Here is a 57,671-nt window from a genome sequence, read left to right on the forward strand (position 1 = left end):
TAATGGAGAAGTGGTGTACATGGAAGATCCTAATGTAAATGCATAAAGGATGTACAACTTTTGTAATATCCTATTTGGAAATGATAACCAGCCAACGATTTTACAACAATCTTATACACAAAACAAGATGTTAGCTTTTAGGTTAACAGGAGGTAATTGGGTAGATGTAAGCAGCACCATCAATGCTGCCTGGCCAGGCGAAGGTTATAATGATGGCAACGGTTGGATTACCTTTCCCGCAGGTTCATCCACCTTTAGAAGAACCAATGATAATGCAGGAACTTGGTTAAGTTATCCTAACCTTACCAGTAATACAGGCTCACATAGTGTAGATTATCAGTATTTATACGAGACAGGTAAAGTAAGATACCAACGTGTTACAGGTACTAGTACCTCTGTACATACCATTACTTTTAGTGGCTCTACCGGTGGGCAGGTTGCGCAGCCAGAAATCAATATCCTTAGTGGAAGTAGTTTTAACATCAGCACCAATGCTACTATAACTTGCCCTACGCCCAATACCACCATCCGATACACAACAGATGGTAGCCTACCAACTGCTACAAACGGTACCATTTATACCGGGCCCATCACCATCAGTAATTCTGTTACCTTAAAAGCCAGAGCTTTCCATAACACTAAAACCGAAAGCCGGTTGGCGGCTTCACAAATCATCATCATAGGAGATAGCCAAGCCCCAAGTACGCCTCAATCTTTAAATTCATCAGCTATAACCAGTAGCAGTTTTAGTTTAAGCTGGCAGGCATCAAACGATAATGTTGGTGTAACAGGCTACGAAGTTTTTAGAAACGGAGTATCTATTGCTAATGTTACCGGAACCTCTTATAACGCAACGGGTTTAAACGCTTCTACCACATACAGTATGGCAGTAAGGGCTTATGATGCAGCAGGAAATAACTCAGCTTTAAGTACGGCTTTAAATGTTACCACCCAGGCGGCAGTATCTACCTACAGATATTTACGTTTAGTTGCCCAAGGAACGGTAGGTTTAGATGTTACCTTGCAAAGTATAAATTGGTTGGTAAACACGGCTACTTATCCCAACCCACGTATTGATAATACCAGCAGCAGTAGGGTAGCAGCAAATGTATCTCTTACAAATGCGTGGCGGGCCTATGATAATAGCCTTACTTCTGGCTGGACCATAGCTTCTAATTTCCCGGCAACTATTGATGTAGATTTAGGTGCAGGTAACGGTATTACGCCTACCGGAATAGAAATTGATGCCAACTCTGCAAACAGGGGATTAAGTGCATTTATGTGCTATGGCTCTAATGATAATACTAATTGGACACTATTACACACCAGTTCTGGTTTAACCAGTAGCCATTACCCAAACAGCATAGGTACATTTACTTTCAATAACAATAACCAAAGTTATAGAGACGAACAAAAAACACCTTTTTTAGCGTATCAAAAACAGGATGACGATTTGCTAAACGCTTATCCTAACCCTACCAAAGGTATAATTTATGTTAACCAGGATGCTGCTAAATGTTTACTTACCCTTTATACCTTAACAGGCACACAGCTTTACCAAAAGCAAGGAAATTTCCTTAACCTGGCAGAACTGCCTGATGGTATATATCTGCTAAAAATAACTGTAAATGAAAAAATTAACTTTAAAAAAATTATATTAACAAAATAGATTTTATGTATAAAAATATCCCATAGGAATGCTAATAAAGTTTAAGAAAATGTAAATATTGGTAAAAATATAAGCCGACAGTTTTTTTACTTTTAGATTCACCAATTATATAATAAGTTATGAAAATAAAATTCTACAAATCTTTATTGTTTCCGGCAGCATTAATTGCCTTAACAAATAGTGCTGATGCACAAACCATGGTGGTAGGTGCTACTAGAGATATATCAAGCTCTAACCATTACTCTATCGCTGTAACCAGTGCGGGTGTTTTGTATGCAGGAGATGTAGGTACAACTAAGCGTATAACAAAAACTATTGCGCCTAGTGTTACACAAACCGCTGTGATTAACCCAGCGGGAGGAAATCCAAGAGGTTTAACTTTATCTGCAAACCAAAGTACGCTTTATTTTTATACGGATGACGGAGTTATCAGTAGCCTTAATTTAACAACAGAAGTTAAAACTGATTTAGTAACAGGGCAAGGTAGTGATGTTGAGGATATGGTTTTAGATGAAAATGGAGATTTAATATATGCTAAGAAGTTTACAGGCGATATTTTAAAATTGAATCCTACCACGCTTGCCATTACTACATTAATTAATGGTGGTTATTCAGGGTCATCAACGAATGCTGGGGATGGTCTGACACATGATAATGCAGCCAATACACTGGTTACCGGTAATATAAGTGGTTTAGCTTACGATAAAATTAGAAAGATTTTATATATAGCAGACCGTACTAGTGCTCGTATTCGTAAAATAGATTTAAATCCAGCGAGTCCTACTTATAAATTAATTTCTACCTATGCAGGTACGGGTACTGGTGTCGATGGGTCTCCAAACGGACTAGCAAATGTAACTAACATTACCAATCAAATTTGGGGTATGGACGTTGATGGAAATGGTAATTTATATTTTGTAGACAGAGGCGCAGGTAAAATTAAAAGGGTAGATTATGCTACAGGAATATTAACTGTAGAAGCAGGCGGTGGTTCTGGTAGCGTAGCCCCTATTACACCGGGTTCGGCTCCAACAACCTATAACCTTGGTACCAGTAATCCAACAGATGTTTACATTTTTAACGGTGGCTATTATATAGCCAATGGTAATGGTGGTAATAACGCATTTAGAGTTAATGACTCAACCCTTCCTGTTACCATTACAGGTTTTGCGGCAAAAGCAGTTAACAATGCTATTGTAGTACAGTGGAAAACACAGGAAGAAGTTACTTTCAGCAGGTTTGAGCTTTTAAGATCTACAGATGGTACTAACTTTAGCGTAGTAGATGTACAAGCAGCAAAAGGAAATGGCTCTTCTTACAGCTATACAGATGCTAATGTTGCTTTAGGTAATACATATTACTATAAGCTTAATAGTATAGACCAAGATGGTACATCAGCCTTAAGCCAGCCAACAGTAGCAAGTTTAGGTGGTGCAAGTGATGATATTGTGGTATTCTCTAATACTCAAGATAATGCCATCAACATCAATACAGCTAGTGCAGAGAAACTAAGTGTTAAACTTGTTAATTTAACAGGTCAGCTTATTTATAAAGGAGATTTTTCTGGTAGCAATACCATCAGTACATCTGCTTATGCAAAAGGTATTTATGTGGTAACCATTACAAACGCTAGCGGTAAAGTTATTAAAGTACAAAAAGTTGTAATTTAAGTTTAATAGGTTCTAAAAATGAAATCCTATGTGTTAAAAAGCATAGGATTTTTTTTATTTGGTTAGAAATTATAAAACAGCTATTTAAGTAAATATAATTTAAAGATATGCCAAGTTAATAAAATCAGAATCTAAAAAATAGCCTATTTTAGCCATTTCAAGCCAATATAAATTATAAAGTTAAAATCATGAAAATCAAATTTGCTTGCTTAGTATTAAGCTTATTTATCACAACAACAGGTATTGCACAAAAAAAATACGAACCTACCTGGGAGTCTATAGACAGTAGACCAGTACCACAATGGTTTCAGGATGCTAAATTTGGTATTTTTATACATTGGGGTGTGTATTCTGTTCCTTCTTATATTTATATCAACAGAGAAGGCTCTGTTTATGATTGTTATGCAGAATGGTATGAAATACTTGCCATGTCTAGAAAAGGGCCAAGCAGAGATTTTCATGATAAAATGTATGGTAAAAATTTTGGTTACAGACAGTTTGCGCCTATGTTTAAGGCAGAGCTTTGGAATCCGGATAAGTGGGCAACCCTTTTTAAAGATGCCGGAGCTAAATATGTTATCCTAACCTCCAAACATCACGATGGTTATACGCTATGGCCTTCAACAAGTCCTTATTCTAAAGGATGGAATGCATTAGAAGTAGGCCCTAAAAGAGATTTAGTTGGTGATCTTACAAACGCTGTAAGAGCTAAAGGACTAAAAATGGGACTATATTACTCCTTAATGGAATGGGAAAGCACCCCAACAGATAGGCCAGGTAATTTTAACGGCTATTACCTGCCAGATTCTATCATCTCAAAATATAAAATACCTGCTGATAAAATGATTTCAGAGCATATTGTTCCGCAAATGAAAGAATTGGTGATGAAATATCAGCCAGCTATCATTTACCCTGATGGTGATTGGGATGAGGATTATAAGCGTTTACAAAGTTTAGAATTTTTAAGCTGGTTATATAACAATGCGCCTAATAAAGATGAAGTAGCAGTAAACGATAGATGGGGAAAAGTAAGAGGCGAACATGGTGGTTACTATTCAAGAGAATATGCGGATACAGATGACGTAAGTAATGACCATCCTTGGGAAGAAATACAGGGAATGGGCTATTCTTTTGGTTATAACAGAAATGAGGATATACATGATTACCGCAGCTCTGAAGAATTGATCCACTTATTAGTAAATACTGTTGGTAGAGGCGGTAATTTATGCTTAAACGTTGGTCCAACGGCTGATGGTAGAATCCCGGTAATTATGGAGCAAAGGCTATTAGATATTGGTGAATGGCTAAAAATTAATGGCGAAGGTATTTATGGTACACAAGCATGGCATAACCCGGCAGAGGTAAAACCTGCCCCGGCTAAAGTAGCAAGCACAGAAGAGAAAAAAGAAAAATCTGCTGCTGAAGCGGCAGCAACCTCAACCAACAAAGAAGTATTTTATACCTATAAAGGAAATGATTTATATATTTTAACAACCAAGTTGCCAGAAAGCCATTTGCATGTAGAGGGTTTAACCTTACCAAAAGGGCTTAAAATAGAATTATTGGGGGCTGATGTATTACCAAAATATAAATCTAAGAACGGGAAACTAAGCATAGAGCTACCAAAAGTTGCACCTAATGCTATCAAAAGTAAATACGCTTATGTACTTAAAATTACCGGAGGTGCCGAGGGTTTATTGTCAAAATAAGATATTGTAAATAAGTCATAATTTATGTAAAGCTTGCTGATCATCATTTCAGCAAGCTTTATTTTTTAGAAGTGTAAATTTTTAATTTGTCAATTTAGTTTAAAAAATAGCCAATTTATTATAATCAGCCAACTTGCTTAATCAATATCTTTAGCATTTATAAACCCCAAAATTATAGTCCCACTTCTTAATAAAAATTTTTAAGAATTAAATTTAATATGCTTACGAACAGGAAATATTTACTTCCATTTATACTTATTACAACGCTTTTTTTCTTGTGGGGTTTTGCTCATAATTTAAATCCCATATTAATTCCACATTTAAAAAAAGCATGTGAGTTAACAGATTTAGAATCAGCACTGATAGACTCTGCCTTTTACATTGGTTATTTTATAATGGCCATACCATCGGGTATGCTCATGAAAAAGTTTGGCTATAAATCTGGTATTGTATTTGGCCTTTTATTGTTTGCCATAGGTGCTTTTTTGTTTTGGCCAGCCGCAGAATTAAGAAACTTTAGTTTCTTTTTACTTGCCTTATTTATCATAGCCAGTGGTTTAACATTTTTAGAAACAGCAGCCAACCCTTATATAACGGTTCTAGGCGAGCCAGAAACCGCTACTATCAGGCTTAATTTTTCACAATCTTTTAATGGTTTGGCAGCCACCTTGGCTCCTTTCCTAGGAGGGATATTTATATTATCAGGTGTTCATTTATCTGATGAACAAAAAGCAAACATGTCTCTTCTGGAAAAAGAAGAATTCTTAAGACAAGAAGCTCTCAGTGTACAAATCCCTTACCTGCTTATTGGTATCATTGTTTTATTGGTTGCTATCATCATCTGGCGTGTAAAATTACCAGAAATAAGCGTCGATAATCATGAAAATTCCATATCAAAACGAAGCATTTGGAAGAATAAAAATTTAATTTTTGGTGTTATTGCTCAATTCTTTTACGTAGGAGCGCAAGTGTGTGTATCTAGCTTTTTTATCAGATTTATTGGTGTGGCAGCTGGCGTAGCAGAAAAAGACGCAGCTATGTACCTATCTGTTGCTTTATTGGTATTTATGATAGGTCGTTTTGTTGGAACATTTTTAATGAAATACATCAGTCCGAGAGTATTACTAGCCATTTATAGCATAGCTAACGTGATATTATTAATAATGGCTATTAATTTCGGCAATATGCTATCTATCTATGCTCTTATTGGGGTTGAATTTTTTATGTCTATCATGTTTCCAACCATATTCTCTTTAAGCTTAGATGGCTTAGGAGAAGAAAAGAAAATAGGGTCATCCTTATTGGTGATGGCCATAGCAGGAGGTGCTTTTTTCCCTTTAATTATGGGTAAAATATCAGATATGGTAAATATACAAATCGCCTATATCGTACCGCTATTTTGCTTTTTAATAGTTTTCTTATTTGCAGTACAATCAAAAGTTAAGTTTAATGAATAGATATTGTTTAGCTCTGGATCTTGTGGATGATGATACTTTAATACAAGAATACGAACGTTATCATGTTAAAATATGGCCAGAAATAGAAAAAAGTATAAAGGATAGTGGTATACTCAGTATGCAGATATACAGGCTGCACACCAAGTTATTCATGATTATGGAAACTACAGATGATTTTAGCTTTGCTGAAAAAGCAAAGAAAGACCAAGAGAACCCAAAAGTACAAGAATGGGAAAACCTGATGTGGAAATATCAAAAAGCTTTACCCCAGGCCAAAGAAAACGAAAAGTGGATTTTAATGAAAAAAATATTTGATTTATAAATATATAAATGAACCCTTCAAACAAGAATTACCTCCAAATACACCCTCAGGATAATGTGTTGGTTGCATTACAAGATCTTCCTAAAGGAACCGTAATTGAACATCTAAAAGAAAATTTCATTTTGTTAGATGATGTTAAAGCGAAGCATAAGTTTGCCACAACCGCTTTACAACCAAATGATGAAGTTATTATGTATGGCGTACTTGTAGGAAAAGCAAACGAACCTATTCATCAAGGTGCTTTGTTAACCATCACCAATGTTAAACATGCTACAAATGATTTTTCTTTAGGTAAAAGAAATACCAGCTGGACTTTGCCCGACACGCAAAAATGGCAAGACAAAACTTTTAATGGTTACCACCGCTCTGATGGTTCTGTAGGAACGGCTAATTATTGGTTAGTTATTTCTCTGGTATTTTGCGAAAATCGCAATATGAATATCCTAAAACAGGCTTTGGTAGATAAGCTGGGCTATGGTAAAACCACCAGTTATCAATTAAAATCTGATATATTGGTAGAATATTACAAATCAGGAAAAACGGTTGATGATATCTTAAGTATCAACTTTGATGAGATAAAAACCGACGAGCATAAAGCCAATCCATTATTCCCAAATGTAGATGGGATAAAATTTTTAACACATGATTTAGGATGTGGCGGTACACGTAACGATGCCAGAAATTTATGTGGTTTATTGGCTGGTTATATTACCAATGCCAATGTGGCTGGCGCTACGGTATTAAGTTTAGGATGCCAAAATGCACAAGTAAGTTTATTAAAAGAAGAAATTTCTAAACGCGATGCGCATTTTTCTAAGCCCTTGTATGTTTTTGAGCAACAGGTAGAAGGCACAGAAGAAAACCTAATCAATAAAGCTTTAAAGAGTACCTTTTGTGGTTTAATAGAAATAAATAAATTAACCCGTAAACCAGCGCCTTTAAGTAAACTTTGTGTTGGTTTAGAGTGTGGTGGCTCTGATGGGTTTTCTGGAATATCTGCAAACCCGGCAATAGGTTATACTTCTGATTTAATATCGGCTTTAGGAGGCTCTGTTATACTGGCAGAATTTCCTGAGCTATGTGGTGTAGAGCAAGAACTTGCAGACCGCTGCGTAGATGATGAAAACGCTAGCAGATTTATAAGTTTAATGAAATCTTATAATGATAAAGCAGAGGCTTTAGGCTCGGGTTTCTTTGCCAATCCATCACCAGGAAACATCAAAGACGGATTAATTACGGATGCTATAAAATCTGCAGGAGCCGCAAAAAAAGGAGGTACTTCACCCGTAACTCAGGTACTTGATTATCCAGAAAAAGTTGAAAAACCAGGTCTTGTTTTACTTTGTACACCAGGTAGCGATGTAGAAAGTACAACCGCAGTAGTAGGTGCCGGAGCCAATATTGTATTGTTTACCACTGGTTTAGGAACCCCAACCGGAAACCCTGTAGCCCCTGTTATAAAATTATCTACCAACACAGCTTTATACAAAAAAATGCCCGATATTATTGATATCAATTGTGGGTCTATTATAGAAGGAGAAGAAACTATAAAACAAGCTGGAGAAAGAATTTTAGAGTATGTTATAAAAGTGGCAAGCGGCGAAGAAACGCCAAAATCTGTTAAACTTTGCCAGGATGATTTTATACCTTGGAAAAGAGACATCTCTTTATAAAATTATGTAATCAAATTTATTCAATGAAGACATCATGAAAATTAAACTTAGTTATTTATTGTTTTTTTGCTTATCCCTTCCATTTTATAGTGCCCAAGCTTTTCAGCATGATGCTTATTTAAAAGTACAAGAAAATTTAAAACAAGGTTGGCATACCTATAACCATAGCAGTATTTTAAGTTATGTTTATATGCCCGGTAATTTTTCGGTTAAATTAAGCTTAAAAAGTAATAATATAGGCTTATACGGTTATATGGGCGATGCCTATATCTCAACAAAAGTAAAAAGACCAGAACATGTATTTCCGATAGCTTACAGTGCAAACGGAGACTATAGTGAAGTTTTATTAACTTATGAGGGGATAGAAGTAAACATTAAATCTGCAAATATTAATGACGAATTATATTTGCTGGTTACCCCAATAAAATATAGTGGGCTTAAACCAACTATAGTGCTTGAAGGTGGTATCTTATGGAATGCAAATGGTACGGTACAAAAAGATGGCCATACCATCATAGCTCAATTGCCACAGAAAAAAATTCAGGTACAGGCAACCCAACGAGCAACAAAATCTATCTTGCCTATTAATAACCCTTATTTGGCTTTTGATATGGAGGGAAAAATTGGTTTTACAAGTAAAGCCAACTTAACCTTAGCAGCTATAGAACAAGCCATTGAGACAGTTAAGTTAAAACATCAAAAAAATCTAGAGCAATATAAAAACCAGGCAGAAATGGTTAGCATCATACAAAATGCTATTGGTTTTAATACTACATACGACCCCCTAAACGATAGGGTAATTACACCCGTAAGCAGGTACTGGAGCGAATCATTTGGAGGTCCGTTTGTATTGTTTGCCTGGGATACCTATTTTGGAGCTTATATGGCGGCACTTTTTAACAAAGATTTAGCCTTTTCTAATGCCATAGCTATTACCAAGAGCTTAACGCCTGGAGGTTTTGTACCTAACTATACTTCCGGAGAGAGCAGAATGTCTGCCGATAGGTCACAACCCCCGGTTGGTAGCACCATGATTAGAGAAATATATAGAAAACATCCAGAAAAATGGTTCTTAGAATATGTTTTTGATGATTTATTAAGCTGGAACAACTGGTGGGTAAAGAGTAGAGCTACCTCAGAAAATTTATTATGTTGGGGTTCAGATTCCTTAGGAGATGCATCAGCAAATACTTGGCAAGCGGCAGCTTATGAATCTGGTTTAGATAACTCGCCCATGTTTATTGATGTTCCGTTTAATAAAAATACACACTTAATGGAGCAAGCAGATGTAGGCTTACAAGCACTATTTATTATGGATTGCGAGGCTTTAGCAGACATTGCCCAAATACTAGGTAAACAAAAAATTGCTAAACAATTAAAAGACAGAGCGGCTATCTATAAAAAAGCATTAACTAAATTATGGGATCAAGAAACAGGGCAATACTTAAATTACAGAACTGATATTAAAGCTTTTAACCAGGTAACTTCTCCTACAAATTTCTATCCTTTACTCATTAATTTACCTAAACAATCACAAGCTGATAGGATGATTAGTCATCTACAAAACCCTGAGGAATACGCTGGAGATTGGATTATACCCTCTATACCTAAAAATAATAAGTATTATCAGGAACATGACTATTGGAAAGGTAGAGTATGGGGCCCATTAAACTTATTGGTTTATTTAGGTCTGAGGAACTATAATACCACTTATAAAGCAGAATTGGTTGAGAAATCTGCAAAATTATTGGTAGACAATTACAAAGCAACAGGGGGGTATGTTTACGAAAATTATCATGCTATAGCAGGAGTAGGCAGAACCCCAGATGAAATCATCAATCAATCAGATAATTTTTACCATTGGGGTGCATTGCTAGGTTTTATTTCTTTAATAGATGAAGGTTACATGGGTAAACCACTTCAAAAAATAAGTAAATAACTTAAGCATAGATTTTTTTTAAGTAAACAAAACAAGTATTCGTGATTTGATTTTTTTTAATGGATTTAAATTTAAAAGATAAAGTAGTTATAGTTTCGGGTGGAGCTAAGGGTATAGGAGAGGGAATTGTTAAAGTTTTAGCAAATGAAGGCGCAATACCAGTAATTATAGGTAGAAATATTGCAGATGCTAATAAAGTAGTAGACAATATGTTAGGTGCTGGTTATCAGTCTTTTGCTGTACAGGCAGAGTTAAGCTCGCCAGAGGAGTGTAAAAAATCTATTCAAGCTGTAGTAGATAAATTTGGTAAAATTGATGGCTTGGTAAATAATGCAGGCGTTAATGATGGTGTAAATTTAGAACACGGTAGTTATGAAAAATTTATGGCATCCTTACATAAAAATTTGGTGCATTATTATCTTCTAGCGCATGAGTGTTTACCTTATTTAAAAAAATCTAGTGGTAATATTGTTAATATAGGTTCCAAAACTGCCGAAACAGGGCAAGGCGGAACATCAGCTTATGCTGCCGCTAACGGAGGTAGAAATGCCTTAACCAGAGAATGGGCTGTAGAACTTCTAAAATACAATATCAGGGTAAATGCAGTTATCGTAGCAGAATGTTATACTCCTATGTATGAGAACTGGATTAAATCTCTTGAAAACCCTGAAGAAAAGCTAAAAGAAATAACCAATACCATCCCTTTAGAAAACAGAATGACTACAGCAGAGGAAATAGCTAATATGGTGGCATTTTTATTATCTGAAGTATCAAGTCATACAACCGGGCAACTTATCCATGTAGACGGAGGCTATACCCATTTAGATAGAGCATTGAATAAAACACAATAATGAAAAAATTATGCTTTAGCCTCTTATTGGCTTTTTGTATTATTCTTTTTTCTTATGCACAGCAAGGGACTGTCATCAAAAACTTATCCTTAAAAAGTAACATCTTAAATAAAGAGATGAAATATGCTGTTTATTTACCGGCTAATTATGATAAAGGGGATAAAAAATATCCTGTTTTATATTTACTACATGGTTATGGAGATAACGAAAATGCTTGGATTGATAAAGGTAAAATAGTGGATGCTTTAAACAGTCAAAGATTAGCTAGCCTTAATTTTCCGATAATTATCGTTATGCCTGATGCTATGAAAACATATTATATGAACTTTCACGATGGTTCTGTAAAATACGAAGACTATTTTTTTAAAGAGTTTATTCCATACATAGAAAATAACTATAGGATAGAAAAGAACAAAAATTCTAGAGCAATATCAGGTTTATCTATGGGTGGTTTTGGCTCTTTTTTATATGCTATCAAATATCCAGGATATTTTAAAGTGGCAGCACCTCTTAGTTCTGCTATAAGAACAGATGAAGAGTTAGTGAGTATGAAAGATTCTATTTATCATCGTTCTGCTTATGCTCATTTATTAGGGAAGAATTTAAGAGGAAAGAAAAGGCTAAATAAAACCTGGTACGAAAACTCCATCATTAACTTAATAGAACGTGGTCAAATAGATAGTTTAAAAAGTGTGAAATGGTATATAGACTGTGGAGATGATGATTACCTGATAAATGGCAATATCATGACCCATTTGGCATTAAAGAAAAGAGAAATTCCACATGAATTAAGAATAAAAGATGGCGCACATAATTGGGCCTATTGGCAAGCAGCGTTTATAGATGTATATCAGTTTATTTACCAAAATTTAAAGTAGTTTATGCTTTCAACAAAATATTACCTATGCCTATTTGCGGCTTTGTTATTCCTGTTTAAATCTGCAAAGTCTCAAGATTTGTTTGCAAAACAAAAAGAAGCTTGGTTAAAAATTGCCGAACAATACCAACCAAAACTTGAGCATGAAGCCGTAGCACCTAAAAGTATGGTTAATATTGTAAAGGATGAAAATGCTTTTCAAGGGTACAAAGCTGTTAAGGTTAATGGTTTAGATAGTTTAAACCAACAGTCTTTCAATAAATTAAGCCAGGTTATTGTTGATTTTGGCGCTCACTACACCGGTTACTGCGAAATAGATTTTAAAATATTAAAAGGTACTGCTGATGCACCAACTAGGCTAAAATTTACTTTTGGCGAAGTGCCATCAGAAATTATGGCCGTGACAGAAAAATACACTGGCGTACTAAGTAAAGGCTGGACACAAGAAGAAATCATCAATTTAGAAAGTATACCTTACCAATTAAAATTACCAAGAAGAGTATCTGGCAGATATTTAAAGATAGAGCTATTGGGCGCTTCGCCGTGGTTTGAATTTGCTATAGATAAAATAACCTTAAATACCACAACATCTGCCTCGGGTTGGGTAAATCAATTCAGGAAATTTGATGACCCCTTAATCACCAAAATAGATAGTGTAAGCGTACTTACTTTAAAAGAGTGTATGCAAACAGTTTTTGAAGATGGCCCTAAAAGAGATCAAAGATTATGGATAGGCGATTTATACCTGCAAAGTTTGGCTAATAATTATTCTTTCAAAAGTCACGATTTAACCAAAAGAAGTTTGTATTTATTAGCTGCTTTAAGTGATTCATTAGGTTATTTACCTTCCAATGTATTTGAGAAACCTTATCCGCATGCACAAAAAGGTGCTCATATTATAGATTATAGCTTACTCTATATCGCAACTTTAAAAGAGTATGTAAGCTTTTCTAAAGATTTAAATACCGGAAATGATTTATGGCCTTTAGCTTTACATCAGTTTAATTATTTGATGAAATTTGTAAATCAAGAAGGTAAATTTAATTATGCAGAGGCCAATAAAAATGGAGGTTCTTTTTTTGATTGGCATCCAGATTTAGATAAAGAAACTGCTACACAAGCCATCTTAATTTTTGCAGCAAAAGAACTTATTTCTTTGGCAAAAAGTTTAGATAAAGCAAAAGAGGTAGAAGCTATTCAAGCTAAAATATCACTTTTAGCCAATTATTTAATTAGCCATAATTTTGACGAAAAGCAAAGGCTTTTTGTAAGTGGAGCGAAAAATCAGGTTTCTTATGCTTCGCAAATTTGGGTTGTTTTGGCTGATATTTTACCTAAAAAAACAGCTAAAGAAATTCTGATAAATGTTAGCCGTTATAAAAATGCTGTAAAACCAGTTACTCCTTATCTGCACCATTATTATGTACAAGCATTAATCAATACCAAGCAAAATGCGGCAGCAGCAGAGCTGTTAAAGCAACATTGGGGCAGTATGATACAAAAAGGAGCAGATACTTTTTGGGAAGTAAATGTGGTGGATAATGATTTTTCATCGCCCTATAATTTCTATCCTATAAATAGTTATTGCCACGCATGGAGTTGTACACCTATGTATTTTATAAGAAAGTATCCAGAAATTTTTCAAAAGAGTAAATAGGCTGATTCCAGAAATTTTTATCATTTCTTGTACAAAAAGTTTAAAAAACTGCCAATTCTAATCAGTTTTTAGTAAAGCTTACTTTTTAGATTTGAGCCATAAACCTTGATGATGCTTTACAAACTTCGTTTAACTTTTGTACTTATTGCTATTGGTTTAAATGTAGGAGTTCAAGCTCAAGACTTTATCCCAATACTTAAAAAAAGAGCCTATTTAAACAATAGTTATCAGAAACTTCTTAAAGTAACAGATACTTTAAAAATTGCCTTTATAGGTGGTAGTATAACAGAAACAAATAAAGGCTGGAGAGACCAAACCATGCAATGGTTTGCTAGTAAATATCCAAACGCTAAGTTTAAACAAATAAATGCGGGTTTAAGTGGTACAGGCTCATCGCTAGGGGTTTACAGGATAGATGAACATGTATTAAACCACCAGCCCGATTTGGTATTTATAGAATTTGCTGTAAACGATTATAAAGCGTCAAAACATCATATTTTAGAAGCTTTTGAAGGCATGGTTCTGAAAATCAAGAATGCTAATCCTAAAACAGATATTTGTTTTATTTATACCTTCTCAGAGGCCATGTTAGAGAGCTATGAAAAAGGCTTTTATCCTAACTCCATTATCGCAATGGAAGAAATCGCAAGCCATTACAATATCTCATCAGTAAATTTTGCGCCAGATATTATCCAAAGGATAAAAAATAAAACATTGGTCGTGATTGGGCCAAAGCAGCATTCAGATACTACTTATTTCTCCTCAGATGGTGTTCATCCTTATGAAAATACAGGACATCTGTATTATACGCAAACCTTAACCAAGGCTTTAGATAAGTTATTAAACAAAGGGAAGCGGTTTAACTCTAAAAAAGACATTTACTATTCTGCTCAATTGGAAAAAGCAAAAATGACTCATCTTGAAACGCAGATGTTTAATGGTATTAAGGCAGAAATTCCTCCATCTAAGTTTTCATCCCTGCTACAAAATATTTTCGCCTTAAACCAAGAAGAAGACCTTTTACAAATACAATTTAAAGGAGATAGAATTGGTTTTATGGATATTATTGGACCATCATCAGGAACATTAAAAATAAAAATTGATGATCAAGAACCCCAATATATCACCCGTTTTGATAGATTTTGCTCCTACGAAAGATTGCATTGGTTTATTATTGATGGCTTAGCGCCAGATATTCAGCATAGCATCAGCATAAGCTTAGCCCCAAATAGGATAGATAAAGCAAGAATTTTAGGTAAAGCCACAGATACTGAAGATTACAAAAAAGAAACTTGGAGAGTTGGTAAAATTTTAATGGTAGATAAATAATTAGTAAAAATGAAAATATACAAAATAACAGACGGTATCGTAATTGAAGATGAGAAAAACAATTACTATTTAACAAAAGAAGAAAATTTTGATCAGTTCATCAATCAGGAAAATTTATATAATTTTCTTGAGAACAAGATTGCAGGTTTAACACCTTTGATAGACACAAATTTCCAATCTCAAATACAAGCGCCATTGGCATCGCAAGAAGTTTGGGCAGCAGGGGTAACCTATCTTAGAAGTAGAGATGCAAGAATGGAAGAATCTCAGGAAGCTGCAGGGGCAACATTTTATGATAAAGTTTATGATGCAGAAAGACCTGAGATATTTTTTAAAGCTACAGCACAGAGGGTAGTAGGTACCAACCAAAAAGTAAGAATAAGAAAGGATTCTACCTGGAATGTACCAGAGCCTGAATTAACATTATTGGTTACATCAAGTGGTAAAATTGTGGGTTATACCATTGGTAATGATATGAGCTCTAGAAGTATAGAGGGCGAAAATCCGTTGTATTTACCGCAGGCAAAAGTTTATGAAAAATGTGCTGCTTTAGGGCCATGTATTTATGTTCCTAAAGCTCCTATCTCGCCAGAAACAAAAATCAGTATCATCATTAATAGAGGTGGGAATACATTATATCAAGATAGTGTACACATTAGTCAAATGAAAAGGAAACATACCGAGTTGGTTGAGTTTTTATTTAGAGAATGCGACTTCCCTTATGGATGTTTTTTAATGACAGGTACATGTTTGGTACCACCAAATGAATTTACTTTAGAAAGCGGAGATGAGATAAGTATCTACATAGAAAATATTGGAACACTTAAAAATAGCGTAGAATAATGGATATAACTGGAAAACATCTTATAAATGGCGAATTTGTAGCTAGAGGAAATACAAGTTTTAACGCCCATTTTGCCGACGGAGATAAAAACTTAACGCATAGTTTTTACGAAGCTACCTTACAGGAAGTAAGCGATGCTTGCAACGCTGCACAAAAAGCTTTTGAAGCGTATAAGCTTAAAAGTGATACCAAAAGAGCAGAGTTTTTAGAAGAAATAGCCTTAGAAATAGCAGCATTAACCAAACCTTTGGTAGAAACTGCACAAAAAGAAACTGGTTTGCCAGAGGCAAGACTAAACGGAGAAATTGGGCGCACCACTTCGCAGTTAAATTTATTTGCCAAATTATTAAAAGATGGACATTGGGTTAATGCGATTATAGACGAAGCCCAGCCAGAGCGTTTACCTTTGCCAAAAGCAGATATCAGAATGTTACAAGTACCACTAGGGCCGGTTGCAGTTTTTGGAGCTAGTAATTTCCCTTTTGCATTTTCTGTAGCAGGCGGAGATACCGTTAGTGCTTTAGCTGCAGGTTGTCCTGTAGTGTTTAAAGCACATCCTGCGCATCCTGCAACTTGCGAGATAGTAGCACAAGCGATAAAGAAAGCAATCATCAAGTGTCAAATGCCCCTTGGCGTATTTAATATGCTACAAGGGCAAACCCACGAAACGGGTGGTGCTTTAGTTCAAAATGATTTGATTACCGCCGTAGGTTTTACAGGTTCTTTCAAAGGTGGAAAAGCCCTTTATGATTTAGCAACCAGAAGAGCATGCCCTATACCCGTATATGCAGAAATGGGGAGCGTTAATCCTGTATTTTTTCTTCCAGGAATTTTGAAAGAAAAGAAAGAAGAACTAGCTAAAGGCTTAGCAGCATCTGTAACCTTAGGGGTTGGGCAGTTTTGTACCAATCCGGGTTTGTTTGTAGTAGAGCAATCAGAACAAGCAGATGGTTTTATCAAACAAACAGCCTCAGATTTGTCAAGTATTACCTTAGGTCCCATGCTAACGCCAGCGATAAAAAAGGCCTTTATAGATGGTATTCATCACATCAAACAAGAAAATGGTGTAACCAGCCTTACACAGGATGCACAAAATGCAGAAGTAAGACCACAGTTATTGCTTAGTCAGGTTGATACGGTTATCCGAAACGAGAAAATAATGGAAGAAGTTTTTGGCCCATCTACTGTAGCTGTTAGTGCGGCAAATGTTTCAGAGGTGATTAAATTTGCTAAATCATTAAAAGGACATTTAACGGCTACCGTGTTTGGTACAGATGATGATTTAAAACAATATCAGGAGCTTATCCATATACTTCAACAAAAAGTAGGAAGACTAATTTTTAATAATTTCCCAACTGGGGTTGAAGTTACGCATGCCATGGTACATGGTGGTCCATATCCTGCAACAACTGATGCTCGTTCTACATCAGTTGGTACAACAGCGATATATAGGTTTACAAGACCATTATGCTTCCAGAATTGTCCGGATGACTTGTTACCCGATGCCTTAAAAAGAGGAAATCCTTTAAATATTATCAGAACTGTCAACGGAGTATCATCTAAAAATTAAAGCTTAAATTCTTTATATCATGATTAATAAATGCACCTACTTCTTGGTTTTGATAAGCTTTTTTAATACTGCATCAGCACAAGAAAAAAATATAGAAAGAAAAATAGATAGCCTGATTTCTTTGATGACACTTGAAGAAAAAGTAGGGATGATTCATGCTAATTCTTCTTTTACCTCTGGCGGAGTTCCGCGTTTGGGTATTCCAGAACTGATAACTTCTGATGGCCCACACGGAGTAAGGGTAGAACATGGCAGAGATTGGGATTATACCAATGATAACGTAGATGATGCAGGTACTTATCTGCCAACCGGAATTGGGCTTGCAGCTACTTGGAATACCAAATTGGGTTACGAATTTGGAAAAGTATTAGCTAATGAAGCCAAAGCAAGAGGAAAAGATGTGATTTTGGGTCCAGGAGTCAACATTATTAGAACACCTTTAAACGGAAGGAATTTTGAGTATTTAAGTGAAGATCCTTATTTAAATGCCCGTATGGCTGTTGGTTATATCAAAGGTGTACAAGACCAAGGCATATCTGCCAGTGTAAAGCATTACATTGCCAACAACCAAGAAAAAGACAGAAATACCATAGATGTAAATATGAGCGATAGAGCTTTACATGAAATTTATTTACCGGGTTTTAAGGCTGCTGTTTTAGAAGGCGATGTAAATACGGTAATGGGTTCTTACAATAAATTTAGAGGGCAGTGGGCGGCTCAAAACCACTATTTAATCAATCAGATTTTAAAAGGACAATGGGGCTTTAAAGGGGTATTGATAAGTGATTGGGGAGCTATACATAACACCATGGAAGCCTTATACAATGGTACGGATATAGAGTTTGGCTCTGAGTTTACTTTACCTAAAGGGGCAGGTTATAATGATTTCTTCTTAGCAGATACCGTAATTAGTTTAGTTAAGGATAAAAAAGTACCTGTAGCTATTATTGATGAAAAGGTAAGGCGCATTTTAAGAATCATGTATAAAACCAATATGTTGGAGAATGCTAAACGTACACCGGGTGCATTTGCTACACCAGCACATTTTAAAAAAGCCCTAGAAATTGCAGAAGAGTCTATTGTGCTTTTAAAAAATGAGAATAACATTTTGCCTTTAAATGCAAAGAAAATTAAAACTATTGCAGTTATCGGACTTAATGCAAAACGTCCGCATGCTTTTGGTGGAGGTAGCTCTCATGTTAAAGCAAAATATGAGATTACTCCCTTACAAGGTATAGAGAAATATTTTGCTGGTAAAGCAAAAGTAGTTTATGCTGATGGTTATGAAATCAAAAGAGGTGCTGCAGCTAACCCTCAGTTAATTAATGAAGCGGTTAAGTTAGCAGCAAACGCAGACCAAGTAATTTTTGTAGGAGGCTGGCATCACGGTTATGATTATACCAAATGGGAAGAAAAAGCTTACGATACCGAAGGGGAAGATAAACCCGATATGAAATTGCCATCCGGACAAGATGACCTGATTAAAGCACTATTAAAAGTAAAACCAAATACCATCAATATCATGATGGGAGGCGGTCCTGTTGATATGTCTGCTTGGATTAAGGATGCCGCCGTAGTTGTACAAGCGTGGTACCCTGGTATGGAGGGTGGTACAGCTTTAGCCAACATCATTTTTGGTAAAACAAATCCATCGGGTAAGCTTCCAGTAACTTTTCCAGTAAAGTTAGAAGACTCTCCGGCACATAAACTAGCTGCCTACCCAGGTACAAATGGTGTAACCTATTATAGCGAGGATATATTTGTTGGTTATAGATATTTTGATACCTATCAGGTAAAACCACAATTTGCTTTTGGCCATGGTTTGTCTTATACTCAATTTAAATATGATGATATAAAGGTATTGGTACAGCCAGATAGCACCATAAAAATTACTTTTAATTTAAAAAATACAGGTAAAAAAGCAGGTTATGAAACCACTCAATTATATGTTGCAGCACTTAACCCAACCATAGCAAGACCTGTAAAAGAGCTAAAAGGCTTTGAAAAAATTTGGTTAAAACCAGGCGAATCTAAACAGGTTTCTATGTCTTGTAGTTTAGAGGCTTTTAAATATTTTGATGAAAAAAAATCAAATTGGACTTTAGCAAAAGGAAATTATCAAATATTAATAGGCGCTTCTAGTACAGATATTAAACTTAGCGGAGATCTGAAGTTTTAGGAAATATCATCAGCATATTAAATAAGGTATGAATATTAAAGTGTTTTACATCAGTGTATTTTTTTGCTTGGGGCAGATAAATTTTTCTTTTTCGCAAAAGGCTAAAATTTATCATCAAGGATGGATAGATTTTAATAAAAATGGAATTAAAGACATCTATGAAGACCCAAAGCAAGATATAGATAGCCGTATTAACGATTTGCTGTCGAAAATGACATTAGAAGAAAAAACAAACCAATGTGCAACTTTATATGGCTATAAAAGGGTTTTAAAAGACGAACTTCCAACAGCAGCATGGCAAAATGAAATCTGGAAAGATGGTATTGCCAATATAGATGAACATTTAAATGGTTTAAAGCCTACACAGTTTTCTTTTCCTTATACCAAACATATCGAGGCAAAAAATACCGTTCAACGCTGGTTTGTAGAGCAAACAAGATTGGGTATCCCGGTTGATTTTACCAATGAAGGGATACACGGTTTAAACCATGATAAAGCCACTCCTCTACCTGCACCTATTGCTATTGGTAGCACTTGGAATAAAGCCCTCATTAAACAAGCAGGGCAAATAGTAGGTAAAGAAGGTAAAGCTTTAGGATATACCAATATTTATGCACCTATACTTGATTTAGCCAGAGACCCAAGATGGGGAAGAGTTGTGGAATGTTATGGAGAAGACCCTTTTTTAGTAGCCGAGTTAGGTAAGCAAATGGTTTTGGGAATACAAGCTCAAGGCCTTGCTTCAACCCTAAAACACTACGCAGTTTATAGTATACCCAAGGGCGGAAGAGATGGAGACGCTAGAACAGACCCACATGTGGCACCAAGAGAATTACATCAAATCCATCTTTATCCATTTAAAAGAGTTATTAAAGAAGCAAAGCCTTGGGGGGTAATGAGTAGTTATAACGATTGGGATGGTGTACCTGTAAGTGCCAGTACTTATTTCCTTACAGATTTACTAAGAAAAGAATATGGTTTTAAAGGTTATGTAGTATCTGATAGTGAAGCTATAGAGTTTGTAGATACCAAACACAGGGTTGCCAATGGCTATAAAGATGGTGTGAGACAAGTAGCCGAAGCAGGAATGAATGTAAGAACGCATTTTACACCGCCACAAGATTATATCTTGCCATTAAGAGAACTGGTAAAAGAGGGTAAACTTTCTTTAGCAACTTTAGACAGAAATGTAGCCGATGTATTAAGAGTTAAATTTAACTTAGGCTTGTTTGATAAGCCTTTTGTAGAAGATACAAAGCAAGCAGTCAAAATTGTGAATGATTTGGCTGCTCAAAATTTTGCTGAGGATATAGCAAAGCAATCTTTAGTACTTTTAAAAAACGACAAAAACTTATTGCCCCTACAATTAAAAAATCTTAAAAATATTTTAGTTACAGGTCCTTTGGCCATAGATAAAACAGTTTATATCAGTAGGTATGGGCCACAAAAATTAAATGTAACATCAGTTTTAGAGGGTATACAAAATTACGTTGGTCAACAAGCAAAGGTATCTTTTGCCAAAGGTTGCGAGGTTATAGATGAAAACTGGCCCGAGAGTGAAATTATTCCTCAAAAAATTACCAAAGCAGAGCAAGCCGGTATAGATGAAGCAGTAAAACAAGCTCAAGCAGCAGATGTTATTATTGCCGTTTTAGGTGAAGATGAAATTAGGGTAGGAGAAAGTAGGTCTAGAACTAGCTTAGGTTTACCCGGTAAACAATTACAATTATTACAAGCCTTACAAGAAACTGGTAAGCCTATAGTTCTGGTACTGATAAACGGAAGACCTCTAACCATTAATTGGGAGAATAAATATATTCCGGCAATTTTAGAAGCCTGGTTTCCTAATACCAGCGGGCCAAAAGCTATTGCAAAAACTCTTTTTGGAGATTATAATCCAGGCGGTAAACTTACAGTAACCTTTCCTAAAAGTGTAGGGCAAATAGAGTATAATTTCCCTTTCAAACCTGGCTCACATGCTGGGCAGCCAAGTGAAGGCCCAAATGGTTTTGGAAGTACTGCCGTTGAAGGGGCGCTATATCCCTTTGGTTACGGCTTAAGTTATACCACTTTTGCATATAGCAATTTAAAAATTTCGCCAACAGAACAAAACAAAGCTGGTTTAATAAACATTTCTTTTGATGTTAAAAACACAGGTAAATATGATGGAGACGAGATTGTACAGTTGTATATTAAAGATGTGGTAAGCAGTGTTACTACCTACGATAGCCAATTAAGAGGTTTTGAACGTATAAATCTTAAAATTGGCGAAACTAAAACCATTAACTTTACTTTACAGCCAGATGATTTAGCTTTGTTAGACAAAAACATGAATTGGACGGTAGAGCCCGGTAAATTTGAGGTACGCATAGGCAGTAGCTCAGAGAATATTCAATTAAAAGGTAGTTTTAATATCAAAGAATAAGACAAATAGGTGAAAAATGAGGTGCAAAATATATTTAAGCGTTATTGTTCTTTTGCTTACATATCAGGCTGCTGCACAGCGTAAACAAAATCGGAAAGGTAATAATGAAATAGGCAATGTTTTTAAAAATGACATTACTGTACCCTCTAAATTTTACATGCTATCGGGTATTCAAAACGATTTATTTGTTGAGCCTATCATCAAAAGATGGAGACCCTACGATGATGTGGTGAGGTTTTCTGGTACAGCCAATTACAGCAGAAGGCTACAAAGGGTAGCGAGTATCGTTAACCCTATAGATAGTACCAGTATTATTTTTAATTTAATTAATACCCAAAATTTTGATACGCTAAAATCTATCAAAACAACCCTATCAGTTGCCCAGCCAGGGGTAGGTAATGATAGTGTCAAGGTTTCCATTATTGGTGATAGCTTTACCAATGGCGCTTTTTTTAAAGATGCCTTATTGATAAAAGGTTATGTACCTAAAATTAAACTGATAGGTTTAAGGGATGTAATTGGCTTTAAAGGGCAATTTGATGAGGGACGTGGTGGGTGGACATTGAAACGCTATTTTTCTCCATCTACGGATAGAATAGAACCTTATAATGGTTTTTGGCAGCCGCATGCAAATTATAAATATTGGGGAGCAACACATTTTTGGCAATTGGCAAATGCAATAAGCCAACAACCAGATGCAAACTGGACCGTTGAAGAAACCTATTATGCTGGTAGATATGCTACCCAAGCTTTAAAATTTGATGCTAAAACTGGGTTAAAAATAAATCCTCAACCCGATGATATCATGTTTGATAACGAAACATGTTATTTCATAAAATTTAATGGAAAAAACTGGGAAAAAGTACGCTACGAGGATTTTGATTGGGCTTTTAATTATCCTAAATATTTAAAAATGTGGAATTTAGAAACCCCGCAAATTCTAGCAGAGTTCTTAGGTTTAAATGATTTTAGAGATGTACCTCAGGTTAGTCAGATTGATTTTTCTGAGTGGAATAATCAAATATTAGCTTTAAAAAAATCTTATCAGGAAGCAGCTCCTCAGGGTAAATTTGTGCTCATGATACCAGCCTCAACCTGTGGTTTATTAGATAATACCGCTGGCGATTTTACCATCAAACAAAATGCAGCGATGTGGGAGTTAAGAAAAAATATCATCAATAATTTTGATCATTGTGAAGAAGAAGGTATTTATATAGTTGATGCCGGTATAGCCATAGATGGGGTAAACGGGTATGATTATACGCAAGATACTACCTATACTAAACCTTTTGCATCTTACCAAGGGAAAAATTATTTTGAGGTACAAACCAAAAACCCTCATCCTTACAGCAATTACGCTACCATGGGTTTATCTTTAGCGGCTTTTATACAAAGGTTTAGATAGTAAGGTTTTGTTCATCCCAAACAAAAATAACCCACATAAAATCTCTGCAAATAGCACTCTTTTTTAACAAGATATTTCTGTTTTCTTATACCTCAAAAGGAGCTGTCTTACGTAAATCACCACTTTGTATCCTTAAGCAGAGTCGAAGCCTTCTTCAACTCTGCTCAGGATAACAACTAAAGTCTGATCAATGCGACAAATAAGATTTTTGAGAATCTTCTATTTTATTTACTCTTTTTCAATAAAATCATAGAGCTGAAAGGCTTTAAAATAATAGAGGCATCAACTTTTTCGCCGTTAGGGTAATAATAAATAGCGGTGTCTAAAGTATAAGTTTTATCCTCTTTAGTATCGTTTACAATAATCTCTGCTTCGGCGTTTTTTGCCCAATCGGTTAATGCAGTAACAGCTTTGCTATTTTCTTCTTGTTGATAAAAATTACGCCATTGCTCAAAAGTAAGATGCAATTTAGCATGCTCTGGTATTTGCTTGGTTTCAAAATAAATAGGTGTACTCGACTTGGTGTTGATATAAGTATTATGATCAAATTTACCAACCTGAAAAACTGGGCCTATAAAATTTTTCAAACTAAGTGCTTTTTGCGAAGGCTTATTGCTGGCAATGACATTTCCAGTATTTACGCAATCAAAAATTTTCCCAAGATTTCCCCACTCTGCATAGCCCAGTCCTTCTTGGCAATTAAATACATGGTTGCCAATAAAGCTATTTTTAAAAGAAGCATCGTTATTAACCATACCAGATGCGCCTGTGCTAATAATCGTATTATTAATGACTGTAACATCATTAGAGTTATTATCTAAATAAATCCCAAAAGCTAAATTAGGATTATCAGGAGTAGCCTCACTATCTCCAATGCTGTAGCGTACAATGTTATTTCTAAAAATAGAATGATGAGTAGCGCTAGGTTGGGCGCCATAACAATATAAATTTGCCCCGTCATTTAAAGTTAAACTGCAATAATCAATGATATTATATTCAACCAAATTATTGTAACCATCAACCCTGATACCATTATAGCCACAGCTATCTACCTTATTATAACTTACTACATTATGGTGTGCAAAAGTATTATCTATAGTTTTTTTTCGCTCGGTATTATAAATAAGAATACCTGTTGCGCCGTTTACTCCAGTAAAGCCTTGAGCTCTAACCAGCCCAATACGCCTTACAATATTATCAGAAATAGTGAGATTATTGGGTTCTAAGGCAGAAATACCTTTTCCAAGGATATCTGTAATGCTATTCCCTTTGATGTTGCAGTAAGAAGATGCGCTATCCAATAAAATGCCCGCTCCATGTATATTTTTAAATTGATTATCCAATACCTGAATATTTGATACATGCCAACCACTGCCAACACCTGCTTTTTCATATTGTTCAAATGCAATATCTTTAACAATAATGTTTTTAATATGATGATTAATAAAAACACCATAATGTTGGGTTACTGCCTTAATATTTTTTGGCGATTTACCTGCTGGCAATTGCACCATTAACTTGTTGTTTTTCCAGCTCCATTCAAAAGCGGTATCTATCATTTGTGGTAAGCCTTCTAAATAAAAGCCATAACCTGCCTTAAACTCATACAAAGAGGTTTGTCCGTTTTTGGTCCTTTCAAAAAAACTTTTATCAATAAAATACCTGTCTTGTGGGCCCTGTATCACTAATGATTTCTTGTATTTGGCAACAGTTCTGGTTTCATAAACCCAATCAATGGTGCGTACTCTTAAAATAGCATCGTTCCAATAGCCATCTGGTTCCTGAAGACTTAAAGCACTTAAAGAATCTTTGCCAAATCCCTTATCTATTTTTAAAAAACCTTTATTGGGATATCTGGCAGGTGTAAACCTAAAATTGTTTTCAAAAACATCATAAATCTTAGTATTGATGTAAGCTTCATAAATATTGTTTCCTACGGCTTTCCAGTTATGGATGGCTGTAGAACCTGTAAAAATAGGTTTTTCGCCCTGGCCATAAGCCGTAATTACAATAGGCTTATTTGTAGAGCCAGATTGCTTAATATCTAGCATCCCTGTAAAGGTATCGCCTCTTTTAAAGAACAAGGTATCGCCCGGTTGTAGTTTAAGATTTTTTAATCGGTTTAAAGTTTTCCAGGCGGATGCAGGCGATTTCCCATTAGCTTTATCATTTCCAGATTCAGAAAAGTAAAAGTTTCTGGCATAAGTAAAGTTGTAAATAAAACATACAAAGAAAATTGCTAAGACTAATTTTTTCATCGTTAATGGATAAAAGAAGATATATTTAATAAAGGTTATACAAAACAAATTTAAAGCTATAGCTATGCAGTATATTCACTGAAATTGACATTTTCTTAAACTTTTCTACATGATACATGCTCATAAATAGTATATCTAGTTTAAACTTTAGATAAAATAGTTTAAAATAAATTTATAGCTTTTGATTTCTTTTACTGTAAATATAAGGAGATGAAATTAGCTAGTTTATTATTGTTTACGATTATTAGTCAACTTGCTATAGCGCAATATAAGCAAGCCGAGCGTCTTAAAAATCAATCGAGTTTAGATATTGATAAAAATTTTTCTATTTATAAAGCCGATGCTTTACAAATCTATCATCATGCTGAATTAGGCTATCAAGAATATAAAAGTAGCGCTTTATTAAAAGATAGGTTAAGAAATAATGGTTTTGTTATTGATACAGTTTTACAAATGCCTACTGCTTTTGTAGCTAGCTATGGTAGTGGTAAACCCGTTATCGCAATTTTAGCTGAGTATGATGCTTTACCCGGTTTCTCACAGCAGGTAAGTACGGTAAAGCAGCCCAATCCTAAGCAAAGCAACGGGCATGCCTGTGGGCATCATTTATTTGGTGTAGGTAGTGTGGCCGCGGGTATAGAAATTAAAAAACTGATAGCCCAAGGTAAGTTAAAAGGTACTATAAAAATTTATGGATGCCCAGCAGAAGAAGGGGGAAGCGGTAAAGTTTACTTAGTTAGAGATGGTTTTTTTAAAGATGTTGATGTAGCCTTGCATTGGCATCCATCCGCCAGAAACAGGGTTATTACTACCGATGCTTTAGCAAACATCTCTGCTAAATTTAGATTTAAGGGCGTTTCTTCTCATGCGTCTGCATCTCCACAAAGAGGTAGGAGTGCTTTAGATGGCGTTGAAGCTATGAATTTTATGGTGAATATGATGCGTGAACATATCCCTCAAGAAGCAAGAATACATTACATCATCACAGATGGTGGTAAAGCCCCTAACGTAGTTCCAGATTTTGCAGAGGTATATTATTATGTTAGGCATCCTGATAAAGAGCAAGCAAGAGAATTATTTAACCGTGTGGTATCTTGTGCAAAAGGTGCAGCCCTAGGTACTGAAACTTCCGTTGAACATGAAATTATTGGCGGTACGCATGATTTACTTCTGAATATCAGTTTGGCAAAGCTGATGTATAAAAATCTGGAAATGATAGGAGGAATTAATTATACAACAACTGAATTTTCTTTTGCTCAAGAGCTATCAAAAACCTTAAATAGAGAATTAATTGTGCCTACTCAAGTAGAAACATTTTCTTTATTAAAAGAAAGTACCAATGGCAGTACCGATGTAGGAGATGTGAGTTATACCATACCCACTGTAGGTGTAAATACGGCAACTTGGGTGCCTGGCGTTGCTGCACACAGTTGGCAGGCAGTGGCTTGCGGAGGTACTGATATTGCTATAAAAGGAACTGTAAATGCCATAAAAACAATGGTTTATACGGCTATAGATTTATATACGCAACCCAAGCATATAGAAGCTGCTAAGTTAGAATTTAATCATGCGCTTAAAAATTATCAATACAAACCCTTATTAGGTGATAGAGCGCCTGCATTAAATTATAGAGACTAATGTTTATTGCCCAAAATTCTTTTGATAATCAAAAGGTGTTTTACCTGTGATAGATTTAAAGCATTTATAAAAGTTTGTTAAGTTATTAAACCCACTCTCATAACAAACTTGTGTAACTGATAATTTATTTTCAATCAGGAGTTTACAGGCATAACCTACCCTTATCTCTTTCAGGAAATCAGAAAATCTTTTTCTTGTTTTGGTCTTGAAATACCTGCAAAAGGAGTTAGGACTTACACTGGCAATATCAGAAATTTCTTCTAATGTTATTTTCCTTTTAAAATTAGATGAACAGTAAGCATAAATTTTACTGATATTATCTTTATCCTGACTTTCCATTTGTAAATCAAAACCTACAGAGGAAAGTAACCTATTATTTTTACCTTCTGCAATGGTATGCAAAAGGGTTAACAACAAAATAATTCTTAATTCGCCATTAGAGTTTACCAAATCTTTCATCAAAGAAACAACTTTAGGCTTTATTTCTTTTGAAATGATAATGCCTCGTTTAGCATTTATCAAAAGCTCCTTAATTTTTTTATTCTCAGGTAAATTGATAAAACAGTCTGACCAAAAATTGGTTAAAAAATGCGCTACCAAGGCTTCTGCTTTTAAATCTGCGCTATTTTGGAAATAGCTATCATCACACCTCCAATAATGCGGTAAATTGCTGCCAATAAGTAAAATATCCCCCTTTTTAAATCTTTCTATACTGTCTCCAACAAATTGTGTACCGTTTCCCTCTTTGATATAAATCAATTCAACTTCTGGATGATAATGCCATTTATCATAAAAATAAGGTACAATATCATGCCTGATACTAAAAGAATAATATTCTGAGGGATTTATTTTAAGTAAAGTAGGCTTCATTTAATAACAATTGGCTAAATCTATGATGGTCAAAAATAAATATAATATTTATTCTTATAAGGATAGTGTAACATCTATAATAAATTACTCATAAGATTTAATATTTTTCAAGAGCTAATATAGTTGAAAGAAATGCTTAAAGTTATTAAAGTTAATATATCTTCTACTTATAAATTTGTTTCTCTTATTTAATCAATTTACAAACCAGATGATGAAATATTCGATAATCATTTCTTTGCTATTTTTTTTATCTTCTTATCTAACTCATCAAGCTTTTGGCGATGAAAAATATAATAAGTTATGGTATAAAAATCCTGCAAAAGTTTGGGAAGAAGCTTTACCATTGGGTAATGCAAAAACTGGAGCAATGGTATTTGGACATTATCAGCATGAGCGAGTTCAGCTAAACAACAATACTTTATGGTCTGGTTATCCGCAATCAGGGAATAATCCAAAAGGAAAAAATGCGCTTCCCTTACTAAGACAAGCTGTTTTAGAAGGTGAATACAACAAGGCTAAGGATATTTGGAGAAATAATCTTCAAGGCAGTTATTCTGCTCGATATTTACCAATGGCAGATTTATTTCTTGATTTTAATTATAAAGGCTTATTCGTTAAATCTTACAAGAGAGAATTAGATTTAAATCATGCAGTACATAAAGTTTCATATCAAGTAGGAAGTGTTATTTATAACAGAGAGACTTTTATAAGTTATCCAGATAAAGCTTTAGTAATGAAAATTACAGCTAGTAAACCACATGCTATTAATTTTACTACAAGGTTAACAAGCAAATTAAGATTTAAAACTTCTGCGCTCAATAATGATTATTTAGTTTTAAAAGGGAAAGCCCCTATACATGTTGCCCATAGGACTAGCGAGCCTCAACAAATTGTTTATGATGAGCAAGAAGGGATGACTTTTGAAGTACATGTAAAAATGAAAGTAGAGGATGGAGAAACTAAATCTAATTATGATGAAATAACCGTAAATAATGCAACATCCGTATTCATTTACCTAACAAATGCTACAAGTTATAATGGCTTTAATAAGTCACCTGGCTTGGAAGGTAAAAATCCCGAAATAGAAGCTGTTTCCAATTTAAATAAAGTGCTTGCTAAATCTTATGAAAAAATTAAAAACAACCATTTAAATGATTATAAAAGTTTATTTGATAGGGTTCAATTTAAATTACCATTTGACCATAAGCTTAATAAATTACCCACAGATGAGCGCTTGAAAAGACAAGGTACTAAGGGGAATGATCAAGGTTTACAAGTATTATATTTTAATTATGGACGATATTTAATGATATCTGGTTCTAGACCGGGCTCTGTTCCCACTAATTTGCAAGGTATTTGGAATAATTTAGTGCAACCTCCTTGGGGTAGTAATTACACAACCAATATCAATACTCAGATGAACTACTGGCCTGCTGAAAATACAAATTTATCAGAATTACATCAACCATTATTTGATTTTATGGAGTTTTGGGCTATAAATGGAAAGGAAACCATAAAAACTAATTATGGTATAGAAGAAGGATGGACATTACATCATAATTCTGATATTTGGGCTAAAACGTCTCCTTCTGGGGGGTATGATTGGGATCCAATATCAGACCCAAGTTGGTCTGCTTGGGTAATGGGCAGTCCTTGGTTTTCTACTCATTTATATGAACATTATTTATATACTGGTGATTATAATTTTCTAAAACAAAAGGCTTACCCGCTAATGAAGGGTGCTGCGTTATTCTTATTAAATTGGTTACAAGAAGATGGTATAGGAAACTTAGTTACAAATCCATCTACATCGCCAGAGAACTTATTTAAGATAGAAGGAAAAAGCTATTCTATTAGTATGGCAAGTACTATGGATATGGCTATTAGTAAAGAGTTTTTTTTAGCTTTTATAAGAACCTCAGAAACGCTCCAAATTGATGAAGCACTAAGAAACAGGGTTAAGAATGCTTATCAGAAATTATATCCTTATCAAATTGGACAATTTGGTCAATTGCAAGAATGGTTTCAAGATTGGGACGATTATTACGACACTCATAGGCACATTTCTCATTTATTTGGATTATTCCCTGGAACTCACATAACATTAAAATCTACCCCAGAATTAGCCGCGGCTTCTAAAAAGTCATTGATGTTAAGAGGAGATGTGAGTACCGGTTGGTCTATGGCATGGAAAATTAATTGGTGGTCCAGATTACATGATGGTAACCAAGCTCTAAGAGTTTTGAAATCTGGAATAACATATATAAATCCACGCAAATATTATAATAAAGAAATTGGTTCGGCAAGTTTTAAAAGCGGTTTACCATTTAATGCAGGAGGTACCTATCCTAATTTATTGGATGCGCATCCTCCGTTTCAAATAGATGGTAATTATGGGGCTACAGCCGGTATTGTAGAGATGTTAATGCAAAGTCATACAGATGCTATAGAACTATTACCCGCTTTGCCACAAGAATGGGCAGTTGGAGAAATAAAAGGTATTAAAGCTCGTGGTAATTTTACTATTGATATGAAATGGAATGCCGGTAAATTAATTGAAGCTATAGTTTTGTCAAATATTGGAGGAAATTGTAGAATTAACACGAATATTCCGGTAAAAGTTGTAAATCATAATTATCAAAATTCGTATGGAGAAAATGTCAATCCACTATTTAACAAAATCTCAAAAATGAATTATAAGGATAATTCCAAAGAAGCTCTAGCATTAGTAAAAAATAAAGAAGGATATACTATTGATTTTAAGACCGAGGCGGGCAAGGTGTATAAGATATTACCCTTAAATGATTAATAGAGCAGTTATTTAATACTGATTTACAAAATCACATAAAGCTTTAGCAAGGCAGATAGGTTTCTTGCTTATTTTAGTGAGTGTTAAAATAATTATAAATATGAAACTTACCTCATTACTAACCTTGGTGATTACACTTTTATCCGGCCTTAATTTGGCTTTTGCACAAACTTCTTTAGTAAACACAAATAAGCAAATTGTACTTAACTTTTATAATGGTTTGTTTGGAGATAAGGATTCTACCGTTATTGATAAATATGTGGTTGAAGATTATATTCAACACAACCCTAACGTAGCAGATGGTAAAGAGGCCTTTAAACAAGCGGCCAGAAAATGGAATATTTACCATACACCCAAAAAGAAAATTGATGTTGTTAAAGTTATTGCTGATGAAAATTATGTTGTTTTACATATTAGAGAACCTTGGCAAGATAAGGTTTTTTCTTTGGTAGAAATTTTTAGATTAGAAAACGGCCTGATTAAAGAACACTGGGATATCAGGCAACAAGTACCTGCAACAGCGCAAAATAACCATCCTATGTTTTAAATTAAGCTTTTAGTATAGTAATTGGTTTACTTAAATATCGTTTAAAAAAGATATTTAGGTATCTTTCTACTTCCACAACTCATTCTAATAATTAATGAGCTTTTCTACAGCCAAACCAAGATAGCACAACATAGCCTAAGCCCATTATAGTAGCTTCTTATGCTTTCCTTAAATTTTTTTCTATTTCATTTGTATCACTATTAAGGCACAAGAAGTTTTTGCCCGCTTGCTTTGGTCTTCATTGCGCCATTGGAGGGATGAAGATGTCTGACATAGTCTTGTAAATAATTCAATATTTCTAATTTCTTGGATAAATTTTAACAGCGTAATACTTATGATCTTCTTTTGATTTCAAATTACGACTCCCATAATTTAAATCACTAAAAACCAATTTGTAATCATTAACAACCTTTTTTAAATTCCCCGCTATTAATAGATCATTTGTATCATTGAAGCTTACGAAATCATTATCTTCAACTTCAATATATATATACTTAATTATTCTGCTATTAGAATCAAATGAGGCGGATAAAACCCAGCCATCTTTGTGAAATTCAAAAGAACCCTGAGAGGAACTATTTGCCAAGATATACTTAGAATTTCCATCACTTTTAGTAAAATTCCACGAAGTTGTCGTAGAGTCTTTATATTCATTTAATGTTTTTCCAAAAGTCTGCATTAGCTGATCTATATTCATATCTATTAAATGAGGTACATCAAAAATAACAGAGTCCTTCTTTAGAATTGGTTTAACGTTTTCCACTTGAGGAAGGATTCTAACTTCATGAAAACTATAACTTCCCTTATTTTCTGATGATAATTCGAAATCCAAATGAAGCCAATCTCTAAACGTCAGTTTGTAATTTTCGGCATCTGGTTTTAGGTTTCCAATGATTAATAAATCATTTACATCAGTAAAACCAACTCTTCTAAACTTTTCATATTCTACAGCTATATTTAAACTTTCAATTTTTCCACTCTTAAAAAAAATTAATAATCGCCAACCGTCTTTCAGATAAATAAATGTTTCTGAGCCACCTTCATTAACTGAATTCCACTTTATGTATTCAGAATTTTCATCTTTTTTATAAATGTCACCACCGGAAACTATAGAATCTGTATACTGCCTTGGAGACTTCTTATAAGTTTCCATAATTTGTAACATATTTTTATTGATTAAAGCAGGTACATCAAAAATTACTTCTCCGATTTTGGGATCAGGTTTATTGTAACCTCCTATATAATAAATTGCAATTCCTGAGATTGCTAAAAAAAATATTAGCTTTTTCATAATACTAAAACTCATGAAATCTTACACCTTATATGTACTTGAGATGTAAAAGGTTTATATCCCTTTCTAAATTGCAATACCCACCAATCAGCAAAGCCAGGAATATTTTGTCTCCAAGCATTTTTAGCCTCTCCGTTATCAGTGATATCTGTTGAATCTACACCATTATGCATATATTTTATTATTTTCTACTTTCTAAAAAATATATTAATTAAGCGGATACACATTGATTCCTGTAAAACTCTCCACTCTATTTTCTTCTTTGATATTATACTCACTCCAGCTGTCGCTGAGGGTTATTTTGTAGTTAGTCGCATTTTTGTTTAAATTCCCTATTAACAATAAATCTTCAATCTCTTCTAATGAATAGTTTAATTGTCTAAAGTCTTCTAAATCTGAGCAATAATTAAAAAGTTCAGCTTTCTTTGTTTTATCATTATATTCAATAAACAGAAACCAACCATTTTTTCTACAGGTGAAAATTTTATAACCATCTTTATCGGAATCAGTCAATCGTTTCTTTTCTGCCGAAATTCTAACTATTTCATTAATATCTTTACCTATTAATGAAGGAATATCAAAGATTATCTCCCCTGTTTTGGGGCTAGGTTTATCATATCTTCCGATGTAATAAATTGCAATTCCTAAGATTGCTAAAAGAAATATTAGTTTTTTCATAATGACATCTTAAAAGTATGTAACCTTAATCAGGTACGGTTGTGATGTGTTTTGTAAAATAGAAGCTTTTTTAAACATCAATTTATTTCTCATGCTATGCTTTCAAAGGCGCTTTAATTTTTCTTGGTAAATTTCACATCCAAATAATCGTAAAACTCAATGATTTATTATCTAAGATGACAACCTATTGAAATTTGATACTTTATATTTTCGTTCAACATTGTATCCTTATATAATGGAAAATCTGGATTTTCGAAGTCATTTTTCTCTTGAAAACTATAATTTTGATTCCACCTCAAACTGTGATAAACATCGATTGAACTTTCATTTCTATTGAGAATAATACTTATTCTACCATCTTGATAAACTACAAAATAGTTTAAAGCTATATGGTCAAACTCTTTGTATAAAACCTCAAATTCATCACTTATTGAAGGTGGTATTGTTGAATGTGTTAACTTTCCATTATCATCTTTATAAAACATAGCACAATTTCCGGGGTTTTTAGGGTTAAAAGCAAGAATTGAATCCGAATTAGTTTTAAGGAATGCTGCAAGCCGTTCATAGGATTTTAAATCTTTAATAAAATCCTTATTAAAAGTTGTGTGTTTATAAATAGAATCTCTTTGTATAACATTGCATATATCTGGAGTAATACAGGCTGAAGTTAGATTTATAATGATAATAACTGGAAATACTGAAATAAACGATTTCATTTTGATGTAGATAAATCTTATTAGAAAAATAGAAAAGAAGCCTTCCCTAAAACTTGCTTTTAAATCCCCCAATATAGCACAATATAACCTAAGCCCATGTAATAGCTTCTTACACTTTCCTTGCGTTAAAAAAGCTTTACTTTTCTAAACCATTTAGGTAATGAATAAGCTTTTCTACAGCCAAACCCCGGTGGCTGATATTATTTTTACTTGCCATATCCATTTCGGCAAAAGTAATGTTATAACCCTCTGGCTCAAAAATAGCATCATAGCCAAAGCCTCCGTTACCAGATCTTTCTTTACGGATGTTGCCATTTACAATACCTTCGAATAAAATTTCTTCTCCGTTTAATATCAATGAAATAACGGTTCTAAAACGAGCCTTAAGATTGCTCTCGTTTTTAAGTTTCTCTAGCACTAAATCGATGTTTTTTTCAGCATCTCTGCTGCCGCTATATCTGGCAGAAAATACACCAGGTTCTTGGTTAAGGGTTTCAATTTCTAAGCCTGTATCATCAGCAAAACAGTTTATTTGGTAATTGTCAAAAACATAATGGCTTTTAATAGAGGCGTTTTCTTCTAAAGTTAACCCAGTTTCGGCAATATCTTCAAAACAACCAATATCTGCTAGGCTCAAAACCTTTATCTGTTGGTTTATTTTTGATTGTACCTCTGCTACTTTATGTGCATTATTTGTGGCAAATACCAATTGCATAAATCTTTAATATTAGAAATTTTTCAATTCGTTCCAGTAAATGGTTTTCTTTTTTACATCGGTATCTAATAGAGGTAAAGCCCATGTACCTAGTATTTTTACACCTTCAAATTCTCCTGCTTTATTAGCTGTAATGCCCTGTATTTGTAGTGATTTTGGGTCTATTCCAAACGTTAAAATCTTGTTACAAGCGAAATATTCCTTTAAATCTTTAAAAGTCAAATCTGTATAACTATTAGTGTTTAAGATGGCAATATCATGTAAATCAAGTTTTTTAGCAGCCAAAATTTTTAAAAGAAAAGCTAAGTCTTTATCGTTTATAAACTGATGCGTTTTATCATTTACAATAACAAGAAGATATTTATTGTTATCACCCAAATAGTTAAAAGAAGGTTTATTTACTGGAGCTTGTGGTTTAGCTATCTCCTGAGTTTCTACAGTTGTACTATGTAAAACGGGTATAGCAGTTTTATTTTCTACAGCTGCTTGAGGTTCTTCTTTTTGGGCTGTTATAACTTCTGTATTTGGCATGTTTTCTACAGGTTCAATAACATATAAATCCTCATTCAAAAGAATACTTAATGCTAAAGGATGAGCTGTATTTAAAGAATCCATAAGGGCAAATTTAGGGTTAAATATTGTTAAAAATTTTAAAATGCTTCATGTTTTACATAAAAAGACTTTACATTCGTTTAAATTCATGAATAACTATATACTTCGTATTTTTTGTTTGGCTTTTTCAGTTGCTTTTGCCTCTTGTGGCAAGTTTACAAGCAATGAAGAGCAGCCCATAGCAAGAGCTTATGATAAATATCTTTACGCTAAAGATATCGAAGGTATAGTACCTCCAAATATCCATGGTAATGATAGTATAGCTATTGTTAGGGGTTTTATAGACCAATGGCAGCATGATATGGTCTTGCAACATCAAGCAGAGGAGAATATCCAGGTTGATGAAAAATATATCCAGGAGCAGCTTGAAAATTATCGCAAATCTCTAGTTAGGTTTCAGTATGAGCAAGAATTGATTAACCAAAAGCTGGATACTACCGTTACCGAAGAAGAGATTACCAAATATTATGAAGAGCATAAGAAGAACTTTCAATTAAAAAAGCCGATATTAAAGGTCTCTTATATCAAATTAAGTGATAAGGCACCTAAAATAGATATGGTGAAAAAGCTTTTTACCTCTAAGGATGTTAGAGACCGAGATTTGCTCGAAAAATATTGTTTTAAGTACTCGCCAGCATTTTCTTTAATGGATACCAGCTGGCATTACATTGATGAACTGGAGAAAACATTGCCCATATCAAAAATCGGAGCGTATAATTATGAAACATTAAACCGTATTTTTCAGATTTCTGAAAATAATACATTATATCTCCTAATTTTGCGAGGCTCTAAATTTCGCGATAGCTTATCGCCTTTAGCGTTTGAAAAAGAGAATATTAAAAATTTAATACTAAATCAGCGTAAGCTGAAGTTAATAAGCCAAATGGAAAGAGAAGTTTTTCAGGAGGCTCAAAAAAATAACGAATTAGAAGTGTACAAGAAATGAAAAATTATTTAATAATAGCGCTACTTTTAGTAAGTAACAGCCTTCTGGCACAAAAGAAGGTAATAGACAAAGTAGTTGCCGTGGTGGGCGATAATGTGATCTTACAATCAGAGGTTGACCAACAATATGCACAATACTTAGTGCAAGGTACCAAGCCAGATCCGGGTATTAAGTGCTATATTTTACAAAATATGTTGAGCCAAAAACTGCTATCGCAACAAGCAGTTATAGATTCTATTACGGTAAATGATGATGAAGTAGATGAAGAAATCGACAGAAGAATGCGTAGATCTATTGCCAACGCAGGTGGGCAAGATAGGTTAGAAGAATTCTTAGGACGCTCTGTTTTACAGTATAAAGATGAAATCAGACCAGATATTAGAGAACAATTGGTAGCTCAAAAAATGCAGGCTAAAATCACTGAAAAGGTAGAGGTAACGCCTTTAGACGTAAGAAGATTTTTTAACGACATTCCTAAAGACTCGCTTCCTACCTTTAATACCGAAGTAGAAGTAGGAGAATTGGTGGTTTATCCCGAGCTAACTAAAAAAGAGAAAGAATTTTATAGAGACAAAGCAGAAGCTTTACGATTAAGAGTTAAAAGCGGCGATAACTTTGGAACCTTAGCAAGATTATATTCTCAAGATCCTGGCTCTGCGGCCGATGGTGGCGAGCTACCTTCTTTTGATAGACAAACCATGGCAAAAGAATTTACAGCCTGGGCTTTTAAACTCAAAGAGAAAGAAATGTCTCCTGTTTTTGAAACAGAATTTGGTTTCCACTTTTTAGAAGTTCTGGAAAGAAAAGGCGAGCAAGTAAGAGCAAGGCATATTCTCATTATACCAGAAACAACTCCGGCTTCTTTAGACAGAGCCAAAGTAGAAATAGACTCTATTTACAAAAAAGTTATAGATAAAAAGATGGATTTTTCTACAGCCGCATCTCTGTATTCTGATAATAACGATACCAAGTATAATGGTGGGATGATTTTAAATTACGAGAGTTCTAATAGAACTACATTTATTCCTACTGATAAGTTAGATCCATCAGTATTTTTGGTTGTAGATACCATGAAAGTTGGAACTTATTCTAAACCAGAAATTTTTACCGATACCAGAGGTAAAAAAGGCTATCGTTTTTTATATTTAAGATCTAAAACTCCGCCTCATAAAGCTAATTTAGAGCAAGATTTACCAAAACTTAAAGAAGCTGCTTACGAAACTAAAGTAAATAAGGTAGTAAGCGAGTGGTTTGAGAAAAGAAGAAAAGCAAGTTATATTAAAATAGATAAAGAATTTCAATCTTGTGATGTTTTACAAGAATGGATAACCAAACCAGTAACAGCTAAGAATGAATAAATATCAGTCAGAAGTAGAGGCTATTGATGCATTATGTTTATCCTACAAAGAAATCAGGAAAGAGATTTCTAAGGTGATAGTAGGGCAAGATAAAGTTGTAGAAGCAGTATTAATATCTGTTTTTAGCAATGGCCATTGCTTACTGGTTGGTGTACCAGGTTTAGCTAAAACTTTATTGGTACAAACCGTCTCCAGGGTACTAGATTTATCTTTTAACCGAATACAATTTACACCCGATTTGATGCCTTCTGATATCATCGGAAGCGAAATTTTGGGCGAAGAAAGAGTTTTCAAATTTATTAAAGGACCTGTTTTTGCCAATATTATTTTGGCCGATGAGATTAACAGAACGCCACCTAAAACGCAGGCTGCTTTATTAGAAGCTATGCAAGAGAAAGCTGTAACGGCTGCGGGTGTTACACATGCTTTACCAAAACCTTTCTTTGTTTTGGCAACTCAAAACCCCATAGAACAAGAAGGTACATATCCTTTACCAGAGGCCCAGTTAGATAGGTTTATGTTTAATGTAAGTTTAGGTTATCCTTCTTTTGAGGATGAAATAGCTATCGTAAAAAATACAACAGGTACCAAAGTTCAGGATTTGAGAAAAATTATCAATGCCGAGCAGATTACCTATTTCCAACAATTGGTAAGAAATATTCCGGTAACAGACCACGTGGTTGAATATGCTGTGGCGATGGTAGCCAAAACCAGACCACAAGGAGCTATGGCTACCGATGCCATAAAGAAATATGTAACTTGGGGTGCAGGCCCTAGAGCGTCGCAATTTTTAGTGGTAGGTGCTAAATGTCATGCCGCTATCCATGGTAAGTATTCTCCGGATATTGAAGATGTACAAGCCGTAGCAACTGCAATTTTAAGACATCGTATGGTAAGAAATTACAAAGCCGAAGCAGAAGGTATAAGTATAGAAGATATTATAAAAGGTTTGTTTTAACCAGCATATTATTTAGCGTAAACATCTAAAATAATATTCCACTTCATATCATCATCCAGCTTCCAAACCCTTACATAATGGTATTTTTCTTGGTTAATGCTGGCATCACCATAAGTAAAAGCTAAATCTCCACTTATGGCCCTTTCTGCTGTACTAGGACTAGATACAATGTTAAGCTCCTTTTTATCAATAAAATCTAAAGCTTTTAACTTGCCAATAACAGGTAAATATTCCGGGAAATACAATCTTACCTCAGGGTCATAAAATTCTTTAAAATTTTTACTTCCTGATAGCTTAAGCGCTTTACCCAGAAGAATATCAGTATTGAAAACAATATCCTCACGCATCTGAATTTTTTGAGGACCTAATAATTTGGGATATTTATAATTAGAAGGGTCATAATATTCATACTTTAAAACCGTAGGAGGTTTAGCGTGGGTAATGCCTACATCTAGCCATAACTTCCATTTGCTGTAGTCATTTTTCCAGATAGATAGGTAATGGCCATAAGTGGTGTCTTGAGCAGAAACTAATTCATAAGGCCCTGTGGTAAAGGCTAAATCACCTTCTTTAGATATTCTGGCATATTCTGGTTTCCAACTTATTTGATATGCTGATTCGCTATTTTCAGCATAATACTTTCTCATATCAACAGGGCCAGGTCTAAAAACAATACCCTTAGCATCAGCAAATTTGAGAAAGCCTTTTTGTATACCTTGTTTTTTTACCAGAAGATTAAAAAAATCCTCAGTATTGATTAAAGATTGTATGGTACCATCTGCTTTTTGTGCCAAAGCAGGGATACTAAAGCATAGAACAAGAATAAAATAAATTGTTTTTTTTATCATTATTGCTGAAACGCTAAATTTTAGACCATGTTGTACCTTCTTTACTATCCTTTAACTGGTAACCAATCTCCTGTAAACCTATTCTTATCTTGTCAGAAGTTACATAATCTTTGTTTTCTTTGGCTTCTTTACGGATATTAATCAGGAAGCTAATCAAAGGTTCTATATCATGCGCTTGGTTTTCGTCTTGTAAACCCAAAATATCAAAAACATAAACTTGAATCAGATTTTTTAAAGCAGTTAAATCATCAGCCGAGATAGCTGTTTTTCCATCGTAAATAGAATTGATGATTCTTACAGCATCAAAAAGTTCGGCAATAAGAATGGGCGAGTTAAAATCGTCATTCATAGCCTTAGCAAACTTTTCTTCTAAAGCCTTAACATCAACTTCAGACTGGCTAGATGTTTTAACTTTTTCTAATAGAGCTAATGCAGCCATTAATCTTTTAAAGCCTTTTTCGCTAGCATCTAGGGCCTCGTTAGAGAAATCTAAAGTGCTTCTGTAATGTGCTTGCAGCATGAAAAACTTAACCACCATTGGGCTATACCCTTTTTGCAGTAGGGGATGTTGGCCAGAGAAAAGTTCATGTGGTAAAAAGCTATTTCCTAAAGATTTAGACATTTTTTGTCCGTTAACCGTAAGCATATTGGTATGTATCCAATAATTAGCCGGATGCTTACCGCAAGAAGCTACATTTTGGGCAATTTCATTGGTGTGGTGTGTGGGTGCTAAATCCATACCGCCACCATGTATGTCAAACTGTTCTCCTAAATACTTATTACTCATGGCAGAGCATTCTAAATGCCAACCCGGGAAACCCATTCCCCATGGCGAAGGCCACTGCATCAAGTGCTCTGGCTTGGCTTTTATCCAAAGGGCAAAATCAAGTTTACCTTTTTTCTCGTCTTGGCCACCTAAATCTCTGGTATTGTTTAATAAGTCTTCTAGTTTACGATTGTTTAAAACACCGTAATCTTGCGTTTGGTTGTATTTTTCAACATCAAAATATACCGAGCCATTAACCTCATAAGCAAAACCTTTTTCTAAAATGGTTTTAACCATTTCTATCTGCTCAATAATATGTCCGGTAGCTGTTGGCTCTATACTAGGTGGCGAAACATTAAATACGGCCATCATGTTATGGAAACCATTGGTATATTGTTGTACAATTTCCATAGGTTCTAAAGATGCAAGTTTTGCTTTTTTAGAGATTTTATCTTCCCCACTATCACCATCACCTTCTAAGTGGCCAGCATCGGTAATATTTCTTACGTATCTTACCGTATACCCTAAATGCTTGAGGTATCTATAAATCAAATCAAAAGAAATAAAAGTACGGCAGTTCCCTAAATGTACATCGCTGTAAACGGTTGGTCCGCAAACATACATGCCTACATAAGGTGGGTTTAAAGCCTTAAATTCTTCTTTCTTTCTGGATAGGGTATTATAAATAGTAAGATTGTTGTGCATGGCGCAAAATACGAATTTTGATGATGGTTTAAATTAATCTGCTAAAGTTACATGCGAAGTAACAGGATAATGGTCTGAAAAATCTTTTTTGATGATTTTATAAGTTTTAAAATCAAATTCTTGTGAAGCCAGGATATAATCTATCTGAAAATTAGGGAAATCTCCGTTATAGGTAATTCCTAGACCACTGCCTTTTTCCTCAAAGCTATTTTTCATATTCTTTTTTAAGCTTTGTAAAGTATATGAAACCGGTGTGTCATTAAAATCGCCCATGATGATGTATGGTGTCTTACAAGAATCAATATAAATTTTTAAATTTTTAACTTGATTACTTCTTTCTATAAAAGCATTCTTTAGCCTTTTGATGATTCTTTTACCTGTATTTAAATCTCTTTTGGTATCGAGTTCTTTTTTTAGATTATTGAAATCATTATAATCCTCTGGCTGAAAGGATATGGATGCTAGGTGAACAACAAATACCCTAAATACCTGATTGTTTTTCTTTACATCTATCCAAACTCCTTGGTTTCCACCGTTTTCATCCATCAAATGGATGTCTCCTTTATTTAAAATCGGTAGTTTACTAAATACAGCAATACCAGAAGATTCATAATCATTACCCGATGTAGTATTATACTGATAATATGGAGTGTTAAGAATAGTTAATACAGAATCTTTAATATTATACTTGCCCTTTTTTCGGGTAAAAAATTCTTGAAAGCCAATAATATCTGGTTGCTCTTGTCTTAAAATATTTAATATCCCGTTTCGTGTAAAAGTATCTAACGCTAAACCAAACCTTTTAAAATAATGAACATTATAAGTCATCAGCTTTATTGAAGCACTATCATTTAAGAAAGTAGTTTCTTTTTTTCCTCTTAAACCAATGCTCGAATTAAAGGCATCATAACCTATTAAAATCGCAGATAAAGAAAGAAGGGCGTACCACTTTTTTCTCATCATCCAATACATAATAAAGGCAATATTGATAAGTAAGATGATGGGATAAGATAACCCGAAGAAAGGAATATACCAGTAAGTTACAGGATTAGTGTATTTTGCCAGATAGCTTAAAAATAAGCCAATAACTGCTAGTATATTAAAAAAGAGAATAACCTTACTAACAAGACTTATTTTTTTATTTTTCCTCATTACTTTTGCTGGCTCTAAATAAAATTTCTTTCTCTCTTTTGGTTAACTTTTCATAACCCGATTGTGATATTTTATCTAAAATTTCATCGATAGTTTTTTGGTCTGGATGGAAAGTTTCTTGATACGGTTTGCCATAATTTGTTGAAACTACTTTTAACTTCTTACGAGGTTTAAACAACTTCATAAAAGGCTTGCTCCAATCATTACCATTTTGTAAAGATTTGATATAGAAGAAACCAAAAATAGCACCTCCTAAATGCGCTACATGCCCTCCGGCATTAGCTCCAGCCAAACTGATGATATCTAAAACAATATAAATTAAAGCAATCCATTTAAGTTTCACAGGGCCAAAAAGCAGTAAAGAAATGGTATAATCTGGTAATAAAGTTGCAGTAGCTACAATAATAGCAGTAACAGCAGCAGATGCCCCTACAGCAGTTGCAAACATCACCTGGTCAGAAAAAGCAGGCAGAAAATTATAACTGATGATGAATAAAAAAGCTCCTGCCAAGCCTCCTGCTAAATAAACAAAAGTTAGCTTTTTAGAGTTTAAAAACTCTTCAAAAATTTTTCCCATCCAAAACAGCCAAAGCATATTAAAAAGAATATGAAACACCCCATGATGTAAAAACATATAGGTAAAGGGTGTCCAAAATTTAAATAAGAGCTCTTTGGTATAAGTGGGTACAGCTAAATAATCAATAATGGTTTGATACACGGTAGTTTGTCTGGTAAACAACCATTGTACAACCCTGATCAGGTTAAAAGCAACAAATACAATCACATTTATCCCAATAAAAAGATTTACCCTACTGCCCGAGTTAAAAATTTTATACCGTAATTCTTGGATGGTATTCATAGTGCTAATTTAATTAATCCAATTGATTGATGTTTAATAATAAAAATCGCCAGGTCTTCTCACTCGCCACAGTTTTATCAAAATAAAACCGATAAGCATACCTCCCAAATGGGCAAAGTGTGCTACATTATCATCTGGGTTATTGGCTATACCGCTATAAAGCTCAAACAAACCATAAAAAAACACAAAGTATTTAGCCTTTAACGGGAAAAAGAAATACAAGTATATAAGAGCATTTGGAAATAACATCCCAAAAGCTAACAATAAACCAAAAACAGCACCAGAAGCACCAACTGTAGGGATATTAGTTTTAATAGCTGTAAGTTGTCTCACCAGCTCAACCGAGTTGTTTTTTGCGTTTAAACTTGTTGGGTCTGCCTGCCAAAAGTTATATAAACTGTTAAAATCACGCTGATAATTTTCTGGAACTGCATTCTCAATAAACTGTCCAAAACGTCCAAGGGTTGGGTTGGCTAAATAATTTCTTGAGTTTTCTATAAAAGATGAAAGTTCTATATACTGCACTCCGGTATGTAAAAGAGCAGCACCTAGCCCAGTTAAAATATAGTATTGTAAGAATTTTTTAGAACCAAAAAAGTTCTCCAATACAGCACCAAACATCCATAACGCCAGCATATTAGAGAAAATATGCATGAAATCTCCATGCATAAATAAATGCGTAACAAATTGCCAGATCCTAAAATTTGGCGACTCGTAATAGTACAGCGCAAAATGCTGATACATATCAAAGCCTAAGCTATTTTGAAAAACATGGGTTGCTAAAAAAACAATACCATTGATGATCAGTAAGTTTTTTACAACCGGTGGAAATATGGTGTTGCCTAATGGCCTAAATTCTCTCATACTACTAGCCTTTGTTAAAGCGTTCTGCTAATTCTTCTAAGCTTATTTTTACTATAATTTGTTTGCCATTAATGGCGATGCCTGGCATCTGGCAAGCAAACAGTTGGTCTATTAAATCTACCATCTCCTCCTCGCTTAATTTAACCCCACTTTTAATGGCTGCATTTTTAGCAAGTGTTCTCGCTAAATTATCCCTCTTATCAAGCTTTAAAACAGTATGATTGTTTTTAAAACCTTCAATTAATTCTTCCATCATACTTGCCAGATTATTATTCTCTGGAATATCTGCCGGTACACCTTCTATCACCAAAGTGTTTTTACCAAATTCTCTGATCTGGAAACCTAAAGCCTGAAAAGCAGGAAGCAATTCGGTTACCAAAGCGTAATCCGTGGTGTTTAAGGTGATGGTTTGTGGAAACAAACTTTGCTGGCTTAAACCTTTATGGTTTTCTAACTGCGCCAAAAAACGCTCATATAAAATACGCTCATGTGCTGCTTGTTGGTCAATCAGCATAAAGCCAGATTTTATAGAAGAGATGATATATTTATGATGTAGCTGAAAAACCTGTCTGTTTAAAGCCGCTGTTTCTGTAACACCATTTACAGCCGATGAGACGGTATTTGATGATGAATCTAAATCAAAAAAAGTTTGAACAGATTTCTGCTCTTTGCTAATCTCATACAAAGTATCCCAATTTTGTGGGATAGCTTTTTTTTCTCCTAAATCTCTTAAAAAAGGTATTTCTCTATCTTTTTTCTTTTCATCCGCAAAAGGATTAAAATCTGGATTAAACTGTATGGCTGGCGGTGTGATATCTTCCCATGGCTTCTGAGATATCATCCTCTCAAAACCAGTTTCCTGATTAAAATCTAAAGTAGGTGTAATATTATACCTACCTAAAGAACGCTTTACAGCAGAGCGGATGATGGCATAAATAGCTTTTTCATCCTGATATTTAATTTCTGTTTTAGTAGGATGAACATTGATGTCGATTTTAGAAGGGTCTATCTCAATAAATAAAACATACAGCGGGAAACAGTCATCGGGCAATAAATCCTCGTAAGCGGTCATCACTGCATGGTTTAAATATGGGTCTTTAATAAAACGTTTGTTTACAAAAAAGAACTGGTCGCCACGGGTTTTCTTAGCAAAAGAAGGCTTCCCAATAAAACCTTTTACCTCAATAATGCTGGTTTCCTCATCTAATGGGACAAGCCTTTCGTTATAATTATTCCCTAAAAGATGGATAATACGTTGTTTAAGCTGTGTTTGCGGCAAATGATAAACCTCTTGCCCATCATGGTGAAGGGTAAAATGTATTTCTGGATGTGCCAGTGCTACCCGCTGAAATTCATCAATAATATGGCGCATCTCTACCGGGTTGCTTTTTAAAAAGTTTCTCCTTGCAGGAATATTGTAAAACAGATTTTTAACCGATATAGATGTGCCAGCAGTTGCAGCACAAGGTTCCTGACTTAAAACTTCCGAGCCTTCTATCACCAGTTTGGTTCCTAATTCGTCTTCATGCCTTCTGCTCTTTAGCTCCACTTGGGCAATAGCAGCAATAGAAGCCATAGCTTCGCCTCTAAAGCCCATGGTTTTAATCGCAAATAAATCCTCAGCTTTCCTGATTTTTGATGTAGCATGTCGCTCAAAACACATTCTTGCGTCTGTTGCACTCATGCCGCAGCCATTATCAATAATCTGGATAAGGGTTTTGCCAGCATCTTTAACAATTAGTTGTATTTTATCAGCACCGGCATCTATCGCATTTTCTATGAGTTCTTTTACAGCAGAAGCGGGTCTTTGTACTACCTCGCCAGCGGCAATCTGGTTAGCAACCGAATCTGGTAAAAGTTGTATTATATCTGGCATATCTAAGATGTCGCTAATTTATTAAAATTTTAAGGCTTTAATCAGTAATATCCCTTTTTTTAAATTTAAATGAGATAAGTGCCTATTTAATATTTATTTTAACAATTATTTTAAAATAGAGTATCCAACAAAATAAAAAGCTGGTCGTTTAAACAGTATGAAACATCTTTTAAGTTTAGTAGCCTTAGTATTTTTTTTAGCCATTCAGGCTTGTGGTCAGGCCCGTCAAAATCAAAATTTTAGCTTAGAACAAGTACAAGAAGCCCATAAAAGTTTGGTGCTTTTAAATAATCAGCAGCAAATCATCCCTTTAAAATCTTTACAAAATTTAAAAATAGCCAGTGTAACTTTTGATTTTCAGGAAGCCACACTTTTAGATAGCATATTAGGTAAATACCATAGCATCCACACAGAAAATGGAAATGCTTTTTTAAATGATTTAAATGGATTAGAAGATGATTTAAAATTTTATAATCTCATCATCCTTACTTTAACAAATAAAACTTTAAATCAGCCTCAAATGATAAGTTTTGTTAAAGATTTGGCAACCAAAAAAAGCGTCGTGATAAATTTTATGGGCGATGGGGAATTACTTACAAAACTTGAAGGTTTTAAACAACCTATTTTATGGAGTAGCCAAGTCAATACGGCAAGTGCTTTTATATCTGCACAAGCTATATTTGGCGGTACAGCTATCTCAGGTAAACTGAAACAAACTTATAGCAATCAATTTAAAATAAATGATGGTTTTGAGACACAAGCTATTAGATTAGGTTTTGCACTGCCAGAAGAGTTAGGCTTAAAGACTAAAGATTTCGGAAATATAGATGCCATTGCCCAAGAGGCCATACAAAAAAAGGCTGCTCCCGGTGCGGTAGTGTTAGTAGCCAAAAATGGTAAAATTATTTACAATAAAGCTTACGGTAAGCACACCTATACCTCAGAAACTTTAATGAATGTTGATGATATTTTTGATTTAGCATCTATCACTAAAATTGCAGCCACTACTATAGCAGCCATGAAATTGCAAGAGGAAGGTAAGCTTAATCTTGATGCTTCCTTAGCTGCCTACATTGCGAGAACAAGAAACACCAATAAAGCCAATATTAAGGTTAAGGATGTGATGTTACATCAAGCAGGTTTTGTGCCTTTTATACCTTTTTATAAAGATTTAGAAAAGGATGCTTTTAGCAGGGTAGCAGATGACCGTTATACTGTTAAAGTAGCAGATAGTTTTTATATCAATACCAATTATTACCGTGATGTGATGTGGAAACAAATGCTGGCTAGCCCACTTACCACTCCTGGTAAATATGTGTACAGCGATTTAAGCATGTACTTTATGAAAGAAATTATAGAAGGTATCACACAAAAGCCTATCCCAAATTACATCACCCAAAATTTTTACAATAAACTAGGCTTAGAAACGATGGTTTTTAACCCTAGAGATAAATTTAAGAAAGGACAAATTGTACCCACAGAAGTGGATAATTATTTTAGAAAAACATTGCTTTGGGGCTATGTGCATGATCAAGGTGCTGCCATGGCGGGTGGTGTTGCTGGGCATGCCGGTTTGTTTTCTAATGCCACAGATTTAGCAGTTTTGATGCAGATGCTTCTTAACAAAGGCAGTTATGGTGGAGAGCAGTTTTTAAAGCCAGAAACAGTGATGCTTTTTACCCAACAGCAATCACCAGTAAGCAGAAGAGGTTTAGGTTTTGATAGAAAAGATCCAGATTTATCAAAAAAATATCCATCAGCCTTAGCCTCAAATGAAACTTTTGGACATACCGGTTATACCGGAACATGCGTATGGGTAGATCCTGCTAATCAACTCATTTACATATTTTTATCAAACCGGGTTCATCCACAAGTAAATAATAAATTGTTGGATTTAAATATCCGTTCACGTATTCACGATGAAATTTATAAGGCAATTTCTAAAACTAAATAAAACATTCTGAACCAAAACACCTTTTAATACGTAGTTTATCACATATTAAATTTAAAATAATTATGATCAAGAAAATAGCTTTTATAGCAGGTGCAAGTGTTTTATTAGCGGCCTGCTCACCAAAAACAACCAATCCAGATATTTTAAAACTAGAAAAACAAGAACAAGTTTTAAGCTTAACATCAAAGGTTAATAGTTTAAAATTAGACCTGGAAAAAGAATTGGTGAAAGTTCAGGAATTAACTAAGCAAGTGGAAGATGCTAATGATAAAGCATCAAAATCTTCAAAAGAAGCAAAATCAGTTTCAGACAATTTAAGTGATAAGCCAGGTAACGCTAAGCTATCATCCAAAGCAGATAGAGCTGCAAGAGCTTCGGCAAAAGATGCAAAAGCGGCTCGTAAATTAAATGATGCGCTAAGCAAGTCAAATAAAAAGGTAGAATCACTTCAAAAAGAAATAGATAAAACCCAGCAACAGCTTAATACCTTAGACCAAAAAGTAGATTTTGTACCAACGCAAGAAGTTAAGTAATCCCATATCAAATAAGCGCTTTTGCAGGCGCTTATTTCTTTTAGCACCAAGCTACAATAATTGTTACAAAAGCTTAACATAACTATCCTGATTAAATACTTAATTTGCTTAAAATAACTGGTAGGTTCTAATATAAAAAAATGAGAATAGGAATAGTTTGCTATCCAACTTTTGGAGGAAGCGGAGTTGTAGCTACAGAATTAGGTAAAGCACTTGCTGATCATGGTCATCAGGTTCATTTCATAACCTACAGCCAGCCTGCCCGTTTAGATTTTTTTTCAGAAAATTTATTCTATCACGAAGTTTCAGTATCAAACTATCCTTTGTTTGATTATGCACCTTATGAGCTTGCGCTGTCTAGCAAAATGGTAGATGTAGTAAGATTTGAAAAATTAGATATCCTTCATGTACATTATGCTATTCCGCATGCTTCTGCCGCTTTTATGGCCAAGCAAATTTTGGCTACTTATGGCATACATATACCCGTTGTAACCACCTTACACGGTACAGATATTACTTTGGTTGGTAAAGATTTAACTTACAAACCAGTAGTTACTTTTTCTATCAACCAATCTGATGGTGTTACAGCAGTTTCAGAAGATTTGAAAAAAGCTACCTATGATCATTTTGATATTCAAAAAGAAATACGAGTTATCCCAAATTTTATAGATTTACAAAGGTTTAGCTTAAAACCTAAAGACCACTTTAAAAAGGCTATTGCGCCATTCGGAGAGCGTATTCTGGTACATACCTCAAATTTCAGAAAAGTTAAGCGTACGCAAGATGTCATCCATATTTTCAAACAGATCTTAAGCAAAGTTCCTGCAAAATTATTGATGGTTGGCGATGGTCCAGAACGTGTAAATTGTGAAGCATTATGCCGTGAGTTGCAAGTTTGTGAGCATGTAAGATTTTTAGGCAAACAAGATGCAGTAGAAGAGATTTTATCTGTATCAGATTTATTTTTGATGCCTTCAGAATCAGAAAGTTTCGGTTTAGCAGCTTTAGAAGCTATGGCGTGTAAAGTCCCTGTAATTTCATCTAATACCGGCGGCTTACCAGAACTTAATGTAAACGGAGTTACAGGCTTTTTAAACAATGTAGGCGATGTTGACGGAATGGCAGCTCATGCAGTTTATATTTTACAAGATGCCCAAATTCTACAAACTTTTAAAGAAAATGCCATTAAAAGAGCAAAAGAATTTGATTTAAGTTTGATTTTACCCATTTATGAAAATTACTACGAAGAAGTTATTGAGAAAAGTAAAGTAGTGCTTTAGATTTTCTAAGTATTGATGAGGCCCTCTAAGTAACAGAAAGAACGGTAGATATTAAAAAAATGGAATATGTATGAAAACTGTTAAGAGATTTTAATATCCAACTAGGTAAAAATTATTTAAGCAACTCTGCGAACTTTGCGCCCGCAGCGGTTAAAACATTAAAAAATCTTTGCGGTTAAACCTATACAACCCAAGAGATGAAACCAAATTATAATTCCACCGAAGTTCGGCATGCGTTTCACTACCATAACCGAACAACACTGTCTAACTACCTAACTCCCGCTATCGGGACTAACCACCCAACCACCCAACCACCCAACCAACTAACAAACTAACCATCTAACCACCTAACAAACTAACCACCTAACACATACATCACACATAGATCACATAGAGCAATCCGAAGGAACACCGAAGGAAGAAAACACCAAAAACCAAGTTTTTTACCATTTTTCACCTATTTAAGCAGCAAGAGCAGTGAAACCAATAGGAGCTGATAGGTTCTATTTTGTTCTAAACCGGTTGCATAAGGTTCTATTTTGTTCTTTTTAACCCAAATGCTTGGAAGTAAATAATCAGCATATTAAGTTGCAAATGCAAAATTACAATACCAACATAAATTGAAGTAATATGATACATAAAGTTAGAATCATAAAAGAATTATACTAAGTAGCTTTATGACCACCAAGAGTGGTAAAATCATAACGATTCAGCATAATTACAAAAGGATAATAAAAACACAAAAATAAAAAAGCATTCTTATTTGCAACATTATTGCATTTGTATATATTTGCAACATTGTTTCACTTATAAAAATAATTATGTCAACAAAAATTAGATTCTACCTTATGATTTTATTCATTTCTGTTTTTGCAGCTTGTAAAAAGGATAACGATACCCTGCAAACAGAAGAAATAGAAGAAAATAGGTTTGTAAGATTACTAGTGGCGGATGCCGAAGACAAGACCATTACTTTCATCAACCCAAAAGATGGCGCACAATCATCATTTCAGGCACAATTTGCTGCTAACAATATTTATCCAACCAATAGCAAACGCTTTGCTGGAGTAGTAAATACAGCCAACAACCATGTAAGTTTTTTTGATTCTGGAGTAGAGGCTCACGGAGACCATGCACATTTAAAAGGTACACCCAAGTGGGCTTTAACCACTGCCTTGGCAGCCAAACCAACACATTTTTACTCTTTAGGAAACGAGATAGCAGTTTTTAATGATGGTGATGCATCTTTAAGTATAGTTACAGAAGATAAATTACATACTCAGGCACAAACCAACCATGTAGTAGTAGACCAAGCACACCACGGTGCTGTAGTTGTTTTTACTAACGGAACCTATGCAGTAACACAAAAAGACAATAGTATTTCAGGTGCTTTACCAGAGCGAGTAAAAATTGTCAATGCTGCCGGACAAGTAGTTCACGCTTCTACAGTTGCTACCAAAGGTATACATGGTGATGCAGGAGATGGTAATACAGCCATTTTTGGTAGTGTTGGTGGGATGTTAATTGTTAAAAGCGATGGAACTCAGAATCTTGTAAACTGGCCATCTGAAATAGGCGAAGCCAATTGGCTTTCTACTATTTATTATGGTAAAGGATCTCAAAAATTTCTGGGTTTCAAATCTAAATTTGGAGCTTTTGTATTAAACTCTGTTAATAGCAGTTTTACCAAAGTTATAACAGCAAATAACATAAGAAGCGCTGTATTTGATGCAGAAGGTAAAGACATATTAGTTTTATTAGAAGATGGTACCGTACAATTATATAGTGGCTCTTCTTTGATAAAATTACAGGAAATAAAGTTAAACGTTTCTTTTGGTACTGGAGCTTTAGTGCCTAATGTTACTGCTACGAAGCATTTTGTATATGTAACTAACCCAAATGGTGGAGAAATTATACAACTAGAACGTGATAATTTTGCTAAACAACGCAAAATAGCAGTTGCTGGTAAGCCAGCTAAAATCATCATGCTGGGAGCTGACTTTGATGACGAAGGGAATCACTAAAGATTTGAAATAAGTGTGTTAATGAGAAGGGCAGCTCAATGATTAAAATGGCTGCCCTTTTTTTATTTAATAAGGTGTTTCAAGTTGATAATTTCTTGTTCTGATAAATATCTCCATTTCCCTCTGGGTAAATCTTTTTTGCTTAAACCTGCATAAATCACGCGGTCTAGCTTTACTACCTCATAATCAAGACTCTCAAAAATTCTTCTAACAATTCTGTTTTTACCGCTATGTATTTGTATACCAATTTCGTTTCTGGCTCCGCCCGTAACATAGCTAACAGCATCAGGTTTGATAAAACCATCTTCTAGTTCTAGTCCAAAAGCAATTTTATTGAAATCGCCTTGTGTTAAGTTCCTGTCTAACTCAACATTGTAAATCTTAACAATATTATTTCTTGGGTGAGATAACTTCTCTGCTAAATCACCATCATTGGTCATTAAAAGTAAACCTGTAGTATTCCTGTCTAATCGTCCAACTGGGTAAATACGTTCTTTACTGGCCTTATCAACCAATTCCATAACGGTTTTACGTTCTTGTGGGTCGTCTGTAGTGGTAATAAAGTCTTTTGGCTTATTCAATAAAACGTAAACCATCTTTTCACGTTTTAATAACTCTCCATTATAACGGATTTGATCTACTGCCGGATTTACCTTAGCACCAAGTTCTGATACCACAACACCATTAACACTCACCACACCTGCTGCAATCAATTCATCCGCTTTTCTTCTAGAGCAAATTCCAGAATTGGCGATATAACGATTTAGCCTGATAGTATCATCCTCTTTTTTGGTATTTCCCTTTGTTTGTCTGGATCTTAATCTTACTTGCTCGTCTTTTACTTCAGAAAATTCTCCTTGAGATTCTCTTTTTCTAAACTGACGTGGTTCTTTATCATTCAGACGCTCTCTTCTCTCACCACCAAAACCACCTTCTTTTCTATCGCCGAAAGGCTTTCTATCTCCATAAGATTTTCTTTCACCGCCAAAACCGCCTTCTTTTCTATCTCCAAAAGGTTTTCTGTCTCCGTAAGATTTTCTCTCACCGCCAAAACCACCTTCTTTTCTATCGCCGAAAGGTTTTCTATCTCCGTAAGATTTTCTCTCACCGCCAAAACCGCTTTCTTTTTTATCTCCAAAAGGCTTTCTGTCTCCGTAAGATTTTCTCTCACCGCCAAAACCTTCCCTCTTTTCCCCAAAAGGTTTCTGGTCTCCGTAAGATTTTCTTTCTCTGCCAGAGCTCTCTCTGCTATCGCTGTAAGGTTTGGATTTTCTGTCTGATGAGTTTTCGCCTGATGATGGCCTTCTATTTGATGATGAAGATCTGGAAGGTTTGTTGCTGTCTCTTCCGGACTTGTCGTCGCGACTGTTCCTGTTTTTATTGAATGACATGTTATCGTTTTAATCCTCTGCTGAGGGGCTACAAATGTACAAAAAATATGCAATTTTTTATGCCGAAAAACACCTGTATTGCAGGCCATAAATAGAGCTGTTTTAACACATATTGATAAGGCTTAAAAAGTGCTGTTTTTGTAAGTGTTTGATAATGTGATTTATATGTTGTATATTTGCAGCCTTTTAAAAGTTGAGTGGTAATTAAAACAAGATTTATGAAGCGTAAAAGCGTAATAACTTGTAGCTTGATGTTGGTAGTTTGCTTAGTTGCAAAAATGTTTGGTTACAGCTATTCCACCGGGTTTGATAAGATAAATAATCCGTTAAATATTGAGACTACAGAAGAAAAAACAGCAAAAGAAGAGTCTCAGAAATTATTAAGTTTTGCTGATGAAATGATCCCTTTGGGTGACGAAAAGATTGACTATAAAATGAAGAGAGCTTTAAAAGCAAACTCATTTCGTCAGTTACAAACTTTGAAATTACACCAAAGAGCAGAAAAGTGGTTCCCGGTGATAGAACCTGTACTTAAAAAATATGGTATCCCAGAAGATTTTAAGTATGTCCCATTAGTAGAAACCGGGATGGCTCATGGAAAGGTTTCCCCTAAAGGTGCAGCAGGTTTATGGCAATTTATGCCCCAAACAGCCAGAAGTTACGGTTTAAAAGTAAACAGTCAGGTTGATGAGCGTACCAATGTATATCTTTCTACCGTAGCGGCAGCTAAATACTTGAGAGATTTATATAAAGTGTTTAATAGCTGGACTTTGGTTGCAGCAGCTTATAACGTTGGCGAAGGAAGTTTACAAAGACAAATTAACAGACAGGGAGAAGACAACTACTTCAGGTTGAAACTAAACCGAGAAACAGGTAGATATGTATATAGCCTTATTTCTATGAAAGAGGTTATCGAAAAGCCTGAAAAGTATGGTTATAAAATAAATAACCCTCGCAAATTGATGGCTTATCAACCTTAGATTAAGAGTGCTAAAAAAGGTTTCAAATCGTTATTTATTTGGTAGATAAAAAATTAGTGGTTTGGGATGGTATTTTTAAAGAGAAGAGGCTGTCTCAAATTACCACTTTATGTCAGGCTGAGCGGAGTCGAAGCCTTTTTTGAGTATATCAGAGAACATTTCGACTCCGCTCAATGTGACAAATATGATTTCTGAGACAGCCTCTTCTCTTTTAATATGATAGCATCATATTAGATGAAAGGGCTCTAATAGCCTAATACTTAATCTATGAATTCTGCTACTCGGTTTTTTTCTGAAATCCAGTTTTTGTTATAAAGTTTAATATCATTGTCTTTAAGCGGATCCATTACCATCAGATAAATCCACTCATGGTGAAGTAACGTTTTGATGTGCTCATTTCTTTCAATAATATCAACAATCCAGGCTGTTGGTGCTTGTATCACCACAGATAATCTGAGCGGCTGATGATAATTTTTTTGGTCAGATGCCTTAACCGATTGAAGTGGGATGCCTATTTTTAAATCTCCACCATTTCCTTGCACTACTCCAAATTTCCCAATAACGTTTTGCGTGATTTTAGAACCGCCTCCAAATTGGTCATTATTTACCGTAGAAAAATAATAATGATTATTTATCCATTGGCCAACCACCATTGGACCTTGCATAATACTTTCTAAAGCTTTTCCTTCACTATCTGTCTCCCAGTCGTATGAGTGTAAGAAGCATCTTCCACCTAAATGGAGGTTTTTTGTTAGATTTCTTGGTCCTACAATAAATGCCGCATTTCTCGCCAAACCCCACTCTGGTCTGGTTTCAGCCCAATTGTTAGATTTTTTTAATGCTAGTTTTACGGCATCTTTATCAGTACCTAGTCTTTCTTTAGCAGCACTTAGTTGTACTTGCTTTAAATCGCTTTTTAGTTTCTGAATAAGTTGTTGATGACTTTCGGGTGCTTGGCTATCAAAAAGCGTAATTTCATCTGTTGCCGTATTATGCTCTGCACCCATAAAAAAGGTATCATCCGGAATTTCAATTTCGTAAACTTCTTTCAAGTAAATTCTTACAGCATTTTGATTTGCAATTTTGGCTAGCATTCTAGCATTGTGCCTTCCGGGGCTGGCAGCACAAGCACCACAATCTAAACTGGATGCAAAAGGATTATTAGCAGATTGACTGCCATGTCCGGTAAAAATTACAAGCGGAGCAAATTCTTTCCATCCCAATAAATCAAAGGCTGATTTTACAATGGCTGCTTTCTCACTTATAGGTATTCCTAGTTCTGTATGTTCATCAGCATAAGCATGTATACTTGTTTCACAAATATGTTCATGATTTGGTTTATGCTGTTTTTTTATCCTGTTTAGATATGCCGGAAAAATTGTTCTAGCAGTTAAGGATACGCCATACAATAAGCCTGATATTTCTACAAAGCCAAAAGCAGAGGGCAACATATTTTTTAATCTCTTTAAAAAGTAATTGCTGAATTTTGTCTCTTCCGCTTGTTTTAAATAAGTAGACAATTTCAACTCCTTACCTTTTTGAGCAATTTCTGTAACTTGATAAGCCGAGTTTACAATAGGGGGGCAAGATTTTCTTACTAAGCCATTTTCTGGATTTTTATAATCCATAGCTATTCCAAAAAAGCCTGCATAACCAAAAGTTTCATAATTTCCTTTAGCTTCCAAGTGTCTTCTCATCAATTCAGATCTGGTATCTATACAGAAAACAAATTGGGCATCGGATAACTTTTTAGTTGCTATCGAACCTAAGGTTAAGCTCGGTTTTAATGTTTTAGAAAGCTGCTGTTGCCAACTTTGTTCCCATGCTTTTAGCCAAATGTATTTAAGCTCTAAATCGGTATTTTGTTGTTGTTTGGTGCTTGCTAATGGTAATAACTCCGAATCTTTGCTTTTAGTAATCCATAACCTAACAGCTAAGTAATCTGCTAAACTGATAGGATATTTTTGCTGCCAGGCAGTATTTCCTTGTACCCTATGCTTGATAAAACCAGTCCAGCCCGGTAAAGCAGCAATATGATATTTGAAAATTTCTAATTGGTCTTTTTCATCATAGTCTTTTAAAATTAGCTCTAATGTAGATGTTGCATCTTTAGGAATATCTTTCCTTGTATGGTTAAGCTCCTTATCGTATTTCGCAAGTTTTCTCCAAGCAGTAAAAAAACCATCTGATTTGTATGGCATTTCCCATTCAGCAAAACCCTCATCCAAGAAAGCTGCCAACCATTTGCACATCATGCTATCTACATCATGATTTGCATTTTTGCCTTTCTCGTGAGATTGCTCTGCCATTTGTTGCAAATAAAACTCGGGTTGCTTATTAAAATCTTTTTCGACCAGAAGAGCCGTCAATATGGTTTGATTAATCTCTCCATTTTTCCAGGCATCTTCAAAAACTGATGCTTCGGGTAAGGCATATCCTCCCCAGTATTTTGTAGCCTGCTGAATGGCACTTAAAAAATTTGATTTTTCAAATCCTGATAAAGGGTTAGAAGTAACAAAAGAGTAAAGTGGCCAAGTTTTACCAATTACTTCAGAAGCTTTGTTGATATTAGATTGGAGTTGAGGGTTCATCTTCATGAATGGTTCTTAAACATTAACACTGTATTTTTAGCTGGCTGAGAGTCGTTTAATAGCTTTACATATAACCAAGGTATTTTTTGATAAATCCCCAATTTCATAATGAAAAATCCTGTCAGAAAGATAATACCTACAATAATTTGTATTCCTGATAGGGGTAGGGCTACATCAGTCATAGGAGTATCTGCCATACATAAGCTAACCGCTTTGTAAACAAGTGCGTATAAACCTATTCCTATAAAGAATAATACTGGCGGGACAATAGCTTTTTGCATGGGCGAAAGGCTTTTTTGCTTTACGATATTATAAGTAATTTGTCCTACTGTAATGGCAACAATAAGTGTTAAAAAAATACTACTGTTTATAGCTATTCCTTTTCCTGTTAATTGCATAAATAAAAATGCTCCCAACAATCCGTAAATAAGTACTACTAAAGCCTGAAAGGGTGTGATTTTAATTTTTTCTGCGTTTTCAGGTTCCTGATAGCCGATGTTTTCTCCTGCCGAGAGGAATAAACATGCTTTATAAAATCCATGTAAAATCAGGTGTACCACAGCAGCGTTAAAAAATCCTAGCCCACACTGCATAATCATGAAACCCATTTGTGCAATGGTAGAGCATCCTAATTTTTGTTTTGCATTCACTTGTATCAATTTGGCAAACTGAGCGATGATGGCCGTAATACCACCTACAATAAAAAGTATATTTAACGTATTTGATGCAAAAAGTGTGGTAGCAAATAAGGATAATAATATGCCAGACCCATTTACAAAACCGGCATGCATGAGTGCAGATGCAGGTGTTGGCGCTGTCATGGCAGATAATAGCCAACGATGAAAAGGATAAATGGCGGATTGAATGATGGCTGCA

43 protein-coding genes (1 of these 43 running past the window's edge) are annotated in these 57,671 nt (G+C 34.7%); 27 read left to right on the top strand and 16 right to left on the bottom strand.

The genetic code is table 11. The features are described from left to right. Nucleotides 1-49: 49 nt before the first annotated feature. The 16 genes from B2745_RS01755 to B2745_RS01830 all read left to right on the top strand — a co-directional run bounded on the left by B2745_RS01755 (nt 50) and on the right by B2745_RS01830 (nt 23,576). The gene (locus tag B2745_RS01755; protein ID WP_304062870.1) at nt 50-1,669 is read left to right on the top strand and encodes a chitobiase/beta-hexosaminidase C-terminal domain-containing protein; all 1,620 of its coding nucleotides are present in this window, start codon (nt 50-52) and stop codon (nt 1,667-1,669) included. A 119-nt stretch (nt 1,670-1,788) separates the two neighbouring features. After that, nucleotides 1,789-3,339, top strand: coding sequence for a T9SS type A sorting domain-containing protein (locus tag B2745_RS01760; protein WP_304062873.1), 1,551 nt, complete (start codon nt 1,789-1,791; stop codon nt 3,337-3,339). Nucleotides 3,340-3,527: 188 nt separating this feature from the next. After that, nucleotides 3,528-5,048: an alpha-L-fucosidase gene (locus tag B2745_RS01765; protein ID WP_304062876.1), complete on the top strand. Its 1,521-nt coding sequence runs from the start codon at nt 3,528-3,530 to the stop codon at nt 5,046-5,048. A gap of 218 nt (nt 5,049-5,266) precedes the next feature. Further along, nucleotides 5,267-6,505: an L-fucose:H+ symporter permease gene (gene fucP / locus B2745_RS01770; protein ID WP_304062879.1), complete on the top strand. Its 1,239-nt coding sequence runs from the start codon at nt 5,267-5,269 to the stop codon at nt 6,503-6,505. After that, on the top strand, nt 6,498-6,827 hold the full coding sequence (locus B2745_RS01775) for an L-rhamnose mutarotase (RefSeq protein WP_304062882.1): 330 nt from the start codon (nt 6,498-6,500) through the stop codon (nt 6,825-6,827). The genes fucP and B2745_RS01775 overlap by 8 nt, the downstream gene beginning before the upstream one ends. Before the next feature lie 8 nt (nt 6,828-6,835). Further along, the gene (locus tag B2745_RS01780) at nt 6,836-8,500 is read left to right on the top strand and encodes a UxaA family hydrolase (RefSeq protein WP_304062885.1); all 1,665 of its coding nucleotides are present in this window, start codon (nt 6,836-6,838) and stop codon (nt 8,498-8,500) included. Between the two features lie 34 nt (nt 8,501-8,534). Beyond that, nucleotides 8,535-10,439 carry an MGH1-like glycoside hydrolase domain-containing protein gene (locus tag B2745_RS01785; protein WP_304062888.1) on the top strand — a complete coding sequence of 635 codons (1,905 nt, stop codon included), beginning with the start codon at nt 8,535-8,537 and terminating at the stop codon, nt 10,437-10,439. 59 nt (nt 10,440-10,498) lie between these two features. Further along, the gene (locus B2745_RS01790; RefSeq protein WP_304062891.1) at nt 10,499-11,290 is read left to right on the top strand and encodes an SDR family oxidoreductase; all 792 of its coding nucleotides are present in this window, start codon (nt 10,499-10,501) and stop codon (nt 11,288-11,290) included. Next, entirely contained in the window at nt 11,290-12,168 is an 879-nt protein-coding gene (locus B2745_RS01795; RefSeq protein ID WP_304062894.1) for an alpha/beta hydrolase, read from the top strand. The genes B2745_RS01790 and B2745_RS01795 overlap by 1 nt, the downstream gene beginning before the upstream one ends. A gap of 3 nt (nt 12,169-12,171) precedes the next feature. Further along, on the top strand, nt 12,172-13,824 hold the full coding sequence (locus B2745_RS01800) for a glycoside hydrolase (protein WP_304062897.1): 1,653 nt from the start codon (nt 12,172-12,174) through the stop codon (nt 13,822-13,824). Nucleotides 13,825-13,932: 108 nt separating this feature from the next. Then, nucleotides 13,933-15,153, top strand: a complete 1,221-nt coding sequence (locus B2745_RS01805; protein ID WP_304062900.1) for an SGNH/GDSL hydrolase family protein — start codon at nt 13,933-13,935, stop codon at nt 15,151-15,153. A 9-nt stretch (nt 15,154-15,162) separates the two neighbouring features. Further along, nucleotides 15,163-15,996, top strand: a complete 834-nt coding sequence (locus B2745_RS01810) for a fumarylacetoacetate hydrolase family protein (protein WP_304062902.1) — start codon at nt 15,163-15,165, stop codon at nt 15,994-15,996. After that, the gene (locus B2745_RS01815; RefSeq protein WP_026905105.1) at nt 15,996-17,567 is read left to right on the top strand and encodes an aldehyde dehydrogenase (NADP(+)); all 1,572 of its coding nucleotides are present in this window, start codon (nt 15,996-15,998) and stop codon (nt 17,565-17,567) included. Before B2745_RS01810 ends, B2745_RS01815 begins: the two co-directional genes overlap by 1 nt. 19 nt (nt 17,568-17,586) lie before the next feature. Then, the gene (locus B2745_RS01820) at nt 17,587-19,746 is read left to right on the top strand and encodes a glycoside hydrolase family 3 C-terminal domain-containing protein (protein WP_304062905.1); all 2,160 of its coding nucleotides are present in this window, start codon (nt 17,587-17,589) and stop codon (nt 19,744-19,746) included. A gap of 28 nt (nt 19,747-19,774) precedes the next feature. After that, nucleotides 19,775-22,171, top strand: coding sequence for a glycoside hydrolase family 3 N-terminal domain-containing protein (locus tag B2745_RS01825; RefSeq protein ID WP_304062907.1), 2,397 nt, complete (start codon nt 19,775-19,777; stop codon nt 22,169-22,171). A gap of 52 nt (nt 22,172-22,223) precedes the next feature. Beyond that, a complete protein-coding gene (locus B2745_RS01830; protein ID WP_304062910.1) occupies nt 22,224-23,576 on the top strand; it encodes a hypothetical protein in 1,353 nt (450 codons plus the stop codon). A 224-nt stretch (nt 23,577-23,800) separates the two neighbouring features. On the opposite strand, the gene B2745_RS01835 is transcribed toward B2745_RS01830, so the two are convergent. Continuing rightward, nucleotides 23,801-25,834 carry a right-handed parallel beta-helix repeat-containing protein gene (locus B2745_RS01835; protein WP_304062913.1) on the bottom strand — a complete coding sequence of 678 codons (2,034 nt, stop codon included), beginning with the start codon at nt 25,832-25,834 and terminating at the stop codon, nt 23,801-23,803. A 210-nt stretch (nt 25,835-26,044) separates the two neighbouring features. Here B2745_RS01835 and B2745_RS01840 point away from each other — a divergent pair, with 210 nt between their 5' ends. After that, entirely contained in the window at nt 26,045-27,472 is a 1,428-nt protein-coding gene (locus B2745_RS01840; RefSeq protein WP_304062916.1) for an amidohydrolase, read from the top strand. Nucleotides 27,473-27,475: 3 nt separating this feature from the next. On the opposite strand, the gene B2745_RS01845 is transcribed toward B2745_RS01840, so the two are convergent. Continuing rightward, a complete protein-coding gene (locus B2745_RS01845) occupies nt 27,476-28,342 on the bottom strand; it encodes an AraC family transcriptional regulator (protein ID WP_026905110.1) in 867 nt (288 codons plus the stop codon). A 211-nt stretch (nt 28,343-28,553) separates the two neighbouring features. Between B2745_RS01845 and B2745_RS01850 the strand changes: the two genes are divergently transcribed. Together B2745_RS01850 and B2745_RS01855 are read left to right on the top strand one after the other, a co-directional pair. Beyond that, on the top strand, nt 28,554-31,151 hold the full coding sequence (locus B2745_RS01850) for a glycoside hydrolase family 95 protein (protein ID WP_304062919.1): 2,598 nt from the start codon (nt 28,554-28,556) through the stop codon (nt 31,149-31,151). Nucleotides 31,152-31,251: 100 nt separating this feature from the next. Next, nucleotides 31,252-31,698 (top strand): nuclear transport factor 2 family protein, encoded by a 447-nt coding sequence (locus B2745_RS01855; protein ID WP_304062921.1) that lies wholly within the window; start codon nt 31,252-31,254, stop codon nt 31,696-31,698. A 298-nt stretch (nt 31,699-31,996) separates the two neighbouring features. Here B2745_RS01855 and B2745_RS01860 read toward each other — a convergent pair whose 3' ends face one another. The 5 genes from B2745_RS01860 to B2745_RS01880 all read right to left on the bottom strand — a co-directional run bounded on the left by B2745_RS01860 (nt 31,997) and on the right by B2745_RS01880 (nt 35,713). Further along, complete coding sequence (locus tag B2745_RS01860; RefSeq protein WP_304062924.1) at nt 31,997-32,989, bottom strand: hypothetical protein; 993 nt, start codon at nt 32,987-32,989, stop codon at nt 31,997-31,999. Nucleotides 32,990-33,196: 207 nt separating this feature from the next. Further along, nucleotides 33,197-33,667 carry a hypothetical protein gene (locus B2745_RS01865; protein WP_304062926.1) on the bottom strand — a complete coding sequence of 157 codons (471 nt, stop codon included), beginning with the start codon at nt 33,665-33,667 and terminating at the stop codon, nt 33,197-33,199. Between the two features lie 167 nt (nt 33,668-33,834). Further along, nucleotides 33,835-34,383: a hypothetical protein gene (locus tag B2745_RS01870; protein WP_304062929.1), complete on the bottom strand. Its 549-nt coding sequence runs from the start codon at nt 34,381-34,383 to the stop codon at nt 33,835-33,837. 136 nt (nt 34,384-34,519) lie between these two features. Continuing rightward, nucleotides 34,520-35,098 carry a non-canonical purine NTP diphosphatase gene (locus tag B2745_RS01875; protein WP_304062932.1) on the bottom strand — a complete coding sequence of 193 codons (579 nt, stop codon included), beginning with the start codon at nt 35,096-35,098 and terminating at the stop codon, nt 34,520-34,522. A gap of 12 nt (nt 35,099-35,110) precedes the next feature. Next, a complete protein-coding gene (locus B2745_RS01880; RefSeq protein WP_304062935.1) occupies nt 35,111-35,713 on the bottom strand; it encodes a hypothetical protein in 603 nt (200 codons plus the stop codon). A gap of 85 nt (nt 35,714-35,798) precedes the next feature. Between B2745_RS01880 and B2745_RS01885 the strand changes: the two genes are divergently transcribed. From B2745_RS01885 to B2745_RS01895, 3 genes are read left to right on the top strand one after another with little or no spacing between them, the layout of a single operon-like run. After that, entirely contained in the window at nt 35,799-36,656 is an 858-nt protein-coding gene (locus B2745_RS01885; RefSeq protein WP_304062938.1) for a hypothetical protein, read from the top strand. Then, nucleotides 36,653-38,014, top strand: coding sequence for a peptidylprolyl isomerase (locus tag B2745_RS01890; RefSeq protein ID WP_304062941.1), 1,362 nt, complete (start codon nt 36,653-36,655; stop codon nt 38,012-38,014). The genes B2745_RS01885 and B2745_RS01890 overlap by 4 nt, the downstream gene beginning before the upstream one ends. Then, nucleotides 38,007-38,972, top strand: a complete 966-nt coding sequence (locus B2745_RS01895; RefSeq protein ID WP_304062944.1) for an AAA family ATPase — start codon at nt 38,007-38,009, stop codon at nt 38,970-38,972. Before B2745_RS01890 ends, B2745_RS01895 begins: the two co-directional genes overlap by 8 nt. A gap of 8 nt (nt 38,973-38,980) precedes the next feature. Here B2745_RS01895 and B2745_RS01900 read toward each other — a convergent pair whose 3' ends face one another. From B2745_RS01900 to mutL, 6 genes are read right to left on the bottom strand one after another with little or no spacing between them, the layout of a single operon-like run. Continuing rightward, nucleotides 38,981-39,820 carry a hypothetical protein gene (locus B2745_RS01900; RefSeq protein ID WP_304062946.1) on the bottom strand — a complete coding sequence of 280 codons (840 nt, stop codon included), beginning with the start codon at nt 39,818-39,820 and terminating at the stop codon, nt 38,981-38,983. Between the two features lie 13 nt (nt 39,821-39,833). After that, nucleotides 39,834-41,291, bottom strand: a complete 1,458-nt coding sequence (cysS, locus tag B2745_RS01905; RefSeq protein WP_304062949.1) for a cysteine--tRNA ligase — start codon at nt 41,289-41,291, stop codon at nt 39,834-39,836. Between the two features lie 33 nt (nt 41,292-41,324). Next, complete coding sequence (locus tag B2745_RS01910) at nt 41,325-42,443, bottom strand: endonuclease/exonuclease/phosphatase family protein (protein ID WP_304062952.1); 1,119 nt, start codon at nt 42,441-42,443, stop codon at nt 41,325-41,327. Further along, the gene (locus B2745_RS01915; RefSeq protein WP_304062955.1) at nt 42,430-43,302 is read right to left on the bottom strand and encodes a rhomboid family protein; all 873 of its coding nucleotides are present in this window, start codon (nt 43,300-43,302) and stop codon (nt 42,430-42,432) included. The genes B2745_RS01910 and B2745_RS01915 overlap by 14 nt, the downstream gene beginning before the upstream one ends. Before the next feature lie 33 nt (nt 43,303-43,335). Continuing rightward, entirely contained in the window at nt 43,336-44,166 is an 831-nt protein-coding gene (locus B2745_RS01920) for a rhomboid family intramembrane serine protease (RefSeq protein WP_304062958.1), read from the bottom strand. A 4-nt stretch (nt 44,167-44,170) separates the two neighbouring features. Then, nucleotides 44,171-46,042, bottom strand: a complete 1,872-nt coding sequence (gene mutL, locus B2745_RS01925) for a DNA mismatch repair endonuclease MutL (RefSeq protein ID WP_304062961.1) — start codon at nt 46,040-46,042, stop codon at nt 44,171-44,173. Nucleotides 46,043-46,199: 157 nt separating this feature from the next. Between mutL and B2745_RS01930 the strand changes: the two genes are divergently transcribed. The 4 genes from B2745_RS01930 (at nt 46,200) to B2745_RS01945 (ending at nt 51,833) form a co-directional block, all read left to right on the top strand. Next, entirely contained in the window at nt 46,200-47,996 is a 1,797-nt protein-coding gene (locus B2745_RS01930; RefSeq protein WP_304062964.1) for a serine hydrolase domain-containing protein, read from the top strand. A 62-nt stretch (nt 47,997-48,058) separates the two neighbouring features. Beyond that, nucleotides 48,059-48,529, top strand: a complete 471-nt coding sequence (locus B2745_RS01935; RefSeq protein ID WP_304062966.1) for a hypothetical protein — start codon at nt 48,059-48,061, stop codon at nt 48,527-48,529. A 140-nt stretch (nt 48,530-48,669) separates the two neighbouring features. After that, the gene (gene bshA, locus B2745_RS01940) at nt 48,670-49,809 is read left to right on the top strand and encodes an N-acetyl-alpha-D-glucosaminyl L-malate synthase BshA (protein WP_304062969.1); all 1,140 of its coding nucleotides are present in this window, start codon (nt 48,670-48,672) and stop codon (nt 49,807-49,809) included. Nucleotides 49,810-50,657: 848 nt separating this feature from the next. After that, nucleotides 50,658-51,833, top strand: a complete 1,176-nt coding sequence (locus B2745_RS01945) for a hypothetical protein (RefSeq protein WP_304062971.1) — start codon at nt 50,658-50,660, stop codon at nt 51,831-51,833. Nucleotides 51,834-51,895: 62 nt separating this feature from the next. Here B2745_RS01945 and B2745_RS01950 read toward each other — a convergent pair whose 3' ends face one another. Continuing rightward, complete coding sequence (locus B2745_RS01950; protein ID WP_304062974.1) at nt 51,896-53,224, bottom strand: pseudouridine synthase; 1,329 nt, start codon at nt 53,222-53,224, stop codon at nt 51,896-51,898. Nucleotides 53,225-53,442: 218 nt separating this feature from the next. Here B2745_RS01950 and B2745_RS01955 point away from each other — a divergent pair, with 218 nt between their 5' ends. Beyond that, a complete protein-coding gene (locus B2745_RS01955; RefSeq protein WP_304062977.1) occupies nt 53,443-54,204 on the top strand; it encodes a lytic transglycosylase domain-containing protein in 762 nt (253 codons plus the stop codon). Nucleotides 54,205-54,464: 260 nt separating this feature from the next. On the opposite strand, the gene B2745_RS01960 is transcribed toward B2745_RS01955, so the two are convergent. Further along, nucleotides 54,465-56,795, bottom strand: coding sequence for a DUF2309 domain-containing protein (locus B2745_RS01960; RefSeq protein ID WP_304062980.1), 2,331 nt, complete (start codon nt 56,793-56,795; stop codon nt 54,465-54,467). Between the two features lie 2 nt (nt 56,796-56,797). Continuing rightward, nucleotides 56,798-57,671, bottom strand: partial view of a proton-conducting transporter membrane subunit gene (locus tag B2745_RS01965; RefSeq protein ID WP_414691917.1) — the 3' portion only. It continues 584 nt past the right edge of the window; 874 of the gene's 1,458 nt are visible here — the last part of the coding sequence; the start codon falls outside the window, past its right edge; its stop codon occupies nt 56,798-56,800.

Source organism: Pedobacter glucosidilyticus, from assembly GCF_002483235.1.
GTDB lineage: Bacteria > Bacteroidota > Bacteroidia > Sphingobacteriales > Sphingobacteriaceae > Pseudopedobacter > Pseudopedobacter glucosidilyticum_B.

Excerpts from the sequence above, each read along its gene's own strand:
- B2745_RS01860 (WP_304062924.1), bottom strand. The coding sequence starts at position 32,989 with ATGAAAAAGCTAATATTTTTTTTAGCAATCTCAGGAATTGCAATTTAT.
- B2745_RS01945 (WP_304062971.1), top strand. The coding sequence starts at position 50,658 with ATGATTTTATTCATTTCTGTTTTTGCAGCTTGTAAAAAGGATAACGAT.
- B2745_RS01955 (WP_304062977.1), top strand. The coding sequence starts at position 53,443 with ATGAAGCGTAAAAGCGTAATAACTTGTAGCTTGATGTTGGTAGTTTGC.
- B2745_RS01800 (WP_304062897.1), top strand. The coding sequence starts at position 12,172 with ATGCTTTCAACAAAATATTACCTATGCCTATTTGCGGCTTTGTTATTC.
- B2745_RS01895 (WP_304062944.1), top strand. The coding sequence starts at position 38,007 with ATGAATAAATATCAGTCAGAAGTAGAGGCTATTGATGCATTATGTTTA.
- B2745_RS01915 (WP_304062955.1), bottom strand. The coding sequence starts at position 43,302 with ATGAATACCATCCAAGAATTACGGTATAAAATTTTTAACTCGGGCAGT.
- B2745_RS01815 (WP_026905105.1), top strand. The coding sequence starts at position 15,996 with ATGGATATAACTGGAAAACATCTTATAAATGGCGAATTTGTAGCTAGA.
- B2745_RS01880 (WP_304062935.1), bottom strand. The coding sequence starts at position 35,713 with ATGGATTCTTTAAATACAGCTCATCCTTTAGCATTAAGTATTCTTTTG.
- B2745_RS01805 (WP_304062900.1), top strand. The coding sequence starts at position 13,933 with ATGATGCTTTACAAACTTCGTTTAACTTTTGTACTTATTGCTATTGGT.
- B2745_RS01820 (WP_304062905.1), top strand. The coding sequence starts at position 17,587 with ATGATTAATAAATGCACCTACTTCTTGGTTTTGATAAGCTTTTTTAAT.
- B2745_RS01910 (WP_304062952.1), bottom strand. The coding sequence starts at position 42,443 with ATGAGGAAAAATAAAAAAATAAGTCTTGTTAGTAAGGTTATTCTCTTT.
- B2745_RS01780 (WP_304062885.1), top strand. The coding sequence starts at position 6,836 with ATGAACCCTTCAAACAAGAATTACCTCCAAATACACCCTCAGGATAAT.
- B2745_RS01870 (WP_304062929.1), bottom strand. The coding sequence starts at position 34,383 with ATGAAATCGTTTATTTCAGTATTTCCAGTTATTATCATTATAAATCTA.
- B2745_RS01790 (WP_304062891.1), top strand. The coding sequence starts at position 10,499 with ATGGATTTAAATTTAAAAGATAAAGTAGTTATAGTTTCGGGTGGAGCT.
- B2745_RS01855 (WP_304062921.1), top strand. The coding sequence starts at position 31,252 with ATGAAACTTACCTCATTACTAACCTTGGTGATTACACTTTTATCCGGC.
- B2745_RS01845 (WP_026905110.1), bottom strand. The coding sequence starts at position 28,342 with ATGAAGCCTACTTTACTTAAAATAAATCCCTCAGAATATTATTCTTTT.
- B2745_RS01865 (WP_304062926.1), bottom strand. The coding sequence starts at position 33,667 with ATGAAAAAACTAATATTTCTTTTAGCAATCTTAGGAATTGCAATTTAT.
- cysS (WP_304062949.1), bottom strand. The coding sequence starts at position 41,291 with ATGCACAACAATCTTACTATTTATAATACCCTATCCAGAAAGAAAGAA.
- B2745_RS01840 (WP_304062916.1), top strand. The coding sequence starts at position 26,045 with ATGAAATTAGCTAGTTTATTATTGTTTACGATTATTAGTCAACTTGCT.
- B2745_RS01810 (WP_304062902.1), top strand. The coding sequence starts at position 15,163 with ATGAAAATATACAAAATAACAGACGGTATCGTAATTGAAGATGAGAAA.
- B2745_RS01890 (WP_304062941.1), top strand. The coding sequence starts at position 36,653 with ATGAAAAATTATTTAATAATAGCGCTACTTTTAGTAAGTAACAGCCTT.
- B2745_RS01755 (WP_304062870.1), top strand. The coding sequence starts at position 50 with ATGTACAACTTTTGTAATATCCTATTTGGAAATGATAACCAGCCAACG.
- B2745_RS01775 (WP_304062882.1), top strand. The coding sequence starts at position 6,498 with ATGAATAGATATTGTTTAGCTCTGGATCTTGTGGATGATGATACTTTA.
- B2745_RS01950 (WP_304062974.1), bottom strand. The coding sequence starts at position 53,224 with ATGTCATTCAATAAAAACAGGAACAGTCGCGACGACAAGTCCGGAAGA.
- B2745_RS01960 (WP_304062980.1), bottom strand. The coding sequence starts at position 56,795 with ATGAACCCTCAACTCCAATCTAATATCAACAAAGCTTCTGAAGTAATT.
- B2745_RS01760 (WP_304062873.1), top strand. The coding sequence starts at position 1,789 with ATGAAAATAAAATTCTACAAATCTTTATTGTTTCCGGCAGCATTAATT.
- B2745_RS01785 (WP_304062888.1), top strand. The coding sequence starts at position 8,535 with ATGAAAATTAAACTTAGTTATTTATTGTTTTTTTGCTTATCCCTTCCA.
- B2745_RS01885 (WP_304062938.1), top strand. The coding sequence starts at position 35,799 with ATGAATAACTATATACTTCGTATTTTTTGTTTGGCTTTTTCAGTTGCT.
- B2745_RS01765 (WP_304062876.1), top strand. The coding sequence starts at position 3,528 with ATGAAAATCAAATTTGCTTGCTTAGTATTAAGCTTATTTATCACAACA.
- B2745_RS01850 (WP_304062919.1), top strand. The coding sequence starts at position 28,554 with ATGAAATATTCGATAATCATTTCTTTGCTATTTTTTTTATCTTCTTAT.
- fucP (WP_304062879.1), top strand. The coding sequence starts at position 5,267 with ATGCTTACGAACAGGAAATATTTACTTCCATTTATACTTATTACAACG.
- B2745_RS01835 (WP_304062913.1), bottom strand. The coding sequence starts at position 25,834 with ATGAAAAAATTAGTCTTAGCAATTTTCTTTGTATGTTTTATTTACAAC.
- bshA (WP_304062969.1), top strand. The coding sequence starts at position 48,670 with ATGAGAATAGGAATAGTTTGCTATCCAACTTTTGGAGGAAGCGGAGTT.
- B2745_RS01920 (WP_304062958.1), bottom strand. The coding sequence starts at position 44,166 with ATGAGAGAATTTAGGCCATTAGGCAACACCATATTTCCACCGGTTGTA.
- B2745_RS01935 (WP_304062966.1), top strand. The coding sequence starts at position 48,059 with ATGATCAAGAAAATAGCTTTTATAGCAGGTGCAAGTGTTTTATTAGCG.
- B2745_RS01930 (WP_304062964.1), top strand. The coding sequence starts at position 46,200 with ATGAAACATCTTTTAAGTTTAGTAGCCTTAGTATTTTTTTTAGCCATT.
- B2745_RS01875 (WP_304062932.1), bottom strand. The coding sequence starts at position 35,098 with ATGCAATTGGTATTTGCCACAAATAATGCACATAAAGTAGCAGAGGTA.
- B2745_RS01900 (WP_304062946.1), bottom strand. The coding sequence starts at position 39,820 with ATGATAAAAAAAACAATTTATTTTATTCTTGTTCTATGCTTTAGTATC.
- mutL (WP_304062961.1), bottom strand. The coding sequence starts at position 46,042 with ATGCCAGATATAATACAACTTTTACCAGATTCGGTTGCTAACCAGATT.
- B2745_RS01795 (WP_304062894.1), top strand. The coding sequence starts at position 11,290 with ATGAAAAAATTATGCTTTAGCCTCTTATTGGCTTTTTGTATTATTCTT.
- B2745_RS01825 (WP_304062907.1), top strand. The coding sequence starts at position 19,775 with ATGAATATTAAAGTGTTTTACATCAGTGTATTTTTTTGCTTGGGGCAG.